Genomic DNA, 57,671 nt, shown 5'->3' on the forward strand with positions numbered 1-57,671 from the left:
TGAAATATATAATCTCGACGCATCGCCGCTGTATTTTCGTCCGCACCAGATAAACCACAGCGCGCCCGATCCGTTAGACGCTGTAAGGATGGTACCGTCGATGGAGTAATAATTGGGGCCATTGCCGATCTGCGCAGGTGCCGTCCAGGAGCCGGTTGTAGGATCATTGTCGGTATCCGTATTCTTCATATAGTACATCCGGTGGCCAAAATCCGTTCCATCCGGTGTGGCCGTAAAGTACACATACCAGGCGCCATTGAGATAATGGAGTTCGGGTGCCCAAACCTGGGACAAACCGGAGCCCGCTGTGGTCCAGATATTCGGCTCTGCAGCAATACCGAACAGCGATGCATGCTTTGCCTTGCGGATACCGATCCTTGAATCCTGTGAATAGGTAAAGTAATAAAAATCGTCCTTTTGGGTTACAAACGGATCCGGGTTATCCCACGGAGTGGATACCATCGGATTCTTAAAATATTGTCGCAGCAAAGTGCCTCTCCTCCGTATGATCGATTTTTCCATTACGATCTCATGCCCCAGGCTCATTCCAAAACGGCTGGAATAAAACGTACCGAAATTAACCACCCCGCTTGCAAACTGGCCATTGCTCTGCCCCGGGTATACATATACATTATCATTTGTATGCGCCGTTACCAGATCGGCATAACCGTCGCCGGTTACATCCATCACACAGGCTACCTCATGCCCCACGCCTTTGTATATCGATGAGGCCATTCCGCCGCCAAAGCTGGCGATACCCGCTGAAAAAGTTCCATCGGCCTTCCCGGGATATACATATACGGTACCGCCGGAATGATGCGTTACCAGGTCTGCACGGCCATCACCGTTCACATCTGCCAGTGCCACCGGCTCATGACCGCCGCCATCCATCAATCCCAGCTCCATGGTACCACTAAAACTGGCAATCGGATTTCCAAATGTGTAATTGCCTTGGCCCGGGTAGGTGTAAGCGTTGCCGTCGGTATTGATCGTAACCAGGTCCGCCAGGCCATCGCCGTTCACATCTCCAACATCCACCGTATAATGACCGGTGGCATCCCGCATGGCGGAGTTAAATGATCCGTTAAATGAAAATACAGCCAATCCAAAACTGGCGTCTGCATTCCCCGGATGCACAATAATGGAGCCGTCCCGCTCACTTACGAGATCTCCGCGGCCATCGCCGTTGACATCTCCTACCGCAATGGGCCAGTAACCGGTAGTGCCATTAAATCCCGGGTCATAGGTGCCGTTAAAAGATCCGATTGCATTGTTGAAGGTTCCATCCGTTTTTCCGGTATACACATAAATGGTTCCGTTTGTATTGGCCGTTACCACATCCGAGCGGCCATCGCCGTTTACATCCGTAACATCGATGGCCAGGTGACCTGTATTGTCGTAGATAGCGCTGTTCATAGTACCATTAAAACAGGGAATGCCCGAATCAAATAGGCCGGCACTATCAGACCGATACGTATATACGTTACCATTGGTATGAAACGTGACCAGGTCCGCCTTTCCGTCTCCATCTACATCGCCCTTTACAGGCGTTGTTGTAAGGGTTAAGGCCCTGGCCCCCGAAGAGCGCCCGGGAGACAGTGACGGGCGTACTTCTTTTCTACAGCCAACAGCGGCCCAAAGCAGTGTGCCCATAAGCATACAGGGCAGAAAATTCTTTTTCATAATATGAGGGGTTTGGTAAAAAATACATTTTCATATAACAGCATACGTCATCCGGCACTCACTGATCAGTCCGGCTCTTTAAAGATAATATAAATATGTATTACTTATTAAAATTATTTTTTACCCGGCAGCAACCTGGCCCGGGCTCCCCACCCGGATGCCGGTTCATACATCCCGTAGCAACTGCCCTGCGGCAAAAAACAGCAGCGTGGGTAGCGATCCGCGGGGCGGATCGTTGTTGGATCGTTGTTGCTACTGCCGGATCTGCTGCAGTAAGATGCCCCGGCTAAAAGTTACATAACGGGTTTAGCCCACCGGCGTAAAAAAACAACTACGGGAATAACATGTGTTCAAGATTAGCGGATGTTACTGCTGCAACTTTTCATAGAAGCGTACATTGGCTATGCAGGGCCGGCAAAAACCGGGATTCATAGCCGGACCTATTGTGTATCGGGCAATCAGCAGACGGGGCATCGCCGTACAGCGTGCACAACGTGTTTGCTCATCGCTGTACCCGGATCAGTTTTCCTCCGGTTCGTTAGAGCTTCCTTTTTTATCGGCCTCCCATTTTATATCGATGTAATCGTATCCTACTTGATCTCCGTCGATATTCACTTTGATAAAGCCCTCCTCCACATCGTGTTGTTTGCCCCGCCACCATTTTCCGGAAACGGAAGGAGCTGTAATCACCATCACCTTACCCAGGATATTGAGTGCCTCAAAATAATGCAGGTGGCCCTGAAGGATCAGCCGGAGATTCTTCCCTTTAAACAGCTGCAGTATCTTATGACTGTCTACGGCGGCGATCTTATCATCATTGGCATTCACGCCCCCGCCATACCACTGGGAGAGTGTGGTAACAAGGGGCACATGGGCGGTAATAGCAATGGGTGTTCGCGGATCTACGGCCTGAAGATCCGATTTTAACCAGCTGAGTTGTACGCTGTCCAGTTTGCCGATATACTTCCGGTCCGGTGTGATATAAATATTATCCAGCACAATAAAATGCCAGCCCTTATGATTAAAGGAGTAATACCGTTTACCAAAATACTTTTCATAAAAAGCCTTCCCGAATACGGGTCCGGTAGTATCTGCCGCACGCTGATATAGTTGAAACACTTCATGATTCCCGATGGCATAGTGCACCGGAGCCTTTATGCGGGCCGCCGCTTTTAAAAAGGCTTCCGTATTTCCTACAGCCTCTTTTTCCGATACCCGGAGTGCATCATAAATATTATCGCCCCCCGAAAGGACAAAATCCGGGTTCAGCCTGTTCAGCGTATCCACCGCCAGCTGAAAGCCCCTGGGGGCGTTGAACTTCTGTGTATAATGCACATCCGACATAAACACAAAGCTGAATTTACCCTGGGCCCGGCCCATGAGTGCAATCGTAAAAATCAATAAAAATAAAAAAACGCACTGTTTAAAAATGAATCCCTTTTGCATTACTATGGTGTGGCCGTAAATTTATAAATAAAAATCCTGAAATCTTTGAGGTAACTGATATACCCATCCCCATTGGGCGCAAAGCTCATATTCAACTCATCACCAACGGCTGTTTCAACAATATGAGGCAGCGACCAGTCCTTGGTATCCTTATCCAGCATCGTAACCGTGGGATAGTTGCTGCTGTTCTTGTAAAACAAAAAGAGTTCATCGGAGGGTGATACCGCCAGATCAAAACCAAATAAATTCCCCGAAGCGCCCGCAATATAACCGCCTACGGGCGTCACGGCCTTTGTAACAACATCATATTTTATTACCCGGTATTTGTAAAGAGCCGTACTGCTGTTATCGGCAAATGCGATATATACGTTACCCTTTTGATCAACTTCCATGTCAAAATCTCTTACGTTGATTGCGGTCGCATTCGGATCCCGCCATTGTTCAACCAGCGTGGTCCAGGTATTATTCTCGTATTTATAAACAGAAACGGAATTAGGCGAACTGGCATTGAGCACACCTACATATACCGCATTATTTACGCGCTTTGCCACGGGTAAGTATCCATACAACGCAGATGACCGCCCCGTAATACTTCCATTCGTTGTCCAGGCATTGTTGTCAAAAACAGATACGCCCAGCGCCCTTCTTGGCAACACATCTGCCGCATCCAGATAACTAAATAAAAACAGTTTAGCATCAGCGTCAAACGTCAATGCGTTAAAAGTAACTTTTGCGGTAGTAACGCCTTTGCGTCCAACCAGCTCCCAGGATGTTCCGTTAGTGTATTTTTTCACCGTATTTGCCTGCGCCACGGTAGCCGTATAATCTACATAAGATGCATAGGGCACGCCGGCATTATCAAATGTAAAATCGATATTCGAAGCGGTCCGTCCATCGGAAATCCTTCCCTGATAAGCCCATGCACCATCCCTAAACGCTACCATTGCTGCGCCCTGTTCTGAAGAGGATGAGCGTTTTTCATAGTACATAATATAGGGTTCTCCCGAAACGGGATTTACTTTCAGATTCATTCCGGAAGCGGAGTCATTATACGTAAAGGGGAATGTTTCCCAGGAAAAATCCTTCGCAATTGCAAATGAATACTTCGCGTTGTTATTACCTGCAGATAAAAAATAATCCACAGGAATCGAAAAATCGTTTTGCGTTTCCCCACTTTTCTGAAGCGCATTATTAACCTTAACAACATTGCCATTGCTTGCAGTAAACCTTGCGATCAGATGGGATTTATCTACAGCTTCAGGCATTCTTATTGTGTTAACGCCTTCCTTAGGATTCGAAAGAATATAATCCTTTAAAATCATTCCCGGATTATCCGCTTCATAAAAGCCAAAGGAAAGCAATTTTACTTCATCCTGTTTTACCCGCTCAAATACGGTAGCCTCCCTGGCACAGGATACCAGTGCTGCAAGAAAACATAAGACGGTTAATTGTTTAAACAGCTTCATCATCATTTCTGTTATTTTGTTTTGCCCTCAGGGAGCAAAACGCCTTTTATAATATTGTTTATATTGAAGTTCTGTGCTACCAATGCGGCCACCTCCGGCATCGTAACCGCAGCAACGGTCTGCTCATAGTGATTGACATGATCAAAATTACCGATCCCGTTAAAAACCGTATTGCGGATTACGGTGCTCCAGAACAGATCCCGCTGCCGGTTCAGCTCCATTTCCTTTAAAAGATTTTGCTTTACATTCTGTAATTCGGTTTCATAATTACCGGGATGCGTCTGTATATCTTTAAGGATCTCCTTTATCCTGCCGGTAATCTGGTCTACATTTTCCGGTAAACAGGCAAAGGCAATGCTGCTGCGGGACAAAGGCGCGGGCACCAGTACCGAAGACGTGTTTACTGAAATGCTGTACACCAATCCCAACTCTTCCCGGATCACCTGTGTAAGCCGCATCTTCAGCACATTGGCCAGGATACCGCTGTATAAATCATAGCGCTCCGGGTCCGGCATCTTTTGAGTATGCTGAAACACCAGCGATACCGTAGCCCGGGCACCACTCCCCCCCCTGCCAACAATTGTTGCGCTGTCCGTGCGCGGATTTCCTCCGGTATACCGGTACGCCAGCCCCGGTGCATTCCTGTTGCCCGGAATCGACGCTATGTATTTTTCAATGTAAGGCTTCAGAAAGTCCAGCGTGGTGTCGCTCATGATCACATAGGTATAACCCGCCGCATTGCCAAAGAACTGGTTGTATACCGGCAGGATACGGCTAAGCTGTACTTCCTTATTAATGGCATCTGCAGTATACTCAGCCGTTACATAATCTTTTCCGTTTACGAGGTATTTTAAACTGTCGGAAAAGATGCGCTCTTTTGTCTTATACTGGTTTTGCGCGGTGCGGGCGGTAATGGCCCGGGTTTGCTGAAACACGGTGCTGTCTACCCGTGCGGCAGTGGAGCGCAGGTAAATGAGCTGGAACAGCGTCTCCACGTCTTCCTGTGCAGCACTACCCACAATGCCCGAGCGGGTCTTTTCAATCAAAAACCGCGCAGAAGCCGTATTGCCCGCAAGGTAATTCGACAATTCATCCCGGTTATAACGGCCTAATCCGCTTAATGCTACCACGCCGGGAGCAAACATCCCGTTCAGGTAATCCTTCTCCGGAAGTGCATAAAGTCCGCCTTTTTTAAAGCCTGTAATATTAACCCGGTTCTTCGCCGCGATCAATGGTTTGAAGATCACCTTTGCGCCATTCGATAGTTCCAGCTCCGTGGCGGCGATGTCCGGCAGGGCCCTTTTACTGACGATGGTTCCCGGCCGCGGCTCCTCGTCCATCAATACATCAATAGAGGAAACGTTCTTGTAATAACGCTCCCGGGGTTCGCTGGTCGCTTCGCTTATGGTTTGTAACAACTCTTTTTGCGAGCCGAATTCCTTTTTTTCATTTGTAGTAAGCAGATAATACCAATTGTATTTTTTTAAAGACGACAATTGTTTTTCCAGCACAATGGAATCGATTTGCGGGGCATATTTTACATACAGACGGTATTCGGTAGCCGGCGTCACAAATGTATTACCTCCGTAAAAATCTGAGTAGAGCTCATTCATGATCGTTTCTGAGCTCTGCGGCGTAGTAGAAACGGCAGCGCGCTGCAATTGTGCGCTATAAATTTTTTTTGCCTTATCAATCTCTGCTTTGGTAAACCCGTACCGCAGGATCTGGTCCAGGTCTGCTGTAAACTTTTGTACGCCCTCCTTCATTTTATCTTTAACAAGGTCTGCACTGCCCAAAAACATACCCGTTGTATTAATAAACCCGGTGACAGATGCACTGCCGTTTTCATAATGCTGTTCGGCAAAAGAGAGTGCGCCAAAACGGGCTTTGATCAACCGGTTGATCAATATGCGCTGCAGATAAACCTCGTAATCCCGTTCTTCTTTTATAGGAGCGGTCCTGGGAAATAGCTGTACCACGCTCAACGTACTTTTTCTCAATGAAGCATCATATACCATCGCGGCTTCTGTGCGGGCATAACTATCGATGGCGTAAGCGGGCAGCGGTAACTTTTTCCGTTTAGGGATGCTTGCGAATTTTTCTTTTATCAACCGCTCTATTGTTGCAGGATCCACATCTCCCGCAACGGCAACAGCCATCAGGTCTGGCCGGTACCACTCCTTATAAAATGCGTCCAGCGCAGCGCGTTTGAAATGCCGGATAACAGCAGTATCACCGATCGTTTTCCGTGCTGCATAACGCGATTTGTTTAACAGTCCCATCAACAATCCGTTGTTGGCCTCCTGTGAGGGCCCTGATCTTGACAGCCATTCCGACAGTACCACTCCGCGCTCCTTTTCGATCTGGACGCTGTCCAGCAACATGCCACCGGCCCAATCCGCCAGGATGGTAATGGTAGAGTCGATCATGCCCGAACCGGTGGTAGGCAGCGTTAATTTGTAAACGGTTTCGTTATAACTGGTATGCGCGTTGAGATCTTTGCCAAATTTTGCGCCCTTCGATTCCAGGAACGCCACCATACTGTTACCGGGAAAATGCCGGGTACCATTAAATGCCATATGTTCCAGGAAATGCGCCAGCCCCAGTTGATCCGTGTTTTCATACACCGAACCCGTTTTTACAAACAACCGGTATACCGCCTCTCCCTTGGGATATGCATTCGGGTAGATATAATAGGTAAGCCCATTGGCCAGCACTCCCTTTTTTAACACCGGGGTTGGTGCTAACGGCTGCGCGCCTATAGTGCCGGCGATGATCACTAAAAAACCGGCCAGTGCAATTTTCAGGTGCTTCAGGATCATGGAATCTTTGTTATCGTAACTATTTTTTGTTTGGCATCCGGCCCGGGAAGTCCCAAATGAATGCCTTTATTGTTGCTCACCAATTCAATCGCCAGCGTATTTTTACGCAAGGTATCCACGGGATTGGGCATCCATTTTATGCGGACCGGCATATCGTAAATGCCGGGTAAAAAGCGTAGTTCATTGCCGGTGTTCAGCAAGGTATAATCCACGCCTTCCACCAGTCCGTTGCCGGCGGTTACCTTGTAGGTAACCACAACCGTATCAAAAAACTGGCGCGAACTCAGGTACACATTATAAGTACCTACGGCATTGGCCTTGTCGCTAACCGTAACCTCCGATGCATCGTTTTCCATAATATGAATAAAGCGGGTATCAAAGGGATGGGTGGCGTCCTTTGAACAGGCTGCAATACCCAATACCATTATACTGATCAAAAACAGCAGCTTTCTTTGTTTCATTGTTTACCTGTTTACTGTTGGGTTTCCGGCCATTCCGGGGTTGGCATCCATTTCCGATTGCGGAATGGGCAACACAAAATAATTACTGGGATAATTGATACTTTTTACAATGGACGCTGTTGTAGCACCCCGTACCAGGTTTTGTTTTCTGCGGGTGATATCAAAGAAATTATGCCCTTCAAAACAAAACTCCTTTGCACGCTCTACGGTTATTGTCCGGTCTAAAACCGTTTTATCCGTTTCAGTAAGGAGGATGCTTTGCGGATCTTTATCCAGCGCCCTGCCGATGATGATCTTCAGATCAGCGGAACAGGCTGCAAGGTTGTTCTTATTCAGATTGGCCTCCGCCCGTACCAGGTACATTTCCGAGGTTCTTAGTACCAGGGGATCATACCGCTCGGTATTCGCATTGTAGTCTACTGCAATAGACCATTTGCGGGTAAACCATTTCCCGGTATTCTGCGGATCTTTTTGAAAAAGATTCAGCCGGATATCAGCGGGATCAAATAATTTCATCAACGTATCGGCCGGAACGTATACCGGGCTTTTCAGGGAATATACCTGGCTGAGATTACCCGACTTGGGCTGCAGATAACCATTCAGCCGGAAGATCGCTTCTTTACCCGGGATCAGGTTGGTAAACATCGCAGCATAATCGGTACCGGTGGCAAGCGCACTATTGTTAATGACCAAGGTAGCATAGTTAATGGCTTCATCCCAGTTACCGGCATAGAGGTATACCCGGGCCAGCAGTGCCTGTACCGCCTTTTTAGATGCAAAATAGGCATCGCCCGATCCGTTGGACCCAAACAGCCGTTCCGCTTCTTTCAGATCTGCGATCACCTGGTCATATACCTGTTTTACCGTAGCTCTTTCCACAGCATCTTCCGGAGCCGGGTTTTTCAGCACCACCGGTACGCCAAGGTGCCCCGCATCACTAGTATAATTATACGGCTGCGCATACGTACGGCAGAGATCAAAATGGGCCAGCGCACGGATAAACAGGGCCTGCGCCTTTACGGTGTCCAGGCTGCTTGTTGCGCCCGGGTTCTTTGCAATGAAGGTGCTGTAATGGTTAATAATATTATTGGCATTGGTGATGCTAATGAAGATATACCGCCAGATATAACCCACCGCACCGATCTCCTGCTCCGGATCCGATATAAAATCATACTGCTCCCCTAACGAACCGGTACCCCGGCTTCTCAGGTCCGTCATATTTCCGGCTACTTCGGGATAGCGATAAAACTGAGACGCATAATAGCTGTATACCGTGGTATAGGTGCCGGCCAGTGCCTTCTTAAAACCCTCCACCGATGAAAACGTTTTTTCTTCGGTTTGCCGGTCTGAGGTATCTACATCAAAATAGTTTTTACAGGAAAAAAGCACCATTATGGCAAACACCAGGAAAAGGCCGTTTTTATATTGCTTTATATTCATTGCTGGTACATTTAAAATGTAAGGTTAACCGATATGAAGAAACTGATCTGCTGCGGATAACCGCTCATCGCCTGCTTAAAAGAATTCCGGTTGGTTTTATCGTAAGGTGTTACCGTAAACAGGTTATTCCCTGCTAGTGTAACCGAAGATTGCTTTATTCCAACAGAACGGAAAAGGCGGTCCGGCAAATTATACGCAAACGCCAGATTCGCCAGACTGAAAAAAGTAGTGTTATACAGATAACGCGTAGAGTTCATAATAGACCTTGTAGAAACACCCCATATGGGCCTGGGGTTTAATGCCAGGTCGCCGGGCTGCCGCCACCGGTCTACCTGGTTTAAGGATTGGTTATCGGTTTCGATATTTAACCCATCCGAGTTGATGTCCCGGCCAAAAGAGCTGAACTGGTAGCCCCCGATGCTATATGTAACCAGGGTATTTAATGACATCCGCTTATACTTAACGCCCATGGACGCCCCACCGAACACTACCGGACTGGCGCTTTTCCCCGGAACCCGGTTATTGATATCATATACGCGGGTAATATTGCCGGCTGCATCATACCAGAGCGGTGCTCCATCCCGGGGGTCCACTCCGGCCCAGCGGATCAGGTAATAGGTATTCAGATCAAAATCTTCACGCCATATAAAATTGCCATTTGTACGATCATTTCCGGAGTACAAACGTAACACCTTGTTTTCGTTATGCGCAGCCCTGAGCTCCAGCCACCATTGTATATCCTTGCTTTTATAAATACTCCAGTTGATGGTGGCTTCAATACCTTTATTCTCCAATTCACCAGTGTTGCTTTGCGCGGATGTGGCCCCTGTAGCCCTTGATACCGGAACATCAATGATCGCCTGGACCGTTTTTTTATTATAGGCCTCTATTAAAAAGTTCAGCCGGTCCCATAACCCCAGCTCTAATTTCAAATTGGTTTGCCTTGCCGTTTCCCAGCGCAACAATGGATTAGGGAGATTGGAAATAATCCCTCCGGGCAGTCCGCCATAGTTATTGTCTGAATTAAAAGAATAAATACCGTAGGCTTCCTGGTTGCTCAACCGTGAATTCCCGGTATTTCCGTAACTGGCTGCCAGGCGCAGGGCGCTGATGAAATTGCTGTTGTTCAGGAAGGCCTCATTCTTTAGATCCCAGGCTACGCCCGCAGATGCGAAATCGCCCCATCTTGCTTGGGATCCAAATGCGGAGCTGCCATCTCTCCGGCCGGTAAGTTGCAAATAATATTTGCGGTCATATCCATATTCCAGCTGACCGATAAACGATGCATCTTTCCTTTCGCGCAGGCTGCTGTCCCGGTAAGTGATCTCCGCAGCGTACTGCACATCCCGCTTGGTATCATCTTGAAAGCCGCCGCCACTGAGCGTGCGCGTATTATAGCGTTGCGATTTCAATTCCACACCAATGATTCCACCAAAGGAGTGCCGGCCGATGACCTTGTTGAAATTTACCCGTTCTATAAAGGTTTTCACCACTGTTTTATTATAATAGGAGCTTGCATAACCTACCGGTGTACCGTTGGTTTCCATTCCGGACCAGTTCGTTCTGGCCTCATAGATCCGTTGTTTTACTTCGGAGAAATCGACGCCGTATTGGGTTGTAGAACTCAACCCCTTTAAGATTCGATAACTCAGCATAAAATTATTGTTGAACACTTTCGCCTTCTGAACATCATCATTTTCCTCACGCTCCGCTAGTGAGTTAAAAAATTTCACCAGCGTATACTGGGGATTACCATCGGCATCCATACCGCTGATTTTCTTGTTGTACAGGCGATAAGACCCATCGTTATTATAGGGAGTAAAAACAGGCAGATTCTTCAGGTAATCAGTGCTGGGGTTGAAGGTATTATTACCATTGAAAGAAGCATTGGTAATCCATTTTATCTCCAATCCCTTCGCTATGGTGTACCCCAGTTTACCAAAAATGGTTTTCCGGTCCTGGGTATTTCCGATGATTGTAGACTTCCCATTATAATATCCTCCAGATGCAAAATAACTCAATCGATTCTTTCCACCCTTTATATTCAGTGCTGCATTATTCACCAGACCGGTTCCGTAAAACACATCCGTCCAATCGGTATTCGTTGTACTGTAACTATTCAGGTCATTGTCGTTATACGGGAAGCTGGCCAGGTCCTTTCCTGCATTCACATAAGATTCCTTAGCTAATTCCATATACTGGGCAGCATTTACGGTTTTGTACAGCGTGCTTTTATTGATCTTTGAAAAGCCGCTTTGGATATTAAAACTCACCTCCGTTTTTCCAACCTTTCCGGATTTAGTGGTAATCAGGATAACGCCGTTGGAAGCATTCGCTCCGTAAATAGCAGCAGCAGATGCATCTTTCAAAACGGTGATGGATTCAATATCTGCGGGGTTCAGGTAAGATAGTGGGGTAACCGATGTCTGAATGCCCGGGATCATATTGGTACGGTCGCCGGTATAGATCGGTACTCCGTCCACGATCCACAGCGGCTCGCGGGAGGCCGTAAAAGATCCGTCGCCGCGGATCCGGATATTCAGCCGCTGTTTGGTACTGGTGGCATCATCCGTATTGGGTGTAACCCGTAAACCCGGTATCTGCCCGTCCAGCAAGGCATCCACCCGGGACATCGGCAGGTCTTTAAGGCGTTCGGCATTGACCTGGTACGCAGACCCGACGATTTCTGATTTTTTCTTTTGTTGCCCGTAGGCCATGATCACCACTTCTTCACCCATCTCATCCCTGGCGGTAAGCATCACCGTTAAAAAGCCGGTAGTATCATACACGAACAATTGCCGGCTGTGATAACCCACGCTGGAAATCACGAGTGCAGCCTCTTTTGTTGTGGAGACATCGATCCGGAAACGCCCGTCCATTCCACTCAAAGCAGTCGATTTACTATTGTTTGCTGTAATTGTAGCGCTTACCAAAGGATCTCCGCTGCCATCGGTCACCACACCTTCAATGATCTTCCTCTGTCCCGATTGGGCCAGCGATACATTGAGTGAGGTCAGGTTCAGGATAAGCAGGAAGGTTAGGAAAACGCGAAAACTCAATTTTACCATTCTGTAAAGCAGTTAATATGCCTGAAATATTATACGTCAATTTCCGCGATAAAGATAGCAAATTTCCGAAATAATCCGCAAAATCACGCAAAATAGCCGGGTGCGTTACCGTCTTGTGACCTAAAGTCCGAAAGGCTCGCATCCTTCAAAACAAGCGGGTACGCCCCCGGCATTTCTTTTTTAAATGTCCTTATGCCACTACTACCAGTTCAAATCTGTATTTTGCACGATATCCAATGCTTCCGGAATATCAGAGCGATTGCACCGGGTCACCCAAAAAACGACTTATCAAGCCATCAAATAATAACCATGCGTATTTTACTCGTCAGCTTTCTTACACTCCTGGTTTCCGCGGTGACCGCGCGGAACACAACCATCCCAAAACATGTAAATATTTGTGTATACGGCGGCACTTCGGCCGGTGTCATTGCCGCTTACAGCGCTGCCAGGCTGGGCAAAACGGTGATCCTGGTTGAGCCGGGTAACCGGCTTGGCGGATTAACCTCCGGCGGACTGGGGTTTACAGATATTGGTAATAAATATGCTATCAGCGGACTGGCACTGGATTTTTACCGGAAAACCGGCGCGCACTATGGCCGGTTTGAACAGTGGATCTTTGAACCTTCGGTTGCAGAGCAATTGTTTAAAAACTATATCAAAGCCGCAGCGGTGCCGGTTGTTTACAATTTCCAGCTGAAAGACGTGAAAAAGAAAAACAATAAGATCACAGGCATCGTTATTGAACCTTCAAACGGAACAAATGGTAAACCGGTATACCTGGAAGCAGATGTATTTATCGACTGCTCTTATGAGGGCGACCTGATGGCAAAGGCAGGCGTATCTTACCGCATCGGGCGGGAAGCCAATTCCGAATACAACGAAACCTACAACGGGGTTCAGCTTATGAACAAGCACCAGTTCCCGGACGGGATTGATCCTTATAAGATACCCGGCAATGCCGCCAGCGGCTTACTTTGGGGCATCAGCGATGCAGCCCTCGCGGCTACGGGTTCGCCAGACCGGAAGGTGCAGGCGTACAACTACAGGATTTGTTTGACAAGTGATCCCGCCAACCGCATTCCCATTACACGTCCAACCGGGTATGATTCCACAAAATTTGAGTTATTGCTCCGTTATATCCAGCAGGGTGCGGTCAACAATATCAGATCCGTTCTGAAGCTGGATCTGATGCCAAACCATAAAACCGATATCAATAATAACGGACCTTTTTCTACCGACATGATCGGCTGGAGCGACGATTTTCCCGAAGCCGGTTACAGCAAACGGAAACAACTGCTGATGGAACTGGAACTGTATAATAAATCCCTGCTGTATTTCCTGGGGCACGACAACCGGGTACCGGCAACCATCCGTGCGCAGATGCTGGAGTGGGGCTACCCCAAAGATGAGTACATAGAGAATCATCACTGGACGCCGCAGGCTTATATCAGGGAATCGCGCCGGATGACCGGCGCCTATGTTATGACCCAACACAACTGCCAGGGCGGGGAAACCGTATCCGATGGAGTGGGTATTGCAGCCTATACCATGGATTCGCATAATTGCCAGCGGATCGTTATTGAAAAAAACGGGATAAAAATGGTTAAAAATGAAGGCGACGTAGAGATCGGCGGGTTTCCGCCCTACCCGATCTCCTACCGATCCATTACACCCCGGGAAAAAGAATGCAGTAACCTGCTGGTACCCGTATGCCTGTCCGCCAGTCATATTGCGTATGGCTCCATCCGGATGGAGCCGGTTTTTATGGTGCTGGCGCAATCGGCAGCAGTTGCCGCCGCCCAGGCCATCCATGAAAACAAACCGGTACAACAGGTTGATGTAACCGCATTACAGGAGCAGCTAAAGAAAGATCCCCTGCTGGACGGGACACCTCCGGATATTATCGTGGATGATGCAGATACCCGGCAGGTGCAGTTCTCGGGAGACTGGAAACGGCAAACGCAACGGAGTTACGGACCTTCCATGATGCTGACAACATCGCCGGCGGCAACCGCAACCTTCAAGCTTCCAATTACTGCTGCGGGCAGTTATGACATTTATATGTACCTGCCCCGGGTTGACAATGCTGCAAAGGAAATCAAGATCACCGTTTTTGATGGCACCCAAACAAGCGATCGCCTGGTACATACAGAAGCAGTAAAAGTGTTGGGACAAACATCCGGAGAATGGCATTTCATTGGAAACTATCAGCTGAAAAACGGTCAACAGCCCTTTTTACAACTCGCTGCCGGTGGTAGCAACGGTGCCGTTGCCGCAGATGCCCTGCTCCTACAGCAAAAACGGGCACGGTAGAAACGGACACGGCGAAGCGTACAAAGAATACCGCGTGTTCAAGCTGTTTTATCCAGTCCAAATCACTCGGATAAATCATGCACGGGTACCTGCGAAAAGTGCTGCACGGATCGGCAGGAAAATATAGCCGCAGATACGCAGATTATAAAGCGTCAGTCCAAATACTTCGGATAAATCATGCACCGGTATCAGCGAAAGGCTCTGCACGGATCAGCAGAGAAATATAGCCACAGATGCGCAGATTATAAAGCGCCCGCCAAACGCCTTAGGATAAATCATGCACGGGTACCTGCGAAAAGTGCTGCACGGATCGGCAGGAAAATATAGCCGCAGATGCACAGATTATAAGGCGCCGGCTCAAACTATTCAGATAAATCGTTCACGGGAATCAAAAAAAAATCCGCGCAATCAGCGGGAAAAACAGCCGCAGACAACGCAGATCTCATACCGGTTTGCCTATTTCAATCCGAACCGTTAGGCATCCGGAATTTCTGGTTCAACCAGCTTTGCCAGTTTTTCCAGGGATTCCTGCCAGCCCAGGTAACACATTTCAACAGGGATTACGTCTGGTATACCCTCCTGCTCTACCTTCAACTCGGTTCCCGCAACTGTTTTTTTAAGCCAAACCGTGGTGGTCATGGTACCCGGCAGGTTTGGATCGTCGAACCGGTCTGTATACTTCAGGAATGTATTGGGCTCCAGTGCCACATACTCACCCCCAAATGAATGACTGTTGCCCGTTGAGAAATTCTGGAACGACATTTTATAGGTCCCGCCTACTTTGGCATCCAGTTCGTGTACCGTACAAAGAAAACCATACGGAGGCAGCCAGGAGGCAATTGCCAGCGCATCGGTAAAAGCGCGGTATACTTTTTCGGGAGATGTCTTAAGCATCCGGTGTAATGAAACTTTGTTGTTTGACATAAAAATTATTTTATTAACTCCTACTCTTCTGGCTTTTCGGTTCCGCCCGTTTTTATGTGGGTGCTGCTCCACCGGTCCGGCTGATCCTGTACATCAACCATTCCACAACAAAGTTGGCTGTAAAATCTGGTTTTTAAAGAGGCCGTATGCGACAAACTACCGGGCTTTTTACGAAGTCTGCACCGATAACAGTCCCTGCGAGGCCTTCTACTTAAAATGCAGAAAGGCCAGGGCTTCTTCCCCGGAAAGTTCCTGTGCCGTATAACACAGGCTCAGCTCCTGCCGCAGGTGTGTGCGCTCCAACTGCTGCAGTTCTTTTACCGGAATCGTCATACCCTGGTCGGAACCGGTGGCATTCGGGAAATTCCATTTCTTTAACAGGCGCCCTTTTTCATCTTTCACCGCAATACTCCGCCCCGTACCGGTATTGGGCGTATGGCAGTGCCGGTAATAAATACGCAGCGCGTCATTTTCACCGGTCTTGTTTAACTGCAGCTTTCGCAAGCTCAACGGCTGATTCACCGACTGCTTCAAAAGCAGCTTGTTGTTCAGATAAATTTCATAACTGTCGAGCCCCAGCTTCGTGGTAAAACTCGATACGATAAAACAGCATACGACCAGCGTAAATAATTTAAGCAACGGCCGGTTAAATGTAGTAGATTGCATTGTAGAATGTTTTAATTAAAAAATAGGATTTGAATATGCTGAATACAATATTAGCCGGAAGATGAACGGATCAAAAAAATAATAGAGCAGCGTTCAAATTAATCGATCAAAAGAAGATGCAACATCCCATTCTTTTTATGTGCTGATTTCCTCTACGATTGATGCCGTTGGTCGATATAATTTTGCAGGTACGGCTGCTTTGATTTTTTTTACACAACAACTGATCCATGCGCCTGCGGAACAAAAGCATATCACTGCCGTTTTCAAAGCGGCCTGTACCAGTCAGCCACTTACTGGCGCAGGGCGCCTATTGGCTGTTGGTAACGGGGTTTTTCCTTTATGAAAAAAGGTATCTTATTTACAAGGCCAGTCTGCCCTATTTCTTTGCCTGTGTTTCTGTGCGCATTCTCTTACTGATCGGAATCGCCTATCTCAACCTGCACTACTTTTTACCGCGATACCTCCTAACGAAACGTTACGGCATGTATAGCTTTGTGCTGCTGGTGTCTGTAGCCGGCTATCTTATCGTGCAAAGCCTGTTTGATTATGTGCTGTACGGGTACGTGATCGGGCCGATGCGTAACAGCAACCTAATGGAAGCCCTATCATACAATTTCTTCAGTACCCTTTGGTACCTGGCGTTGATGCTGGCACTGAAACTCAGCATCGACTGGTATGGCCAGCAGCTGCTTATTCAACGGATCACGGTAGAAAAACTGAATGCAGAAGTGGAATTCCTGCGGGCGCAGGTAAACCCGCATTTTCTTTTCAATGCACTCAATAACCTGTATGCACTTACGTTAAAAAAATCAGACGAAGCCCCCGGGATCGTACTCAAGCTTTCGGAACTGATGGAATACATGCTCTATGAAAGCAATGAAGCATACATCCCTTTGGAAAAAGAGCTGGAGTATCTGCAAAACTATATGGCGCTGGAACGGTTGCGTATCAATCATCAGGCAGATATCCGCATTACTGTTGATGGCGTTACGGATTCCTGTATGATTCCTCCGTTCCTGATCCTGCCCCTCCTGGAAAACGCCATCAAACACGGGCTGGGCACTATTAACAGTCATGCCTTTCTGCACCTGCATATCCGGGCCGGCACCACATTGGAAGTGCAGCTGGCCAATAGCAGGTCTTATACTGCTCCTGCAGAACAGAAAGGAGGCATCGGCCTGCAGAACCTGAGAAAAAGACTGGAATTGTTATACCCGGAACGTTATGTGCTGCAAACAGAAGAACAACCGGGTACGTATATGGTTTCCTTAAAGATCCTGTTATGAACCTGAGTTGCGTTATTGTAGACGATGAGCCCCTGGCCCGGGAAATATTAGCGGGTTTTATAACCCCCTTGCCCTGGGTAACGCTTGCCGGTACCTTTGGTAATGCATTTGAGGCCCTGAGCTTTTTAAACACGCATCCGGTTGATGCGCTGTTCCTGGATATCGAAATGCCGGAGATCAGCGGACTCGCTTTGTTACGCAGTTTGCCACAGCCACCGATAACGGTGTTTACCACCGCTTTTCGTGATTATGCTTTTGAAGGCTTTGAACTGGGTGTGATCGATTTTCTGTTAAAGCCAATTGCACAGCAGCGATTCAATCACGCGCTGGAAAAAATTGCCGACTTTCTTTCTTTACAAAAAAAAGAAGCTGGCGTTGAACGGAGCCAGGAACACGGGGAATCGATCTTTGTAAAAAGCGGGGTTGAAAAAATAAAATTACAGTTGACCGATATTCTGTTTATCCAGGGGTTAAAAGACTATGCGATTATTCATTCAACCGCAGGCAAAACCGTTGTAAAAGGATCGGTAAAGTCTATGCAGGAATTGTTTCCCGGGCCTGCTTTTATACGGGTGCATAAATCCTTTATTGTGGCCAAAAGCCGGATACAACGCATTGCCAGGAACCGCATCCTGATGGGCGAACACGCGATTCCGATCGGGAGGGTATACCGGGACGAACTGGCCAAACAGATACCTGGTTTTTCATAAGAGCAACACTTTACACATTGCACGGTTCGGCTGCAGCTGATGCATGAAAAAGAAGGGATCCAGGGCTGGCGAACAACCTTTTCTTTCCGGGAATGGTTTATTTTTTATTAATGGCAGCGCAGACCCGCACCGTTTGATCCCGTTCCCATTTTCCATTGGGTCCTTTTATAACGGGCACAAACGCGAAGTTCCAGTTCTGCTCACTATAAGCCCGTGGAATCCGTACTACGATCTTGTTCCAGCCTTTTTGTAATCGGATGGGAGCAGGTGGCCGGCTCCAGTAAAACTCCTCATCCGTAAACGGAATTTCGTTGGCCGGCGTTTCCCAGGTTGCCTTCAGATAGCGGTTGCCGCCGGGATTGTTCCATACAGGACCGGCGAGTTCGGTGTCATTTATATAAATCGCTCCTCCGTTGGCATCCCATTTTCCATTTTGCGGAATGCCTCCGCTCCGCCGGTTGCTACGCGCTGCCGTTTCAAAACCGGTAACTGCATATACCGTTCTATTTGTTTGGGCGTACATATACCCGGTGAGGTACAGGGTCTCATTCGCCAGGGAACTTAACGCCTTTTCACCTAACATATCTGCAAACCGGAAGATTCCCCCCGCCACGATACGGGTACGGGCCGTATCGTTGACGTGAGTGTTTAATTCCGGTGCAAAAGCCCTGTAAACAACATCTTCCCTGCTCCTGTAAAAAGGCCCCGTCATCTTCCATTCCATATCGCCCAATGCATGATACGGGAACGGTTCCTGTTCAAAAAACAATGACCGGTGCCGGGCCATCCGGTGCTCAAATTCCTGGAAATACCGGCCGGCAGGTGTACCGGGTAGCGGCAGCCAGGCCATATAACTACGGTTGTAAGCCGGCCGGCCGCACCAGACGGCTTCGGCATACGTAATGATACCCGGCCACACCGGGTTGTGCAGGAAGATCCGGCTTTTATCATCTACCCGTACATCCGGCCAGCAACAGGCAATACCGCCCAGGGCCTTAGCATCTCCGGCCGGCCGGTTACAGATCTGCTGAAAAAAATATTGCTGTATTGTGCTGTAGGCATCATAATAATTGAGGTACCCGCCATAGGAATCCACGACCGGGTTACCGTTGTTCTTTATGCCGGCACTGCCATCATCGCGCCAGTGTTGCTCAATCGTACCCGGCTCAGGAGGCAGTCCCGGATTCCATACCATCACCTGCCTCCCGTGCCGCTTTACCCGATCCGTGATCCGCCTGATAAACGCCTGGGGGGCCGGAATCCTTACTTCATCGGAACCGATATGGATCACCGGACAGTCTGCCGCCGGTATCTGCTCGCAAAATTCATCAATGAGTTTCTCCAGCACAGCGATCCCCTGTTCCTGTTCCATCTTAAATCCAAAGGTTGGCTCAAAATACCTGCTGTGCCCCGGCATATCCAATTCGGGAATCACCCGGATGGACCGTTCACGGGCAAATGCGATCAGATCCCTGATGGCATCGAATGAATAGGTACTATCCGGATCCCGGCCGGCTTTCCGGTTGGCCGGGTCGTTTAACTGCGGGTACACCTTGCTTTGAGGGCGCCATGCAGGATTATCCGTTAAATGCCAGTGAAAGGTGTTGAATTTATACCAGGACATTTTTTCCAGCTGCGCTTTTAACAGATCGATCGACTGAAAGTTACGGCCATTATCATGCATAAAGCCCCTCCATTCAAAGGCCGGGCCATCAGCAATGATACAACCATACAAGGCGTTCTTTTCCGTTTTTTGGGCCAGCAATTGCCGCAACGTTTGCACGCCGTAATAAAACCCCGATGCATCATTGGCGTAAATAAGGATCTCCGAAGCCGTTACCTGCAACTGATATCCTTCCTTTACAGGCTGCGCTTTTTTTAAAAACCGGATATGGGCAGCCGTTTCTTTTTTGGGCGCTCCCGCAATATACGTTCCCGTTTGTACCTGGTAGGTTTGCAGCAGCGCCTTTAGCGACCGGACGGCATTATCAGCCAATCCGCCCACCGCGTCCTGCACTTCGATGATCATCGTTTTTTGTACGCTTAACAACTGCCCTGTCCAGGTCACTTCTCTTGGAAAAGGGATCAGCGCTACAGGTGCAGCCTTTAATACCGTTATTGAATGCGGCGACTGCCATTGCCCCGTTATATCCTGCTGACCGGCAACCGGCCGCACGGCCAGTATTAACAGGAACAGCAATCCGGTTCTGAATTTCATTGTTTTAAATGCGCTGTTTTACAGCTTCGTTTATATGATTACTTCCAAGCTTTACCCGAAACACCCGGATCCTTTTTACTATTGTTCCTTATTTTTTCCAATACCGCTCCGATCTTTTCTCCCGTCTTCACCAGGTTGGGCCTTGTTTGGCGGATCGCTTCTTCCAATGTTGCCGGTTGTTCATTAATTGAAATTAGCTGCGAAAAATAGGCCTCCAATTCCGCATCTGGCCCCTCCGGCACTTTGCCGGCGATACCGATCACGGGGATGTCTTTTCGCCTTGCCAACACAGCTACGCCGAAAGGCGCCTTGCCTTCCAGTGTTTGATGATCGATGGCACCTTCACCGGTAATCACCCAGCCAGCGCCTTCCAGCTCCTGCTCAAAGCCGGTCTTTTTTAAAAAGTAATCGATGCCATCCACTATGTGCACCTTGCAAAAAGCCGCCAGTCCGGCCGCAACGCCACCGGCCGCACCACTCGATTCCAATACATCCATATCCGTTCCCGTCGTTTGCAGCACTACCTTCCGCCATTGCTGCAGCGCCGCCTCCAACTGTAAAACTTCACCGGCTCCGGCACCTTTTTGCGGACCAAAAACTGCAGCGGCGCCCTTCGCGCCCAGCAAATGATTCTTTACATCACAAAGTATGGTGATCGTTACATCGTGCAGCCGCGGATCCAGCCCCGAACTGTCGATGCTATGCAACGTAACCAGATCCGCCGGAAGCGATGATAAGGGGCTGCCCTCCACATCATAAAGCTGAAGTCCCAGGGCTTTTAATAATCCCGTTCCTCCATCCACCGTGGCGCTGCCCCCGATACATAGCAACAGTTCCCGGGCGCCCTGGTTCAACGCCGCTGTTATCAATTGTCCGCAGCCCCGTGTTGAAGCATGCAGGGGATCGTATTCCTCCGGTTGCAGCAGGCGCAAACCGGAAGCATCCGCCATTTCAATAATCGCTGTTCCGGTTGCTTCGATCCATCCAAAGGCTGCCCGTATCGTTCGGCCCAGCGGATCCGCCACTTCGGCAACTACCTGCTCCGCTCCCAGGTACTGTGCCAGCAAACTACCGGTACCGTCACCCCCATCTCCAACCGGACGGCAAACCAATGCACCGGTATAGCCGCCCCGGCGGATACCCTCCTCTAAAGCAGCAGCAACCGCAGCCGCCGGAAGGCTGTTCTTGAATGCATTGGGTGCAATAACAATTTTCATCTACAGCATAATTAACGATAATATATAAACGGCCAGCATGCCCGTAAGCGCCATCCAGATGGTAGCCATACTGTATACCTTCAGCACCTGTTTCAGCTCCTGCCCGGAAAAGTTTGTGATCACCCAAAAGTAGGCATCATTCACATGTGATACGGCCATGGAACCTGCGCCCATTGCCAGCACGGCCAGCACCCGCCCGTTCTCGGTATCCAGGCCCAGTCCGGGCAAAAACGGAAGTACAATGGAAGCCGCCGTTAACACTGCAACAGTAGAAGAGCCCTGCGCTGTTTTAAGGATCAGGGCAACCAGGAAGGGGAAAAAGATACCGAGGGCTTTTACGCCCTGGATCGAGGCCAGGTGATCCTGAAGCTTCAGGGCATTGATGACCATTCCGAAAGCACCACCAGCTCCAATGATCACCAGGATGCCGCCGGCTTTTTCCAACCCATGATGCATCAGCCGGCCGAGGGCACCTTTATCCCATTTCCGGGGGAATACACAGCGCCAGTACCAGGCCCACCGCCAGCGCTATAGCGGGTTCACCGGTCATCAGCATTAAGCGGAGTAACGGATTACCCGGCACCGGTATCAACGCCTTGCAGGCAATAAGGATTACGGGTACGATTACCGGAATAAATGACAAGGCCACCGGAGGCAGGGACCGGTCCGTATCCGGCAATGGCTCCGCAGGATCATCATTCCCCGTTATCGCCGGAAATTTCCGGCCCTTCCACACGGCCCAGTAATAACCGGCCAGCATTGCCGGAACAGCCGCCAGTAACCCCAACAGGATCACCCGTCCCATCTCTGCGTGCACTGTGCCCACGGCAGCAGTAATGCCCGGGTGCGGCGGTATAAAACAATGCACGGCGTAAAGCCCTGTGGCCATCGTGGTACTCATAATTGCGGTAGCGATTCCGGTGCGGCGGATCATCGATTGGTTCAATCCGTTCAATACCACATAACCCGAATCACAAAAAATCGGAAGCCCTACAAAAAAACCGGTAAGGCTCATGGCAAAGGCCGACCGTTTTCCTCCAACCCACTTAATAATGGCATTGGCCATGGCGGTAGTGGCCCCATTGGCCTGCAATACCATACCCAGCGCAGTACCGATGGCAATAATAAACCCCAGGGAGCTCATGATCTTCCCGAAGCCTTCTTTCATTAACGAGAGTATGGAAACGGCATCCAGCCCACCCAGTCCGCCGGTTACAAAACAAGCCAGGCACAATGAAAAGAACGGGTGAACTTTATACCGCGTACTTAAAAGAATGATCAAAACGATACCGGTCAGCAGCGCCGACACTATAAAAAAAACGGGTGAAGCAAGCATCCGGCAATTTATTATTTAATTCTGAAATAGCGTTTGCCCGAGCACCCCTTATTTTTTGATACCCCCTACCCTGACAAACGGCAACCGGAAAAACCATAAACAAAGAACACCATATGTTTTTAATTAAGAGCCAGCTCATTGTGAATGTAAAAAAAAAGCACTATCAGCACTCGATAATACTACCCCATCCGGGGTAGCACTAAAAGTGGTTCTTTTTAAGCAAACCCTTTAGCTTAAAGGCTTCCGGCAGAATGCCCTTTAAACGGTCCGTTCATTTTTCAAGAAAATGGATTCCCCTGTTTTTATCGAAAAAAATGAGGCATTCATCGAATTTAATAGGAAAAAAAACTGCCGCCCTGATAGTTTTGTGTATCATTTCATCTGAAAAATGATCCTATGCAGTCAATTTTCATTTCATAGGGTTTTTATCAGTTTTCTTTATTTAAAATTCCAAAACAAGTGTCGCTGTCCTGCTCAGCTTTTCAGCCTCTTCCGGGAGGTACTGGAAAAGAACAGCTCAGTGCTGCTGGTAACATATTGCGCGTGCGGCAATGGCCGCCGCTCTAAAGACAGGTTTATAATGCAAATTAAACCCCCGGGTAATTCTTTACATTGGGGGTTTTGCTATTGGATCATTTGTGTTGGTTCGTTCCTTTCTTTCGGCCCTCAGTGCCTTCGTAGCGAACACTCCTGCGTAGAATCAAGAGCCACAAAGACTGAAAGGCACTAAGAAACACGAAAAAGAACCTAACCTTCGTCATCTTCGGGCCTTTGTGCCTTCGTGGCGAACACTCCTGCGTAGCATCAAGAACCACAAAGACTGAAAGGCACTAAGAAACACAAAAGGCGCCCAACCTTCGCGCATCTTCGGGCCTTTGTGCCTTCGTGGCAAACGTTTCGCGTAAGATCAAGAACCACAAAAACTGAAGGGCACTAAGAAACACGAAAAAGCGCCTAACCTTCGCGCAGCTTCGGGCCTTTGTGCCTTCGTGGCAAACGTTCCGCGTAAGATCAAGAACCTCAAAAACTGAAGGGCACTAAGAAACACGAAAAAGCGCCTAACCTTCGCGCATCTTCGGGTCCTTGTGCCTTCGTCGCAAACGTCTCGCGTAAGATCAAGAACCACAAAAACTGAAGGGCACTAAGAAACACGAAAAGCACCTAACCTTCGTCATCTTCGGGTCTTTGTGCCTTCGTGGCAAACGTCTCGCGTAAGATCAAGAACCACAAAGACTGAAAGGCACTAAGAAACACAAAAGGCGCCCAACCTTCGCGCATCTTCGGGTCCTTGTGCCTTCGTGGCAAACGTCTCGCGTAAGATCAAGAACCACAAAAACTGAAGGGCACTAAGAAACACGAAAAAGCGCCTAACCTTCGCGCAGCTTCGGGCCTTTGTGCCTTCGTGGCAAACGTCCGGAACGCTTTTTACTTTTTTTGATAGACCCGCACATAATCTACCAGGTACCGGCTGGGGAAGCGGGTTGCTGCAGGATCCCCGCCGTTGTCTCCGCCAATAGCCAGGTTAAGAAGAATATAATGTGGTTGCCGGAAAGGGTTAAAACCATCCGGGTTCGCAAGCTGATCAAGCGGAACCTCGTTCAGCAAACGATCGTCCACATATAATTTAATCGCCTGCTCATCCCAGTCCATCCGCCAGATATGAAAAGCCGCCTCCCAATTTTTTCCAAATTCGGAAACCGGCTTTTTTACGGTAAACCATTTAGCCTTGTACCGCTCCGTGGTACCGCAGGCAATATTTGCCAGCAGGGTCCCCCGGTAATATTCCATAATATCAATTTCGCCATTTGAAGGCCACTCCCGCTTTGCACCCAGCGTCCAGAACGCCGGCCAGAGGCCGTTATCCGTTTTGATTTTTGCCCGCATCACAAAACGGCCATACTGCCAGGTTTTACGTCCGCGGGTATTGATACTGGCCGATGTATACCCGATGTATTGCCGCTGTTGCCGCCATTCAACCGCACGGTTGTTGTAACGGGGATTGGGTTTTGTTTCGCGCCGGGCTTCAATGACCAGGTGGCCGTTTGCACACCAGGCGTTTTCCGGCTGATACCACTGGAGTTCATGATTGCGTTCGAACCCGTTTTCAAAATTCCAAACGGAAGTATCTACTTTTCCGGGTCGGTTAAACTCCTCCGCCCAAACCAGCCGGTAGCCTTCGTCTTTCAGCTGCCGCTGTGTGCCACAGGCAGTACAGAGTACCAGGCATCCTATCAGCAAACCATACCAATTACTGCCAGCTTTTATCATGGATGTATTTTTTACAAATGTATGCACGAATCGTACAGGCCCGCGCTCCGGTTGCGGCAACACCCAAATATGTCCATACGGCCAGGGTTCAGATTTTGGTAAGTGCCGCCCCTTTGTGAGCTGCAATATGATCCGTCTTGCTGCTTTTGATCTCGTACTGGGGATCTGCCGCCGTAGCATGGTGTGTATATCCTTTGTATTGAAAATCCTTTGTATGCACTTTAATAATCGTACCGGAAACCATTCCGGCTTCGGAATTCCAACGCACGTTGTCCCCTACTTTGAATCCAGCTTTCATATCCAGCGTTTTAATTGTTTATCCATCATACCATCTCATGCAGTGCTGCAAAAACAGTACCGCAACAACCGCGGCACTCTTAGGTTGATTCCCATTTCATAAAGTACAGGGGATAACCCAAATCGATCTCATTATAAATCTCAAGCCCGTTCTTTTGATACCAGGGAACATTTTTTAAAGCAGATGTTTCCAGGCACAAGATCCGCCCGGTGTTGCTGGCCTGCTGCTTTAAGCCGGACAACAGCCGGCTTCCGTTGCCCCGCCCCTGCGCATCCCGGCGCATACCGATAAACCACAGGTAATATAAACGCCCGTCCGGCTGCAGTTTCCGGAGTGCAGCCTCCCGCTTCATGGCTTTCAGGGCATTCCGGATCCCGGTTGCCTTAACAGCCAGTTTCAGATCCAGCCCCATTGTCTGCAGACTAGCCTTTTTTTGATCCGGAAACAATACCAGCGCGCAGCCGTTACCCTCTTCGGTAAGGAACACTTCACCGGATAACATGCAAACATCAAAGGCATACTCCATCAGAAGCCGTATCCGTTTTTGACGTTTGGCATCCTGTGGAATAATGTAGTTAACGCTCTTATTATCGTTGAAGGCTTCTGTAAGAATCTGAACAACAACAGGCCGGTCTTGTTCCCGAGCTTTTATCATCGCACAAAGATACCGGCATTTTATCCCACCGTAACAGGGACATTCCGGGCAGCTCAAAAAATCAGCGCAGGCGGATGAAAGGACGTGTACGCATCTGTTTGTACTTCATACAACACCGAAACAAGCGGATACCGTCAATTACCGATTCCTGCCACCGGGTAGCTTTTTTGATCTTTATACCGGATGCGGGAAATGGTGGCAGCACAAAGCAGGCAGATGATGATGACTGCGCCAAATACACTGGAGGTTTTGCCGGTTTTGTCGATCAGGTATCCCCAGAGCGGGTCACCGACCGCCGCAAATACATAGGCAGACATGTTCATGATCCCGACTCCTGTTCCAATGTATTTTTCCGTAAGCAGGTCGGGGCTCATCAGCCAAAAAGCGGATTGGGGACCGTATACAAAAAAACCGGCAGCAAACATCAGCACGCCTCCGGCAAAAAGATTGATGGCAGGGCTGAGACAAATTACCAGCGTTACCGCTGCACTCGCCAGCATCCCTATCCGGATGGCGGCCGGCCGGTTGTAATTCAGCAACCGGTCCGAGATCGTTCCAAAAAAAACAGCACCGATGGCCATTCCTACCGGCAACAGGAGGATCGCCCAAAGGTTCCGGGGATGTTGCTGCCAGTTGCTGCCCAGGTAATGCACCGGCACCCAGGTGATGAGTCCGTAGCGCGCCATATTTTCAAACCCCATCGCTAAAGAAGCCATCATAAATTCCCGGTTGCGGAATACATGCCGATAGGTTTCTTTCCAGCTTGTTTTTTCGGCTTTTTCCGATTCTTCAATCAAATTGGGCAATCCCATATCAGCCGGCTGATCCCGCACCATCAGGTAAAACACAATAACAGCCACCAGCAAAAACAAAACAGGCAGGCGAAACAGCAACTGCCAGGAAGCATGCTGATGCACGATCATGATGGAGAACAAAAACGTAAGCACCGTTGAAAAACCAGCCGCCATGGTATACAATCCAAAGGCACGTCCCCTTTCGGGTTCGGGCCACCAGTTGGAAATGATACGGCTTCCGGGTGCCCAGGCCAGCGATTGAAAATAGCCGTTGAGGGTCCACAGCACCATGATCATACTATAGGAATGCGAAAAGCTGATGGCAAAATTAACGGCTACTGAGCCCAGTCCGCCCCAAAGCACCATCTTCCGCGGGCTGTAATGATCTGCCATGTTGCCATTGATCAATTGGCCCAGCGCATACCCCATCAGCATTGAAAAATTGATCCATCCCACCTGCGAATAAGATATATGCAGGTCTTCCGTAATTTCTTTTGCAGCCCATCCAAAGTTATGCCGCCCCATATAAAAGAACAGGTAGCAGCACATGGTTCCCAACAGCATGCGCCATTGCAACCTCCGGTATGTTTTTGCTCCTTTCATACAATTTGCCGCTTTGTTCGATAGCGCCCCTTCACAATCTGTTCATTCCTTATTTACACTGCCGGCACGGTTCCTGTTATTTTTTGGGCGTTGTCAGGTATCCGGTATCCTGTTATGGCAGCCGGATCCCCACACGAAGCGGTTTTTCCCGGAGGGCATACGCAAAGGCCTCATTGGCCTCCGATAAACAGAACTCCTGCTCCACCACACGGGCAAAGGGGTAATGGCTCCAGTTACCGGCAATAAAATCCAGAGCTGCTACCAGGTCGCCGGTATTGTAGTTATGCAATCCTTTGATCGTGATGAGCCGCCGTACCAGCTGTTCAGCGTTTACCTGCACCGGCCTGTTTTTAAAAACAGCACCGGTCCATATGGCCGTACCACCAACAGCGAGGAGCTGCAAGCCCTGTTCCATAGCTTCCGGAGCGCCGCTCATATCAAAAACCACATCCACCCCCTTGCGCTCAAATTGTTCCCGGATACCCTCCCATACGACCGACGCGGGAGCCGTCACAAAAGCCACATCCGCACCAAAATCAACCGCCTGTTTTATACGCCGGGGTCTGGCACCCGCTACGCCTACCCAGGCAGCACCAGCCGTTCTACACATAGCCGCGCAACTCAGTCCCAATAACCCATCTCCAAATATCATTACCTGCTTACCGGCAACAGCACCCGCAAGCCGCAATGCTCCGGCAACAGTGGCCAATGCACAATTAATCGTAGCTGCAACAGGCAATGGAACTGCCGGCGGTATTTTTAATATGGCCGTACCCGGTTTCAAGATACAATATTCAGCTAGTCCGCCGTGAAAAACGTCTGTTGCGGTAACCGGTGCATGGCCGTATTTAAAAAGCCCCGTGCCTTTCTGTGGCATTCCGATACGGGCATAATAAGACTCCGGGTCGCTTGCAAAAACCGACCAGGTTACAAGATCGCCCCTGTTAAGTATATCACCCTGCAGATCCGTTCCGGAATGACCCGGGCCGATCTGTTCCACCACACCCACTACTTCATGGCCCAATACGGTAGGGCAGGCTTCTGTCCGTTTGCCGGTATAGGTATGCAGGTCACTGCCGCAAAGGGTCACAAACCGGTTCCGGATCAATACCTCTCCGGTCTTTAATTCCGGGATCAACGCCCTATGCCGTTGCAGCGGGCTACCCGGTCCGGAAAATAACATTACTTCACCTGCAGTCATCATTCCAACAAAAAAACGTTCTTTTTTGCATATTGCATGAGACCAATTATCTATCGTCCCGTTACAGCGGGTATTGACAGGCCAACCGGATGTGCTGCTTTAAAATCGAGTCCCAGCAGGTTTGCCATTGTTTGGGCAAACTGATCATGGTAGAGCTGCATTTTTGTTTTAACGGCTCCCGTTGCCGGCGTATCGGGCCCTATCACTGCCAGCCAGGTATTATTCGATCCTGCAGCAGACGTGCCGTGACTCACCCAATCTTTACCACTTCCTCGGCCATGATCCGGACAAATAACAAAAGTGGTTCTGTTCCGGTAAAAAGGATCCCGCTGCATCGCATTCCACAAACTGCCGATCATCTGGTCGATATAATGTGCTGCATCCAGGTAAAAATCGTAGCGGCCAGAATGCGCCAGTACATCCGGATCACCAAAGTCGATATACACGGCGCGCGGATGACGGGCCAGGATATAGCTTTTTGCGATGGCATAGGTATGCATGTCCCAGCGTTCCTCATCACCATAATATTTAGGCATATAATCCTGGAGTTCATTGGCCAGCTCCTGTGCTTCGGTAAGTCCGCCGTCCTGAACTTTTTCATAGGGATTGATCAGAGGCAGGTGATTCCGGTTGCGGTTCACAATCCGGTCTACCGCATCCCAGCTCGCAAACACGGCTACCTTCCCACCGAAGCCTTTTTGCTGTTCGATAAATTCAAATACGTTGGTGTTGGGATTATCCGGATACCCGTTTGAATTGATCTTCGGATCATAATACCCGGTGATCGTTTCGGCCCTCCCGGGATAGGAGAACCAGTAGGCATTGCGTACGTTTACGTTATTGCCCCAATCGCGGTTTCCATAAAGCTGCCCCTGGGCCGCGATGGTCTTCCAGAAAAAAGGCATCAGCTTTACCCGGCGTTCATCGGCCGTGCCCGCCCAGTATTTTGCCATGAGCGCAGCGCTGTCGGTTTTACGGTATTGCCGTTTGTTGGCAAGCGAACTGTCCATGCCGTTAAAGAGTTCTTCCCAGCGGTAGCCGTCTACGGAAATGAAAACGATGTTTTGAGTTTTATTTTTTTGTCCCGCTGCACTTAACGATGCAAGTAACAACAACCAGAAAGTGTATCGCATAATTATTAAAGACTTTTTCCTTTAAATCAATCCTATTCGATTGGGGTACCGGTTATATATACATCCATGTAGGTAAGTAAAGTACTATCTGAGCTATACGCTGAAACACGCCCATATCCAGATACATTATTCCACCTTACAAAAATCTTTCCCCCCGGGTAGGAACGTTCGATGGTTCCCCCAACAACCTTATAATAAGCAGGGACCACAAGATCCGGATCATACATCCAGGCTTCAAAAGGCCAATCTCCACCCCCCGTATCATAAGCGCTATCGGCACCATACCATTCCCAGGTACCCGTAGTTATTTTTTTAGCGTGCACATTATCAGCCTTCATTGACCGGGAAGGAGCAAACCTCCAACCAGCTCCCAAAACAGCAATAAATAACAAACAAATGAGACCAAAAGATTGCTTAGAACGCATTTTTAAATTCATAATTGTTTATTTATTAGGTTAAAAATCAGTTACCACTCCATACTTTTCCATCCAGTCCCCAGCCCTGGTAATCGACCCGCATGCCCATCCAGGTCATAATCCGGAAAGAATGGTCGATCAATCCAGGTGTTAACAGTCTGCTGTCGAGAGCTGATGGATTTAGTATATCAGCTATGGAAGGGCGGGTAGGGCTTCCAACGAACGTAAGGTCGGCCCCCGTATTACTATAATCTTTCAAAACAGTTCCTGAGGCCTCATTCATTTTCCACCAGCCGACAAGATTATTATACAGGGGATGGCTACGGTTAAGATCCAGGTATTGCCAGCTATTGATCAAATCCGCGGGCAGTACCGTATTCCAGATGCGTACATCGGAAATATAGGTATCCGCAGAATACCCCCATCCCGAGTAATACGCCTTTCTTCCATCCTCCCCTATTACGAGCGGAAGTCCCGCATCCACAGAACCCGTATTAGCCGCAATACTATTGGTTGTAAATAAAACACCATCCTGGTATACAGAAATTACACCTTTGCGATCGAAGCTCACCGAGAGCATATGCCATTTATTATCTGTAAAAACAGGGCCGTTAAAATCTTTTCTGCTCGTGGCGCTTGCCCTGAAATTGATCCGGGAGTGGGTATTTTGCTTGAAGATCAGCCAACCGGTATTTCCCCCCGAGTTCCAATCTTTATTGGTAATCAAAGGAGGATCGTCTGATGTAGCATTATTTGTTTTCAAACGCAGCTCCACTGTAAAGTTCTGGGAAGTTCCAAAATTGAAGGCAGGATGATTCGTATACGCATATTGCTGTGCTCCGTTCAGCACATTGAATCGTATAAAATTACCTTCATACGGAATATTAACCAGAGGCCTTGGGATAGCGGTCTTTTTCAGGCCAGGACTGTAATAGATGTTGAATACATTGCGGTCCTGGCTGGTACTACCGCCATAGCTTCCATCCGCTTTACCTCCATGCGTAGATGTAACCACCACCAGCCAGTCTTCCTTTTCATAGGTATCCCGGTGCTGCAGGGTATAAATCATTTCATCAATATAGCTATCCAGTGTTTGCAGCGCCGTACGGTATTGGGCTACACCGCTACCAAAGCCATAAGTTTTCCCCACACGTTCCGCCAGTGAAAAATCCACGAGCAGCAGATCGGCATCATCCGTTTTCAGCCGGTTTACCGCCGAATCTTTTGCAGCGGCATCATTATCGGCCAGGTGCTGATGTTTTTCCATTTCGGATCCAAACAAGCCCGTTGCCAGCAGGGGCAACGTAGTAAATGCCACCGCCCGGAATTGTTGGTTATTATCCTTCAGCCGTTTTAAAAAGTTAGGATACTGCGCAAAATTGGCCGATGCAAAATTCTCCGTTTTTACATTGTGCTTGTTCAGGCGCGTACCCGTTACCAGGTCGGCCCAGGTAGTGCCATCATTGCTGATGGTATCAATGAGTCCGTAAAAACTGTACACGCTGTTATCCAGCATTTTTTTGATGGCCGGAAGATTGGCTTCTTCAACGGCGGCACCTACGGCCCCGTCCAGCACAATCAACAGGGTCTTTTTCTTTTTCAAACTGATCAGCGGATCTTCTCCTCCTCCAGCCTGATCTGCCAGCACCGGTTTATTACAGGCTTGCAACAGCGCCGCTGCTACCATCAGCCCCAGGCCTGCTGCTTTGATACCGAACTTTAATTTGCTCATATTCCCAAGAATTTAGATGATCCGATCAATATTTCAATTTAACAATACCCGACAGTGACTTGAGATCAAAGGCGGTAAAGGCCCCTACCAGCACAATGGCATTACGTCCTGCAAGTACTGCTGATGCAGTTACGAAGCCATTTTTAAAGCCCCCGAAATTATTATACGTGGTGCTCAGTTTTCCATCGGGTTCCAGGATGGCCACCCCATCCCGCCGGTACCCCTGAAACACATCAAAGAAGCCGCTGATCAATATTTTACCATTGTCTAATACACGGGTATGCATCAATGAGCCTACCGTACTTTCGCCGGGATCGAAGCTATTGTCCAAAGCACCTGTGGCGGTAAACAGGGCCACCTTTTTAACGGGTTTGCCCGCCACATTTACAAAATAACCGGCGGCCACTACCCTTCCATCCGGCAACTGATCGATGGAAGATACCGTGTTGTCTGGCCCCGTACTTACATTAAAGGAGGGATCTAAAGCGCCTAAGGTATCCAGCCGCGCCAACCGCACCGCAGCCGCACCATTGAATGTAGTAAAGGAGCCTGCAATCATCAGCTGGTCGGCGCTGTTGAGATACGAGTCCATGATACCGCCGTTTACCGCGGGTTTTCCGGCCGGCAGCAGACGGTCATAATTATACGTGGTATCAATAGTAAGATCTGCATTCAAACGAGCCAGGTAATTAATGTGCAGGGTATCTATACGTAACGAATCCCGTTTACCATCGGCGGAGAGACCGCCATAATTTTTTCTGAATACCTGCCGGAAAGCGCCGGTAAGTACAATTTTACCGTCGGTTTGCCGGTGCAGGGCCGATACCGGTGCATCAAATCCCAGGGCAAGTGCCGGAACGGTGTCCACGCGCTCGAGCCCGGTATAACGTACCAGCATCGTATCCGGTGAACCGTCCTGGTTCAGGGTGATCATATTCTGTACCCGGCCCAGGAACCGATTACGGTAATGGCTGAAACTTCCGGCTACCAGATAGCGCCCGTCCGGGAGGGGTAAGGCATCCTGAACATTCCCCCCGAGAAAACCCCGGCGGGTTTTGAAACTGCGGTCTACGGAGCCATCTGCATTCAAACGGGCCATCCCGTTCAAACCGTCTGCTTCACCTGAATTATCATAGTCGTTAAAATTGCCCACAATCACATATTTACCGTCATCCAGGAAACGGATCCCCGAAACACTTCCCCCGGTGGCACCGGGAAAGGATTTAAAGGTAGCATCCATCGATACCGGCCCGCTGATCTGTTGCTGGGGCCCGGGCAATACCTGCTTGTTGATCGTAAGCGTGATCATTCCGCTGCTGGCTCTTACCGGCACTTTTACTTCCAGCCGGGTGTCGGATACCGTCAGCACTTCTGCGGGCTCCCCGTTAAACCGAACCAATAGTTCTTCTTTTTTATAACTGGCAAACCCTGTTCCGTAAAGCGTTACCGTGCTGCCCGGGGCGCTTACAGATGGCCGCAGTGCTTCTGTACTTAGCTTTACATTCAACGGTTCCTTGTCGGTACCGTAGGGATAAGGCCCCAGCGCTGTTTCCTTGCGACAGGCCCATAGCAAACAGCAACTCAAAACAAACAGGATAGAAATCGTTTTATACATAATCGTACTTTAAATCATTTTTAAACTTCATGGCATTTCAACCCCACCATTACGGTACATTATCATTGACCACCGATTCAAAATCGGAGCCATAGGCAAAAAAGGAGATGCCGGCCAATGCATGCATCACACCGTTTTTAGGCTGCAGGTTGGAGGTGGCCACCTGCTCGGTCAGTGCTTTTGCAAGATCTGTAAGATTATCTCCCACAGCAGAAAGCCAGATGGTACGCGGTCCTACATCCTGGGTACCGGAATAGGCACCGTATACCACCCCCATATTCATAATATACCCATCGTACGATTCGATGTTTTGTCCCGGGTACAAGGCGGCTCTTGCAAAATCGATCCGGCTGATATCGTTCATCATATACCGCCCTTTAAAAATATAGCGGGCTAAATACTTGCGCCAGATATCACCCGGTATGTCGGAGATGCGGAGACTGTCCTTTCCCTGGGCATAACGGTTACCGTTCACCGCGTTCATCAATAACATCAGGGAACGGTCGGGCGGCGCAAAAAATGTTACGGTTTCATGCTGCAGCACGTCCTTCATACCCGCCCGGTCAATCACCTGTACCAGCGAATCGAACAGGAAGGGGCGCCCCTGCAGGAACTCGTAAATATTTTCCTTGAACACACCCGACTGCAGGCCGGTATCCCTAAAATAATCCTGCTTGTTACAGGCTGCCAGGAACAATAAGGCAGATAGATAAACGATCAGTGGAAGTTTTTTCATCGAACTATTATTTTTACGCGATCACGATTTATAGTTTAAAACTGCTTACCGCACCCAATACAGGTTGAGCACAATTTCCGGGTTGTTTTGCCGGGCCTTCGCGTCAATGGGCCAGGTCCAGGCACCACGGTCAAACTGGTCCTGTGTCAGGTAAGTAATGATCTGATTGGGATCCATTACCCGTCCGGTTCGTACAAAATCGTACCAGCGGTGTCCCTCCCCTATGAGCTCTTTCTGCCGCTCCCAGAAGATGGCATCCTTCAGGTCTTCGGACCCGGCAGTAAAAAGCGGCGCTCCCGCCCTTGTGCGTACCGTATTCAACATACTGATGGCTTCCGTATTGTTGGAGCCCAGGTTTGCCAGGGCTTCAGCACCCAGCAGCAGTACATCCGCATAACGGAAGACCATCAGGTTGTCCTCAAAACTCCAGTAACCCGTAGGATCGGCCACATTGATCTGTTTTAAGAACATAAAGGTTTGGTTATTACTATAAGGAAGATAGAACCAGGTATCTTTTCTTTTATCGGGCAGCCCCGGCGGATAAATACGCTCCATCAAAGGCCGCACAAAATACAGATCACTGTTGGCGCCGTAATCCACTATGGGTGAATGGGTCATCCATTGGCCCAGGTTTACGTACAGGGATGTATTGCCATAATTTCGGTTAAGCTCAAACTCAAAAATGCTTTCCTTGGTTTTACCTTTAAAAATGCGCTTGGTTTCCTCTATGGGCAATAACTCAAAAGCACCACTGTTTTTTACCGCCACACATTTTTCAGCCGCGTCCTTCCAGTATTTTTCCTGGTTGGCTTTGTCAAAGCCTGCCAGCCACATATTCATATGTGCAACCAGGGTGTATACCGATGCTCTGCAGGCGCGCACCCCCAGATCGGAGGGATTGGCGGCCGTCCAGGGCAGATCATCTTTTACGGCATCCAGCTCAGCGATCAGGGTATTAAAAATGGTAATAAACGATGTACGGGGCCGGGGTGTTTTATCGTAAGGCTGCGTATAAAAAGGCACATCGCCATACAACCTGCAGATATAAAAATAGGTAAAGGCTCTTACAAATTTCACCTCGGCTATATATTGCTTCTTCTCCGCATCACTAAGCGTTTTCATTTTTTCGATCTCCGAAAGCGTGATATTACAATTGGCGATGGACTCAAAATAGGGCCCCCAATCGTCAATATCATTCAGGTGATAGCGCTCCGGTACACCCAGGTTGGTCGTATTGGACAGGTCGTTTTGTGATAAGGTATAAAAACCCTGCCCCAGCTGACCGGAAGCCACGCTGCCATTAATGCCCCCGCAACGCATATCGCCAACGGCCGGAATTACCGGCGAATTAAAATCGTTGAATTTCTGGAACAGGAACCCGTAACAATTGATCACTGCGGCTTCCACATCTTCCCGGGTTTTCCAGAAGGAGTTGGAGCCGGTACGGTCTGCCGGTTCCACGTTCAAGAATTTTTTGCAGGATGCAGCGGCTGATGCCAGTAACAGCAGGAATAATATTTGATGCAACCACTTCATGTATCTATCATTTATATGTTTAAATTCGGTTTTAGAACTCTACATTCATCCCAATGGTATAGGCTCTGGTATTGGGATAATTGCCTAAATAATCACGTCCCAGGCTATTTACCGTTTCGGGATTGGGCCCCGAGTAGCGGGATATAAGGAAGGGATTTTTTATGGTCACATACACTCTTGCATTCCGCAGTTTCAGCGTATTATTAAGCCAGGTCTTGTTAAAATTATACCCCAGGGTAGCACTGTTGAATTTGATGTAAGAGCCATCCTCCTCAAACAGGCTTTGCCCATCTCTTAATGATTCTGTACCGGTATTTACCAGGAAGGGATTGGGATACCGGGCATTGGTATGATCGGGGCGGTAATAATCCACATCACTGATGTCTACAAACGTAGCCGGAAGGTCTACCGAACCGTCCCCGTTTTCATCTTTCAATTCCAGCGGATCCTGGTAATTGCGCAGCCGCTGGGAAAGGGCATTATTGCGCAAGGTGCGATCCATCAGCAGGGAGCCGCTTACCGTAAGGTTAAAGTTCTTATACATCAGCATACCGCCAAAACCACCGGTAAACACCGGCTCAAAGCGGCCACCCACCTGCAGGTCGTTTCCATCAATTACATAGTTGCCATCCACATCCTTAAAGTAAATATCACCTGCCTGGAAATATGAAGTGGTATAGCCATTCCGGAAGCCCAGGCCGGTTACCGGATCTACGGGAACATCTTTATTGGCCGCAAATACGCCCTGCGATATCAGCAGGTAATTGTTCTGGCCCGCACCCACACGGGCAATCACGGAATTGTTATCACTGTACCAAACCAGGGCATTCCCGGGCAAACGGCGTACAATCTGCTTGATCGCAGATCCGTTTACATATATATTCCAGTTAAAATCCTTGCCGGGCCTTGCGGGACGGAAGGTAAGCGAAACCTCCAGGCCTCTGTTGGTTAGCGCCGCATCATTGGAAAATGTTTTTTGGAAACCGGTTGCATCTGCCAACGGGGTTTCATAAATAAGGTCGTCAATATTTTTTTCGTACAGGTTAAACGAAAGCCCTACCCTGTTGGAAAACAGATAAAAATCCCCCCCGAGGTTCTTGGTTTCTACCCGCTCCGGCCGCAGATCCGGGTTGGGCAGGTATCCTAATATGGGGCCAATACGCACTACGTTGTTATACGCACCTCTTACTCCAAACTGTCCCTGCGAAGCATAAATATTCGATGTGGGCCGCAGGTTGATCCCATAGGTAAAACGCAGGCTGGCAGCCGTTACCCATTTTACATTCTCCATAAATTTTTCCTTTTCTATATTCCAGCGCAATCCCAGGGAAGGGTTCCGAGCCCAGCGGTTATTGGCGCCTGCATAAGAACTTCCGTCCTGCCGGTAGCTGAAATCGATCACATACTTTTTACTGAAATTGTATTGCAGGTTCGCCGCAACGGCAATGGTATGTGTGGTTTTATATTCATTGGTGCCGCCGCTGTTGTATTGCACACCGGCATAGTCGGAGTACCAGGAGTTGTAGCCAAAGGGTCCCCAGTAGTAGTCATTGGGACCGTTGCGGTTTTCAATCACATAACCCGTGCTGTTGTCTACCGTTAACTCACTAAACACCGATGCATACACGGTATGTTTGTCATTATAGGTTTGGGTATAATTGACCTGGCTACGGTTATATAAGCTGGAACGCCGGGCCGAAAAACCATAGAGGCGGGTGCGATTGGCATCGGCCGCAGCGGGTTTAAAAAAGTCCTCACTGTCCATGGTATAGTCATAACTGGTATTGGAGCTCAGGCGTACATTTTTTATAATTTCATAAGAGGCGTCTACAAAAGACCGGAAATTATGTGTTTTGGCATCGTTGGTGCTATAGATGGCTCCGGAGAACTGGGATACATCCAGGAAAAACGAGGGTCCCGGCAGCAACGACGATGCTACATTGGATCCGGCACCTACTTCCGTAAGCCCGTTACCACTGCCTTTAAGCTTGTTACCGATAGCTGCAAACACCTGCGCATTGATCCTGAATTTTTCATTGGGATTAAATCCCAAACTCATCGTAGCCGCATAGCGGTCGAAACCCGTATTCCGGATCACCCCTCTTTCAGAATAATAATTGAGGTTGGCTTTGTAGTTCAATACCTGGTCGCCGCCGGAAACGGAAACGTTGTGCGAATGGTTATACGTAGGTGTGTAATAGATGCCCTGCCAATTAGTGGCATTATTATAAAAAGGGTTCAGACTGTCTGAAATAAAGGGTTGTTTATTGATCTGATAAATATACCCGTAGTCGCCGTTATTATATGCTGTATTTACCCGGAGCAGCCGCTCTTCCTGTCCGCCGATGGTATTGCGCAGGGGCGGTACGGTATTTACAAAATAATTACCTACATAGGTAATAATGGGTATCTGGGACTTTCCTTTTTTTGTGGTAATTACAATAACACCATTGGCGCCGCGGGATCCGTAGAGCGAGGCCGCCTGCGCATCCAGCATTACATCCACAGTTTCGATATCTTCCACCGGAATCAGGGATAACGGACTGGTGCCAGGGCCGATGGACTGGAAGCCGTATTCAAAGCCGGCATCCGCATCAATGGGTACACCGTCTACGATATATAAGGGAGAGTTGGCATTAACATACGCATTATCACCACTGCCGGTGGCGCCGATACTGGAAAGCCCCCGGATGGTAGCGGCTCCTCTGAATCCAGGAGCACCGGTATTCATCTGCACGTTCAAACCTGCCACACGGCCCTGCATCAACTCCTCCAGGTTGGCCGAAGGAATGTCTTTGATATCATCTGCCGTAATCCGCGTGATGGCGCCCGTAATCGTTTCCTTTTGTTTGCGCTGATACCCCACCACCACTACCTGGTTCATATCATTGGAAGAACGTTCCAGCTCAAACAGCAAGGTATCTGAAGGCGCCTTTCGGGCCGCAATAAAACCTGCATAGGTTACCTCGATCTCCTCTCCCGGTTTGAGCTGTACACTGAAATTGCCCAGCTGATCGGTAGTGATAAGCGCCTTCAGCGGCCGTCCTTTCCAGGCCGTAATGGTAGCACCACTCAAGGGTTCTTTGGTATCCGCAGCTATTACCCGGCCGGAAGCCTTTATCGTTTGGCCATTCAACCGGCTTAATCCCAAAACACCCAACAGGAATAAGCAGGCCATGATTCTTTGTATCGTTCCTTTCATATCTTTTGTTGTTCGCAGTTATTAATCGTTCTCAAACTTCAGGTTCTTTTTGAAATGAAAGACAACTTCCCAGTCGCCCGGTTCGTATATCGAAAAATTAAGACCGAATACTCCGTTACGCAGGGTGTTGCCAAAACCCCGGCGGGGGTATTCAAATAATACCTTTGCCTGTCCGCCCGAAGTATACTTGGTGGCGAGGGAAGTAAGTGGTATGGGATAGGCTGCATCGTACTTTACATAGCTGCTCGTCATTTGCATATTGAAGCCATGCACCAGCTCGTTCCATTTGGTATTACTGAATTTTGCCGGGTTAATGGGTAACGAGTCTTTATCCAGGAACCGGAAAGTAAGCGAATTGCCATTGCCTGTTTTCCGGAAATATACGGCCGCCATATAGGGTTGCAGGAGACTATCGGTGGTGTAGTACAGGTTGGTGGATGTGGTTAACCGCACCTGCTTGGGCACCGTGATGGAAGTGGTGTTCACCGGCGGATAGGTTTGAAAATTTTCAGTAAGGGGTTTCCGGGTTTCCTTATTGTACTCAAAAGGCTCATAAGGTATTTCCTTATAGGGAATGAGTTTTTGATTGGCAAACAGTTTGCTGGCCCCGGTATTGTTGGATACATTGATATCAAAAAGGTAAAGTGAATCCGTATCCGGTTTTCCATGGATAACGGCAGAGGACGCTGCCGCAAATACCAGGTCGCCGGAACCGGGGCGAATGGTGAAATAAGGCTTCTGCACTTCCTGCCGCTTGGCCTCAATCTCTGCCAGGGAGGTTTCCATGCCCGTATAGCGTCCTACCCATTCCTTTACCGTTACCAGCGCTGTTAACTCGGGCGCAGGTGTACCGTTGGCCCGGCGCAGATTCTGTAATTCGAAGTTGAGCGGATAGCTGGATTTATCGGCACTGAACTGTGTTAACACAAGAAGATTTCTACCCAATACAGGCATATATGTGTCTGTAGCAAAACTAACCCTGGGACTAAGGTATTCTGTTACAGGAGGTGTTTTTTTACACCCTGCAAACAATGCCAGTGCCAGCACAACGTTTAAAAGATAGTTATGGTTTCTGTTCATGCCCATTAGTTTTTATTGAGTTTTACTTCTTCTATAATGATGCGTGGCCCGGAGGCCCGCTCGTACTGGTAATCGAGGTAGAATGCAAACTTGGAACGGTCAAAATAACTGGGACCATGTTTCTTCAGTGTAGGGTCTGCCTGCGCTGTTGCCGGCCCTATCGCAATTACACTATCACGGTTATCCAGGGTGATCTTTATTTTGTACAGCGGGTCGCCGATAAAATCAACCCCATCCATAATCACTTCATTGGCCGAAACCGCTGATACTCTTTTACCACTCCTCAGCGCAGCGGTAGCCAGCGGCCCCCAGGAGCGGTTCGTGGCATCGGGAAAATACAAGGTGCCGGAGGAATAATAATAATAATCGCTCCAGTAATTCTGGCGCTCGGCTGCCCGGATATGAAACGTACCAAAGCCAAAAATATGACCGGGCTCCAGTACATGTACCACACCGTTGGAGAGCCGGATATCTGTAGTACTGGTGCGGCTGCTCGACCAATCTTCCTGCCATTTTGAGCTATAGGTAAAACTGTATTTCAGTACCTGGCTTCCTCCGTACTGCACGCCCTCCGCACTGGTTGTTTGCTGCGCTGCGTTAACCATCCGGTCGCCCACAGTGCGGAGGTATATACCATCCCTGTTCACAGCAACCGCATCCGCCGTCCAGCTTCCTCTTACGATATAATATTCCAGCAGCTGCCGCAATGAAGAGCTGTCTATATCTTTAAGCGCTGCCGGTGCCAGCCCCTGTCCGCTGCGGCGGTTATTATAATTTACGACCGCGCTAGTGATGCTGGCATCTGAAGGGATAAAGAAGGTTACATTCTGGGAAACCAGGGTATCCTTTAAGCCGGATCTGTTAATAATAAGCAACAGCGAATCGAAACCCCGGCCCTGCCGTTGCAGGTACTCATATACGTTGTATGGAAGCTTGTTCCCCTCCGGTTCATCGTTCCTGTAGGCATTGTCCTTTTGGCAGGAAACACCCATCACAACGGAAAGCAGGCAGAGGATGTAATAATATTTTGCCGTATTCATTATATTAAGATTGAATATTATTTCCAGTAACTATTTTGTTGCACCGCCGCGTTATTGGCCAGCGTGTTTTTAGATAACGGCCACAATGCAGCCCCCCGTGTTATCTGATCCGTTGTTAACCCGGAATACAGGTGTGCCTGCCGGTTGCGTACCAGGTCAAACCAACGCTGCCCTTCTCCCAGTAATTCCCGCTGCCGCTCTTTTAAAATAGCGTTGAGCAGGTTGCCGCCGGTTTGCAGGTTAAATTCGGTAAGGCCTCTCCGGGTGCGTACCGCATTCAGATACACCATGGCATTATTCAGATCGTTGAGGTAATACAAGGCTTCGGCTCTCAGCAGCACAATATCTTCATACCGGGTAACGACAATGGCCGACTGAAAATTATTAAACAATGGCTGCTGGGTAAATGTCCGCGCTTTTATTTTGCTGAACATCGGCACCGGGTTGGTAAAGTTTTGGAAATATCCTCCGCTTACTGCACCCGCCAGGCTGATGGCAAAACGCTGATCATTGGGTTCATTAAAGATCTTCAACACCGAATCCGCCGGCACATATACCTCCGGCACCGTTTTATCAACCAGGGGTGCGCTCAGCGTCCAGTCTTCGAGATGTCCTTTAGCCGCCGACTCCTGGTAACGGGAATCCGCCGTCAGCGAAAAAATAACACCGTTGCCCAAAGCGCTGAATACGCCGCCGGTTTCTGCGGTAAGTGTGGATGCCGTCGTAAATGTATACTTGCCCAAACTTGTGTTTTCGTATACCAGTCTTGCATTGGATTCACAGGCCGCATAGTCGCCCCTCCATGCATATACATGCGCCAGCAGGGCATAGCAGGCCGCCTTGGAGGCGATACAGGAGAGCCAGAAGCTGCCGGCCTGATCATAATAGATACCGATCTGCTCCGGCTGATTGCCATCGTAGTTCCAGGGAAGATTTGCCGATGCCGCAGTTAATTCCTGTTCTACAAAATCCAGTATTTTCGATTGCGGATCCCTGGAACGGCCGGAAAAATTGCCATCTACTGCATCGGCAATCAAAGGTGCATCTCCCCAGATACGTACGATATAGAAATAAGCCAGGGCCCGCAGAAAGCGCACCGAAGCCATATCTACCTTCATATTTTGCTCATTGTACCGAAAGTCTTTTTCAAGTACCTGTGGCAGTTTTTGCAAACAAAGATTGGCCTGGGCAATAACGGCATAAAACCGGCGCCAGTCCTTCCACTCTTCCAATGTGCTGAAATTAGCATTGAGCTGCTGGGTGGTTACGGCACCAATATCCGCACGGTTGCTGGCTTTAAAGTTGCCGGCTCTTAATTCCCCGTAAGCGAAAAATGCATTTTCATTGGCCAGGGCTGCACGCATTAATCCATAAGTAGCAAACACTCCTGATCGGGCATCATTGCGTTGCTGCCACATATTATTTTCAGGCACCTGGTGGCGCGAAGGCAAATCCAATTCTTTTCCGCAGCGCGTGAAAAGAACGATTAAAAAAAGAAACAGGATATTGTACGGTTTCATAAAAATCTTATTTTATTAAAGGTCTAACTGCAGGCCGATGGAAAAGCTCCGGGCAAAGGGAACGCCATACCCGTCATCATACCCCATATAGTTCGAAAGCTCGGGATCGCGGCCGGTATACGGCGTAACCGTAAGCAGGTTATTGGCGGTGATATAGGCTTTCATCGAGACGATCTTTGCTTTTTTCACCCAGCCGAGGTCTTTCATGTCGTAAGAAAGTAACACCGATTTAAGCTTCAGGAAATCGGCCTTTTCTAAAAACAGGGTTTGATCCCGCTGGTATGGCTGTACCAAACTCCAGGGGTTGTACTGCGGATACTTTTCCCGGTCAGGTATTTGCGTCCAGAAGGTGATTTCTTTTACGCCACTCATACTGCCCGACACTTCACGATTTGCAAAATCAAACCGGTTGGCCACGGCTTCGTTGATCAGGTATTTGCCCCACGCAAAAGCGGTAAGCAAATTCAACGACCAATTCTTATAATAAAACGACTGGTTGAAAGCACCGCTGATCTTAGGGTACATATTACCCCGGAACACCCGGTCGTTGTCATCTACATTAAAGTCGCCGTTTGCATCCTGCCAGCGGGGATCGCCTTTTTTCACCGTAACACCATAGTAGGTTAAACGTTGTCCGTTAGCAGCATTTAGAGGAACCGCCGCATCGCTTTCATAAACACCATCGTTTTGAAGCAACCAGTAAGCATCTACCCGTTGTCCCTTTTGCAGGCGGCGGCCATCGGCAGTAATGCTGCTTAACCCGTCGGGCAAGGCGGTAATTTGGTTATTGTTCCAGTGTAACAAAAGATTGGGGCTCCATTTAAAACCGTTGCCAAAGCTCGTTCCGATATTTGCTTCCAAACCGGTATTCTTTACGGCCAGCCCGTTCTTATACGCCTTTGTAAAACCGTATTCGGTGGGTACGGGTACCGGAGCCACCATATTCTTATCATTACGCAAATAATAAGCAGCCGCAATATTCCATCTTTCACCAAGACCGAATTCCACCCCAACCGTTGCCTGATCGGCATACGCCCATCCGATGCCCCAACCGGTATAGCCCCGGTTAAAGGGAAGCGTGAGCGTTGGCATCGACCCATAAGACGGAATGAATGGGGCACCATTGTACCCGTTATCTACCGTATACACCGGGCCGTATCCATAGCTGTCGTTATCAAATACCCGACCGGTGCGGCCGATCCCCGCCCTGATTTTGAATGAAGAAAATGCGGAGCCCAGATCCAGTTCGTTTTTAAGATCCCAGGCAGTGGCCAGCGAAGGCGACGTAAACCACCAGTACCCGTTTTGAAAATATGAAGACCCCTCTCTGCTTACAGCTGCGGTAAATTCATAGCGGTTCTTCAGCATAAAGTTGGCACGGCCCGAAAAAGAAACCAGGTTATGGTTCAGATAATCTTTAAAGCCAAACACCGTTCCCTCCTGAAAGGAGGGGGTGGATCCGCCGGCAATGATCTTTACAAAATCAGACCCGCCGCGATATCCCTTGATATAATCATACTTGCGGCGATCCCACTGCGCACCGGCAGCACCGGTGAGCTGCAGTACCATATCCGCGCCCAGTTCCGGTTTATAGCTGATTTCATTTTTCCAGGCCGACCGTTTGTCCAGACCAATAAAATAGGAAGCGAAATTATTACCATCATTGATCGTCGTAGGAAAATACAGGTCCCGGTTGTTATCATGATAGTTCATCAGGAATGAGCTGCTGAGGTTCCAGTGCTTTAGCTGGTAAGCGGCCTTGATCATACCTGCCAGGAAATGATCCTGGTTTTTATCGAAGGACCAGCGGTCCAGCAAGGAATAGTAATTGGACAAATAATCTTTATTCGGCGACAGCGGGGCCGTAAGGGTGGGAATATATTCCTGCTCTGCAAAGCGCTCCCGCAGCAATGTATTTCGGGTCCGGTCTGTAAGCCCCAATTGTATTTGTGTAGTAATGGTAAGATGATCAAAAGGCACCATCCCAATGTTGGCCGAAACGTTATACCGGTCTACCCCTGTGTTGCGCATGATGCCGTTTTCGCGCACATTACCCAGGCCCAGTCTGAAATAAGCCCGCTCCGAGCCTCCGGAGATAGCAGCATTCACCGAGTGCTGCCAGGCATTCTGATAGTACAGCTCGTCCCAGTTGGCCGGGCCATAATACACCGCATTGGATGAATCCGCTAAATAGGCCGGAAACATTGATAACTGTTGCTGTGTAGCGTACGCATCATAAAAAGGCTTTCTGAAATCACGCTCATACCGTCCGTTTGCAGTTTTAATATCATGTGGCCGCACTAAAACACCTCCATACAGATTTACATGAATGCGATATTTTCCCGGGCTCGGTTTCCGGCTGCGGATCAGCACTACCCCATCAACACCCTGTACTCCGTAAGCAGCAATATCTGCCGGATCTTTTAATACTTCTATAGATTCAATATCATTAATGTTCAGCATGGTGGTGATATCCGTTTCAGAACCGATCCGTTCGTAATCATATTGCTTGATCCCAAACGGAAATGCGTGGTTTTGTATCAGCGGAATGCCATCCACCACGTACAGTGGAGTCAACGAATAAATATCACTTTGTTTGGATACCGGCCCGTGCAACCCTCTTACCAGTAGCCAGGCGGGGATTCCGGGCTCGGAAGACTTCCGCAGTGTGGTAACGCCGGGTACTTTCGCATCCAGCAATGCCGGCAATGTACTCGCAGGCAGGTAATGCAGCAGGTCAACAGGCGGACTGTTCAGTCGGCGAAATGCGGTGTCCTTTATGACCGCCTGCGGTTTCACCGTGCTGCTATCCTGTGCTGCAAGGCGGCCGGTTACGGCTATAAAGAGCACAATAAAAAATACGCTGATGATTTTTTTTTCACACATATCAGTTCGGTTAAAGTCTGGTTCTCGTCCTGGCTTTTGGCAAATCGTTATTTAACCATCGGGTTAAATCCGGAGCTAATTTAATAATATTTTCCAAATACGACATTTTTTTTTCTTAATAGGAAATTTTTATTTTCTTTTACATGGTTATTGAGACCGACCCTCCTTAAAATTTAAACACGGTATATCAAAATGAAACTGCCCGGAGATTTCAGGCTTTTTTCCATTAACTTGCCGCCCGCCGGCCGGGGTCATCCGGAAGCCAACTCCGACCGGGCCACTATTACCTACTTCCAATCATCAACGAAAATGGGAACAGCTGAAAACAAATCCAACCGGCCCAGGAATACATTGAATTACCATCGGATCGGACAGATCATCCGTAAACACCGCAACCAGCAACGGCTGAAGCTGATTGATCTTGCAGCGCGTACGGGGATGGGGTCGGCGTTGTTGTCAAAAATTGAAAACGGACGGATGATCCCCACGATTCCCACGCTGTTCTCTATTATTCAGCAACTCAATATTCCGCTGGACTCTTTTTTTTCCGAGCTCGTAAAAGAAGATGAATTTCCCGGTTACGTGCACATTCCGCGCGAAAGCTATCATCCCTATGTAAAGGAAGAAAAGGCCGTTGGCTTTAATTATTTTTCTGTACTGGAAGAAACGGTAGCGGCCGGGTCCTTCCAGATATCATTACTGGAGCTGCAACCCGGCGCCCGGCGCAAACCGGTAAGTACCGATGCCTACGAGTACCTTTATATTCTTAATGGACCGGTCAGGTTTCAGCTGGGCACGGCAAAATTGCAACTCAATACGGGCGATTCATTGTACTTTGACGGAAGGCTGCCGCATGTACCCGTGAATGAAACCAGGGACCGGTTATGGATCCTGGTGATTTACTTTTTTCAGTCACCCACCGGGTCCTGATTTACAGGCGTACTCCGCGGGTTTTTGCTACCCCAGGGCACAGTGGCCTGCAGGTGATGCAACGATGCCGCAGCATGGGGCAATGAATCCTGAAGAATTCAAAACAGCGCACCACACGTATATGCCGTGTACGGCTTTCACCACAGCGTTTCTTTAGGCTGGTATGGTGCGGGAGACATGGCGGCTGCACCATTTTCAGACCGCAGCGGGAACAGCGTTCACCGCAACCGGAAAACCATGATCTTTACAAAAATCCTGCGGTATGAGTAAAAAGAAAGCGATTGTTATCGGAGCCGGCATTGTAGGGCTGGCCACTGCCCGCGCGTTAGCCGTGCGCAACTATGCGGTAACGGTAATCGAACGTTCCGGCTCTTCTGTTGGTGCCTCCGTGCGCAATTTCGGTATGATCTGGCCCATCGGGCAACCGGATGGAGTGCTCTATGAACGCGCCCTGCACTCAAAAGCCATCTGGAAAGAACTTTGCAACGAAGCCGGTATCTGGTATGAAGAAGCCGGGTCGCTGCATGTAGCCCATCATGCAGATGAATGGAAGGTGCTGCAGGAGCTGGCCGGTATCTACCAGCCCCGGGGATATCAGTTACTTTCGCCGGATCAAACACTCAACCGGTCGCCGGCAGTTGTACCAGCCAACCTAAAAGGCAGCCTCTACAGCCCGGAGGAAATGATCGTGGAAGCAAGAGATGCTATTGCGGCTATTGCCAACTGGCTGAACCGGAAATGGAATGTACGCTTTATGTGGGGGAACGCTGTAACCGCCATTACGCACCCGGCGGTATATATGGGTACAAAAACCTGTGAAGCGGATGAGATCTATATCTGCAGCGGGGCTGATTTTGAAACCCTCTACCCGCAATGGTTTGCCGGAGCGCCGCTTACCAAATGCAAATTACAGATGCTGCGGATGCAGGAACAACCACAGCAATGGCGCATTGGCCCATCGCTTTGCGGAGGCCTATCGCTGATGCATTATGCCTCCTTCAAAGCCGCAACAGCCCTGCCTGCCCTGAGTGCACGTTATATGCATGAATATGCAGAACACCTGAAATGGGGAATTCATGTAATGGTGGCACAAAATGCCGCCGGCGCGCTTACCATCGGTGACTCGCATGAATACGGCCATACCCATGATCCGTTCAACCGTCATTTTATCAACCAGCTCATTCTGGATTACCTGAGCACCTTTGCCCGTTTTAAGGATGAAACGATTGTACAAACCTGGAACGGCACCTATCCTAAATTAACAAACGGCGAAACGGAACTGGTACTGGAGCCGGAACCGGGGGTATGGATCATTAATGGATTGGGAGGCGCGGGTATGACCCTGAGCTTCGGACTTTGCGAGGAACTGTTCCGCCTTAGAGGAATGTAAAAGAAGAAGGTCCGCAGGGGTCCGGTAATTTTCGTTACATGCAATTCCATTGGAATTTTGAAAATGAGAAGGGATCCCGTATTGAGCATGAAACGGATCTAACCTGGAACCTTGGCCGTTAAACCTGAAAACTACCCTCCCGCAATGAGCTGTTCCAGTACATAATAGGTAATAGGACAAAACTCACTGTTCTTCAGGGTCAGCCCCGGGCGCTTGATCAATACATCTTCATCAGTGTAAGGGAAGCGGGCACAATCAGAGGGACGTACCTCATAAATAGAGCAGGTATTGTCGGGATTCAGAAAAGGGCAGGGCGATTGTTTTACCACAAAGTCGCCCTCCTCATCTACCTTCAGGTACGTATCAATAAAAACACTTTCCTTTAATCCCAGGCTGCGGGCGATGCGCTTCACATCAGGCGTTTTAAACCGGGGAGAATATCCCTTACAGCAATTGGCACAGGTAAGACAGTCCACTGCTTTAAAAGCCGCTTCGTTTAAAGCCGGCAGCTGTTTCAGTACCTGGTTCTTATTCGCCCGTTTTAAAAATTGCTGGTAATTTTTCCGGTGCTCCTTTGCTTTTTTTCCCCAATTCTGTAATGCATCTGCTGCCATTGCTGGATCTGCTGAATTTAATTGTTGCAAAATTAGTTATTTGCCGGCGAAAACCTGCTTATGGCCTGTGTGCTGTTATCACTACAAGTGTCTTATTTTTGATTATGAAAAACACACAAAAGGCCTGACACCGCCTATTGAGCGGTATCTTGACCAGCTTACCAACCCCGGCTCTAAAAAGTTTTTGGTATGGGGGCCGGATAAAGACGTCCTGTTACTGATGCCAGGGAACTGCTGTCCATTATCCACCTGCCGATTGGCACATGCCGGATGTGCAATCGGTTGAATCGTTTTCATCTGCAACATTTCGTTTTTGAAAATTTGCAAAAAAAAGTAGCGTTTGCTAAAAAGATAAATACAAACGGATTGAATAATTAAATAGCCTGTAAAAAAAGGGCCGCCACAGGACTATAGTCGTTATTTACCAGCCCGTGCCGCCGATGCTGCGCAACAATTGCAAACGGAATTTTCTCGTAAAATGCGTGTACCTTTGCACACCTCAATGATACTTAATACCGCAGAAGTTATATGAATATTTTAGACGTTCAATCGACAGAGTTTTTAAGACGCCATATCGGCCCGGATGAAAAAGAAACTGCAAAAATGCTGGCCCAAACCGGTCTTGGCAGCCTGGAGGCACTGATGGAACAAACGGTTCCTTCGGGGATCCGGATGCAGGAAGCCCTGGACACGCCCAAACCCATGAGCGAAAATGAGTACCTGCGCCATATAAAGAACGTATCACTGAAAAATAAAATTTTTCATAACTACATCGGGCAGGGCTATTACGGCACCATTACGCCTTCGGTAATCCTGCGCAATGTTTTTGAAAACCCGGGGTGGTATACCCAGTATACGCCTTACCAGGCAGAGATCTCACAGGGAAGGCTGGAAAGCCTGCTGAACTACCAAACCGTGGTCAGCGATCTTACAGCACTTCCGCTGGCCAACGCCTCCCTCCTGGACGAAGCAACGGCAGCAGCCGAAGCGATGGGCATGTTCTTTCACCTGAAGAACCGTTCGGAGCATATCCAGAAACCGAAATTCTTTATCGACACAGAGATCTTTCCGCAAACAAAAGATGTGTTGTATACCCGTGCGGAGCCATTTGGGATCGAAATTGTGGAAGGAGATTATAAAACCGCAACGATAACCGATGCGTTTTTTGGTGCCCTGGTGCAATACCCCAATAACAAAGGCAGCATTGAAGACTACCGCTCATTTATTGAAACGGTACACGCTGCCGATGGTTATGTGGCCATGGCTACAGACCTGCTGGCATTAACATTATTAACGCCTCCCGGAGAACTGGGGGCCGATGTAGCGGTGGGCTCGGCACAACGCTTTGGAGTTCCGCTGGGCTATGGAGGTCCGCACGCGGCCTTTATGACCGCAACCGACGAATTTAAACGCAATATTCCCGGCCGCATCATCGGTATCAGTGAAGACGCCCAGGGTAACCGTGCACTGCGTATGGCTTTACAAACCCGGGAGCAACATATTAAACGGGAAAAGGCAACTTCCAATATCTGTACCGCCCAGGCCCTGCTTGCCAATATGGCGGCTATGTATGCCGTATATCATGGTCCCGAAGGCTTGAAACGCATTGCTGAGCGGGTGGCCATTTATACCCAGATCGTCGGAGAGGCTATTGAAGCACGCGGCTTTAAACTGGTAAGCAACCAGTACTTTGATACACTTGTGGTTGAGGTAAACAATACCAATGCCATCATTGAAAAAGCGGCGCAGCAAAAAATAAACCTGCGGCAGATCGATCATCAGCACATTGGTATATCGCTGGATGAAACCGTTATCATCGAAGATCTTTACGATCTGATCAATTGTTTTGAAAATGACTCCGATCCTGTTTCATTTTCATTAAGCACCGAGGAAGAATTGCGGCATATCCCCGAATCACTTTCCCGGACCTCTTCGTACCTCACTCACCCCGTATTTAATACCTATCACAGCGAAAGCAAAATGATGCGGTATATTAAGTACCTGGAGAATAAAGATCTTTCGCTGAATACCTCCATGATCTCACTGGGCAGCTGTACCATGAAGCTGAATGCCGCCACAGAAATGATTCCGCTTAGCTGGGCGCATTGGGCCAATATCCACCCCTTTGCACCGGCCAGTCAAACCGGAGGGTACAAACAGATCGTTGAGGAACTGAGCCAATACCTGTGCCAGATCACCGCTTTTGATGCCTGCAGCCTGCAGCCCAACAGCGGTGCCCAGGGCGAATACGCCGGCTTACTTACTATTAAAGCGTATCACGAAGCGCAAGGTAACCCGCAACGGAATGTGATGCTGATCCCTATTTCCGCGCATGGTACCAACCCTGCTTCCGCGGTGATGGCCGGCATGAAAGTGGTGGTGGTAAAAGCCCTGGAAAACGGCTATATTGATGTGGAAGACCTGAAGGCAAAAGCGGCACAATACCGCGACACCCTGTCCGGTATCATGATCACCTACCCCAGCACCTATGGTGTATACGAAGAAACCGTAAAAGAGATCACCCGGATCATCCACGAAAACGGCGGCCAGGTTTATATGGACGGCGCCAATATGAACGCCCAGGTAGGACTTACAGCGCCCGGACTGATCGGTGCGGATGTGTGTCACCTGAACCTTCATAAAACCTTTGCCATCCCGCATGGCGGCGGTGGCCCCGGCATGGGTCCCATTTGTGTAAAGGCGCACCTGGCGCAACATTTGCCAGGTCATGTTTCCATACACAAAGCAAAAACCATTGCATTAAACGGCAACGGGCAAACCCCTCCTGCAGCACCCGGCAGTGCACATGCAGGTGCCGTATCAGCCGCACCCTATGGCTCGGCGTCCATCCTGCTGATCTCTTATGCATATATCCGGATGCTGGGCTCCGGCGGACTAAAAGCCGCAACCGAGTATGCCATTTTAAATGCCAATTATATGCGCTCCCGGCTGGCAGAAGACTTTGATATTTTATATACCAATGCCAACAACCTTTGCGCACATGAATTTATTGTAGACCTGCGTCCGTTTAAAAAGACCGCGCAGATAGAGGCGGAAGATGTAGCCAAAAGACTGATGGATTACGGGTTTCATGCGCCAACCATGAGTTTCCCTGTGCCGGGCACCATTATGATTGAGCCAACCGAAAGTGAAGATAAAGCCGAGCTGGACCGCTTTTGTGATGCGCTGCAACAAATCCGGAAAGAGATCCAGAAAATCGAAACCGGAGAATGGGATGTAAAGGATAACCCGTTAAAAAATGCGCCACATACCCAGCAAACCGTTGTCAGCAGCAACTGGCAGCACAGCTATTCCAGGGAAGAAGCCGCATTTCCGCTGCCGTACGTGGCGCAGAATAAGTTCTGGCCTTCAGTAGCCCGCGTAAACAATACACTGGGCGACCGGAATCTTATCTGTACCTGCGAGCCGGTAGAAGCGTACATGGAAGCTTAAAGCGATCAATATCCGATATACAAGGGCTGTTTCAAAATTTTATTTGGACAGCCTTTTTTTATGAATGTGAAGGGATCAGATCCATTTCACGCAACGAGGCAGCGGGTCAGTTGTTCGCCATAAAGGCGCCGGGCACGAAACTACGCAATACGCCAAATACCACTTCAGTGTTTCAGCGCATCTGTGGCTTTTATTTCACGCAACGACGCAATGGAGCAACGATGCAGGCGGGCCGATGTTCGCCACAAAGGCGCCGGGCACCAAACTACGCAATACGCCAAACACCACTTCAGTGTTTCAGCGCATCTGTGGCTTTTATTTCACGCAACGACGCAATGGAGCAAGGACACAGCGGATCAGTTATTCGCCATAAAGCCGCCGGGCACCAACTATGCAATACGCCAAACAACACTTCAGTGTTTCAGCGCATCTGTGGCTTTTATTTCACGCATCGACGCAATGAAGCACCGAGGCAGCGGGGCAGTTGTTCGCCATAAAGGTTAAATGCTTCTTTGTGGTTCTTTGTGTCTTTCGGTCTTAGTGGTTCTTTTTTCACAAATCTGCAGGAAACAACTCCTACAGGGCAAAAAGAAATCGCAAAAGCCCCATTTCAGGAACGGGGCTTCTACGATAAAAACAATTAAAAAATTCCTATTTCTTTTTTGCCGGCTTGGGGGCAATCATCGCCAGCATACGGCGCCCTTCCAGCTTCGGCAGGTTTTCCAGTGTTCCGAAATCGGCCAACCGCTCGGCAAATTTCAGCAGCAGCAGCTGCCCGCGGTCCTGGAACTGGATGGCTCTTCCTTTAAACTGCACATATGCTTTTACTTTATTGCCATCCTTCAAAAAGCCCTCGGCATGCTTTGCTTTAAAATCAAAATCATGTTCGTCCGTATTCGGTGTAAAACGGATTTCTTTGATTTCTGTAGCCTTGCTTTTGGCCTTTAATTCTTTATCCTTCTTCTTTTTATCGTATAAAAACTTATTGTAATCAATGATGCGGCAAACAGGGGGATCTACTTTGGGTGAGATCTCCACCAGGTCCAGTTCCATATCCTGAGCCATTTTCAGAGCTTCCTGGGTGGTGTAAATGCCCTGCTCAACATTGTCGCCAACGAGTCTTACCTGTGGAACGCGGATGAATTGATTGATGCGGTGTTCTGCCTCCTTCTGCGGTTGAAACCGTCCTTTAAAGAAGCCCTTAGGCCTGTTACTGTTGTTGCCCCCCGGCCGGAATCCCGTGCCAGGCGGTCTGTAGGCTGGTTTTTGTGGTACTGCCATTTAACTTTTTAAATTCTCACCGTTACTCCGCCCGCGAAGCAACGCAAATTTTGTTTTTCGAATGAGCCTTTCGGGCAAGGCGAAAAAATATTTAATAACAAATATGATGAAATATTGTCAGTCCTGCAATTTTATTTTTTGGGGATTTTTTAACCTTTGGCCTGATCAGGAGCCATACCCGTATTCTTTCAGGTACAGTTCATTGTCGCGCCATTTGGGTTTTACCTTAATAAATAACTCCAGAAATACCTTTTGGTTCAAAAAAGCTTCAATATCCTTTCGGGCAGCCGTTCCGATTTTTTTTACCATACTCCCCTTTTCACCAATCAGGATCGCCTTTTGGGTTTCCCGGTGTACGATAATATCGGCAACGATCTTTACCAGGGTCTGTTTTTCCTTAAATTCCCTTATCAAAACAGCGGTGTGATAAGGAATCTCATCCTGCGCAACCTCATAGATCTTTTCGCGGATCAGTTCGCTGACAAAAAACTTTGTTGGCAGGTCGCTGATATCGTCCGAATCATAAAACGGCTCACCTTCCGGTAATAATTCCACCACCGGCTGTATAAACTGATCGATGCCCGCACCCTTCAGTGCAGAAATGGCTACCACCTTTTTACAATACGGTTTTGAACTGAAATACTCCATGCAGGCGGCTATTTTCTCCGCCGGAGCTTTATCTATTTTATTGATTACCAAAACACAAGGCACCCTCAGCCGCAACCCGGAAAAGATCTGATCACTTTCCTCCCAGTTATCATTTACATCCACGATCAGCAGCGCCACATCGGCATCTTCCAGCGCACTTTTAACCGATTGCATCATTTTTTCATGCAATTTGTACCTCGGCTCTATAATACCGGGGGTGTCTGAAAAAATGATCTGGTAATCCGGTTCCGTCAGGATCGCTTTAATGCGATGCCGGGTGGTTTGTACTTTGGACGAAACGATGGCCAGCTTTTCTCCCATCAATGCATTCAGCAAGGTACTTTTTCCCGCATTGGGCTTTCCAAATATATTTACAAAACCAGACTTCATGACTACAAAAATAACTCAAAGAAGCGACGGATGCACGGAAGCGCAGAATTAAAGTTTACCGGGCTATGCGCAGCACCGGAAAGGGCGCCAATGAACTGTTAATTATCATTTTGATAGCAATATTAAGGCCCGGCAATTCTAACTTTAACCCACCACCTTCACCTGCTGTATTTTATGAAAAGGCGATTGTTATTTTTGTTTTTTGTCACCGGCTGTGCGGCCCCTGCAACCGCCCAGACTTCCATTTCGAATGGAGACGGCACCTATTCCCTGTTCTACTATAGCCCCTATGGTTCCACGATCATTTATCCCGACGGTACGCATGCCCTCCTTGTGGATTATGACAGCACCCATTCGATGCTTGTTTACTCCGATTTTTCGTTCAGTCGGTTTTTTTACAACGGTTCCACAACCACGATCGTGCATTCAGACTATTCTTACGCCATTTTTCATAATGCAGGCCCGGCTCCGGCAGCCGATCCGATCCCACCTGATGATACCTTGTTTTCAGCCGGCATATCCGATACAATAAAAAACAAAGCCAACAACGGGTATTTCCTGCTCAGCGATGATACGACCATAAAGCCCGATCCCGGAGAAGCCCGGTATATCCTTTTAAATAATCTTGTAGATACCATCACGATGCGGAGCCGATCGGCACCTCCGCAACAACCGCCGTCAGACCCGGCAGCACATCCGGACGACGGTACCCACCCAATTCCCCGGTTAAAGGATAAACAAACGGCGCTGAGGGCCAGGGCAAGCGCTTAACAGCCCGTTGTTTTTAACACTTTTTACCCGTTTTACAGCATGGGAAATCCTCCCCAGGGTGCTACCCTACACAATGCCGGCACAGAAAACCCACAACGAAAAAAGCTGCAAATCCCCAACAGGCTATACCGGCTACTGATATAGAAAGGATATACGAACGCAGTAGCCAGGATATAGCCAGGATACAGAAACGATATACAAAGGATATACAAACGATACAGAAAGGATACAGAAAACATGCGTTTTGCGGTCAGAAGGGATCATAAGGGTTCAGAAGAGATCACAAGAGATCAAAAAAACAAAACGGCACTGCCATCAACATCCAGATCCTCAATACGTGACAGCTGGCTGATGCCCGCATTGTTAATCATCGCGTCGAGCCGCCCGTATTGTTCTACACTGTGGTTAACCAGGGCGTTCAGATCTTCGCGCCTGCTTACATCCGTTGCCCGGTAAGAAGCACTGCCTCCCGGGCAATGATTTCCGAAGCCAGTTGTTGCAGGTATCCTGCCTCCTGGCTCCCATTACTACTTTGTACCCCTGCGCCCCAAGCAGCAAAGCGATCGCCCTTCCAATGCCGCTGCTGGCTCCCGTAATGGCCACTACTTTTCCTTTAACAGCTGTGTTCATATTCATAATTTTTATGTACACAAAGCTCATAAGCCGTCCGCGTATTTTTGTAGCCATTTCCGCGAATACTGAAGCCAAAAAATCCTGGACGATTTATGAGGGAGGTTTCTGCAGTTCCATCCTTTATCTCATTGCTGTAAAACGTTCCTGCCGGTGCATCTGCGCCCCAGGGCCAGATGCACACAAAAGGACAGCCCCGCCCATCTCCTGTTAAAATACCTTAGAAATAAGCCAAAACATTGGCCTGTTCCCGTGATGGCCTGCAGTATATTTACGGGAATGTCCGGCGTCCAAAAGTCATTTTATGAAAGCGCTTCTCCGGAATAGCCCAAAGGTTGATGAGGAGGCCCGTTGATCCTCTGTAATAACGCAATTCATTTTAGTAAATAAACGTATTCAGAATACTATGTTATCAAGACGAAACTGGCTCACAAAGACTGCGGCTTTAGCTACCGGTGTCGGGTTGCTTAAGCCGGCTTCCGCCGGGAGTGTAAATAACGCCTCCATGGAGGAAAACAACAGCGGTATTTATAATGTGAAAGCATCGGGCGCAAAGGGCGATGGAAAAACGCTGGATACAAAGGCAATCCAGTCTGCAATCGACACCTGTTATAAAAACAACGGCGGAACGGTCTTCTTCCCACCGGGAATCTATATCGCCGGTACGTTGGAATTGAAAAGCAACGTAACCCTTTATTTAAGCGCTCAAGCAACGTTGATGGGAACAACGGATGGAACGAAATATGTTGCTGCTGCTGAAATACCGTTAACCGGGGATTCGACCCTTATTGATGGTAATGTTGGATTCATTTATGCAGTGAACGCAGAAAACATCGGAATAGAAGGCATGGGTACCATCGATGGCAAGGGTGCCAGTTTTCGCAGCCCGTCAAAAGGTGAGCCATCCCCGGCAGGCATATCCGGAGCACAGCGTCCTTACCATATATTGCTTTACAAATGCACCAATGTTCATATAAAAGATATCTTTTTAAAAGACAGTGCCTATCATTCAGTACGGGTAATCCAAAGCGATTACCTGAAGTTTTCCGGGTTGCGGATAAATGGACGGGTTATTCATAATAACGACGGGTTTCATTTCATTAGCTGTAAATATGTACATGTGCACGCGTGCGATGTACGTACCCAGGACGATGCCTGTGCGCTGTTTGGCAGCTGCCAGTATGTAACCGTTAGCGACAGCACTTTTAGCACCAGGTGGTCCGTGTTCCGCTTTGGAGGGGGCTTTGTACAGCATATCACCATAACTAATTGCACGATTTATGAAACCTATGGCTGCCCTATAAAAATTTATTGCAGCCGTGGCTCCCGTTTTGAGGACATCACGTTTTCCAATCTTATCATGAAGGATGTTACCGGGCCCATACATATCGGGATCAGTGAGAAAAAATCGTCAAGTGTCACTGGCGATCATCTTCCTCCCGGACGGCTGCAAAGGATCACATTTAGCAATATCCAGGCCTCAATAGTTGCGCCCCGCCCCCTGCCCGACGCGGCGTTTCAAAGTGCCTATCGCCCCGGGGAAATGCGCTCCTGTATTGTTTTAAACGCCTTCGACGACAACTTTATGGAGGATATTTCGTTCCAGGATATCCAGCTAAGCTTCCCTGGCGGGGGCACAGAAGCAGAGGCATCCGCAGAAGTCCCCAAAATCGCAGGTGAATATTTTGAAATCGGAACACCACCCGCTTATGCCCTTTTTGCCCGGAATGTAAAAGGGCTTTCAATCAGTAACCTGCGGCTAAAAGTAGCAACACCCGACGCACGACCGGCAA

The 57,671-nt window shown here is 48.8% G+C and carries 42 protein-coding genes (2 of these 42 cut by a window edge); 8 read left to right on the forward strand and 34 right to left on the reverse strand.

The window, feature by feature from the left end; genetic code table 11:
* From LQ567_RS07230 to LQ567_RS07260, 7 genes are all read right to left on the reverse strand, one after another.
* Positions 1-1,683: the 5' portion of a family 43 glycosylhydrolase gene (locus LQ567_RS07230; RefSeq protein WP_231003647.1), read on the reverse strand. Its footprint begins 516 nt before the window's first position; only the first 1,683 of its 2,199 coding nucleotides appear in the window; the start codon lies at positions 1,681-1,683; the stop codon falls past the left edge of the window.
* Positions 1,684-2,202: 519 nt separating this feature from the next.
* Positions 2,203-3,027 carry a metallophosphoesterase family protein gene (locus tag LQ567_RS07235; protein ID WP_231003649.1) on the reverse strand — a complete coding sequence of 275 codons (825 nt, stop codon included), beginning with the start codon at positions 3,025-3,027 and terminating at the stop codon, positions 2,203-2,205.
* Between the two features lie 104 nt (positions 3,028-3,131).
* Positions 3,132-4,601, reverse strand: a complete 1,470-nt coding sequence (locus LQ567_RS07240; protein WP_231003650.1) for a hypothetical protein — start codon at positions 4,599-4,601, stop codon at positions 3,132-3,134.
* A 5-nt stretch (positions 4,602-4,606) separates the two neighbouring features.
* Positions 4,607-7,417 carry a M16 family metallopeptidase gene (locus LQ567_RS07245; RefSeq protein WP_231003652.1) on the reverse strand — a complete coding sequence of 937 codons (2,811 nt, stop codon included), beginning with the start codon at positions 7,415-7,417 and terminating at the stop codon, positions 4,607-4,609.
* Complete coding sequence (locus LQ567_RS07250; RefSeq protein WP_231003654.1) at positions 7,414-7,878, reverse strand: hypothetical protein; 465 nt, start codon at positions 7,876-7,878, stop codon at positions 7,414-7,416. Before LQ567_RS07250 ends, LQ567_RS07245 begins: the two co-directional genes overlap by 4 nt.
* A 3-nt stretch (positions 7,879-7,881) precedes the next feature.
* Positions 7,882-9,318, reverse strand: a complete 1,437-nt coding sequence (locus tag LQ567_RS07255; protein ID WP_231003656.1) for a RagB/SusD family nutrient uptake outer membrane protein — start codon at positions 9,316-9,318, stop codon at positions 7,882-7,884.
* An 11-nt stretch (positions 9,319-9,329) separates the two neighbouring features.
* Positions 9,330-12,386 (reverse strand): SusC/RagA family TonB-linked outer membrane protein, encoded by a 3,057-nt coding sequence (locus LQ567_RS07260; protein ID WP_231003657.1) that lies wholly within the window; start codon positions 12,384-12,386, stop codon positions 9,330-9,332.
* Positions 12,387-12,695: 309 nt separating this feature from the next.
* Between LQ567_RS07260 and LQ567_RS07265 the strand changes: the two genes are divergently transcribed.
* The gene (locus LQ567_RS07265) at positions 12,696-14,699 is read left to right on the forward strand and encodes an FAD-dependent oxidoreductase (protein WP_231003659.1); all 2,004 of its coding nucleotides are present in this window, start codon (positions 12,696-12,698) and stop codon (positions 14,697-14,699) included.
* A gap of 474 nt (positions 14,700-15,173) precedes the next feature.
* Here the strand turns inward: LQ567_RS07265 and LQ567_RS07270 are convergent, their stop codons facing one another.
* Together LQ567_RS07270 and LQ567_RS07275 are read right to left on the reverse strand one after the other, a co-directional pair.
* Positions 15,174-15,623: an SRPBCC family protein gene (locus LQ567_RS07270; RefSeq protein WP_231003661.1), complete on the reverse strand. Its 450-nt coding sequence runs from the start codon at positions 15,621-15,623 to the stop codon at positions 15,174-15,176.
* 207 nt (positions 15,624-15,830) lie between these two features.
* Entirely contained in the window at positions 15,831-16,289 is a 459-nt protein-coding gene (locus LQ567_RS07275; RefSeq protein WP_231003663.1) for a hypothetical protein, read from the reverse strand.
* A 227-nt stretch (positions 16,290-16,516) separates the two neighbouring features.
* Between LQ567_RS07275 and LQ567_RS07280 the strand changes: the two genes are divergently transcribed.
* Both LQ567_RS07280 and LQ567_RS07285 read left to right on the forward strand, forming a co-directional pair.
* Entirely contained in the window at positions 16,517-17,575 is a 1,059-nt protein-coding gene (locus tag LQ567_RS07280; protein WP_231003665.1) for a sensor histidine kinase, read from the forward strand.
* A complete protein-coding gene (locus LQ567_RS07285) occupies positions 17,572-18,285 on the forward strand; it encodes a LytR/AlgR family response regulator transcription factor (protein ID WP_231003667.1) in 714 nt (237 codons plus the stop codon). Before LQ567_RS07280 ends, LQ567_RS07285 begins: the two co-directional genes overlap by 4 nt.
* 97 nt (positions 18,286-18,382) lie before the next feature.
* Here the strand turns inward: LQ567_RS07285 and LQ567_RS07290 are convergent, their stop codons facing one another.
* The 20 genes from LQ567_RS07290 to LQ567_RS07380 form a co-directional block, all read right to left on the reverse strand.
* Positions 18,383-20,503 carry a family 20 glycosylhydrolase gene (locus tag LQ567_RS07290; protein ID WP_231003669.1) on the reverse strand — a complete coding sequence of 707 codons (2,121 nt, stop codon included), beginning with the start codon at positions 20,501-20,503 and terminating at the stop codon, positions 18,383-18,385.
* A gap of 38 nt (positions 20,504-20,541) precedes the next feature.
* Positions 20,542-21,720 carry a glycerate kinase family protein gene (locus LQ567_RS07295; protein WP_231003671.1) on the reverse strand — a complete coding sequence of 393 codons (1,179 nt, stop codon included), beginning with the start codon at positions 21,718-21,720 and terminating at the stop codon, positions 20,542-20,544.
* Positions 21,721-22,164, reverse strand: a complete 444-nt coding sequence (locus tag LQ567_RS26020) for a GntT/GntP/DsdX family permease (RefSeq protein ID WP_262909564.1) — start codon at positions 22,162-22,164, stop codon at positions 21,721-21,723.
* Positions 22,165-22,195: 31 nt separating this feature from the next.
* Entirely contained in the window at positions 22,196-23,056 is an 861-nt protein-coding gene (locus LQ567_RS26025; RefSeq protein ID WP_262909565.1) for a GntP family permease, read from the reverse strand.
* Between the two features lie 1,425 nt (positions 23,057-24,481).
* Positions 24,482-25,324 carry a glycoside hydrolase family 16 protein gene (locus LQ567_RS07305; RefSeq protein ID WP_231003672.1) on the reverse strand — a complete coding sequence of 281 codons (843 nt, stop codon included), beginning with the start codon at positions 25,322-25,324 and terminating at the stop codon, positions 24,482-24,484.
* An 88-nt stretch (positions 25,325-25,412) separates the two neighbouring features.
* A complete protein-coding gene (locus LQ567_RS07310) occupies positions 25,413-25,622 on the reverse strand; it encodes a hypervirulence associated TUDOR domain-containing protein (protein ID WP_231003674.1) in 210 nt (69 codons plus the stop codon).
* A gap of 79 nt (positions 25,623-25,701) precedes the next feature.
* Entirely contained in the window at positions 25,702-26,277 is a 576-nt protein-coding gene (locus LQ567_RS07315) for an N-acetyltransferase (protein WP_231003676.1), read from the reverse strand.
* Between the two features lie 134 nt (positions 26,278-26,411).
* Positions 26,412-27,674, reverse strand: a complete 1,263-nt coding sequence (locus LQ567_RS07320) for an MFS transporter (RefSeq protein ID WP_231003678.1) — start codon at positions 27,672-27,674, stop codon at positions 26,412-26,414.
* 112 nt (positions 27,675-27,786) lie between these two features.
* On the reverse strand, positions 27,787-28,878 hold the full coding sequence (locus tag LQ567_RS07325) for a zinc-binding dehydrogenase (RefSeq protein WP_231003680.1): 1,092 nt from the start codon (positions 28,876-28,878) through the stop codon (positions 27,787-27,789).
* Between the two features lie 47 nt (positions 28,879-28,925).
* On the reverse strand, positions 28,926-30,008 hold the full coding sequence (locus LQ567_RS07330; RefSeq protein WP_231003682.1) for an alkaline phosphatase family protein: 1,083 nt from the start codon (positions 30,006-30,008) through the stop codon (positions 28,926-28,928).
* 32 nt (positions 30,009-30,040) lie between these two features.
* Entirely contained in the window at positions 30,041-30,433 is a 393-nt protein-coding gene (locus LQ567_RS07335; RefSeq protein ID WP_231003684.1) for a hypothetical protein, read from the reverse strand.
* A 37-nt stretch (positions 30,434-30,470) separates the two neighbouring features.
* Positions 30,471-32,156 carry a LamG-like jellyroll fold domain-containing protein gene (locus tag LQ567_RS07340; protein WP_231003686.1) on the reverse strand — a complete coding sequence of 562 codons (1,686 nt, stop codon included), beginning with the start codon at positions 32,154-32,156 and terminating at the stop codon, positions 30,471-30,473.
* A gap of 25 nt (positions 32,157-32,181) precedes the next feature.
* On the reverse strand, positions 32,182-33,771 hold the full coding sequence (locus LQ567_RS07345; protein WP_231003688.1) for a DUF5008 domain-containing protein: 1,590 nt from the start codon (positions 33,769-33,771) through the stop codon (positions 32,182-32,184).
* Between the two features lie 49 nt (positions 33,772-33,820).
* Positions 33,821-34,507 carry a hypothetical protein gene (locus tag LQ567_RS07350; protein ID WP_231003690.1) on the reverse strand — a complete coding sequence of 229 codons (687 nt, stop codon included), beginning with the start codon at positions 34,505-34,507 and terminating at the stop codon, positions 33,821-33,823.
* A gap of 45 nt (positions 34,508-34,552) precedes the next feature.
* Positions 34,553-36,043: a RagB/SusD family nutrient uptake outer membrane protein gene (locus tag LQ567_RS07355; protein ID WP_231003692.1), complete on the reverse strand. Its 1,491-nt coding sequence runs from the start codon at positions 36,041-36,043 to the stop codon at positions 34,553-34,555.
* Positions 36,044-36,074: 31 nt separating this feature from the next.
* Positions 36,075-39,245, reverse strand: coding sequence for a SusC/RagA family TonB-linked outer membrane protein (locus LQ567_RS07360; RefSeq protein ID WP_231003694.1), 3,171 nt, complete (start codon positions 39,243-39,245; stop codon positions 36,075-36,077).
* A gap of 21 nt (positions 39,246-39,266) precedes the next feature.
* Positions 39,267-40,325 (reverse strand): DUF5007 domain-containing protein, encoded by a 1,059-nt coding sequence (locus LQ567_RS07365; protein WP_231003696.1) that lies wholly within the window; start codon positions 40,323-40,325, stop codon positions 39,267-39,269.
* Positions 40,326-40,330: 5 nt separating this feature from the next.
* Complete coding sequence (locus LQ567_RS07370; protein WP_231003697.1) at positions 40,331-41,365, reverse strand: fasciclin domain-containing protein; 1,035 nt, start codon at positions 41,363-41,365, stop codon at positions 40,331-40,333.
* Positions 41,366-41,382: 17 nt separating this feature from the next.
* Positions 41,383-42,885 carry a RagB/SusD family nutrient uptake outer membrane protein gene (locus LQ567_RS07375; protein ID WP_231003699.1) on the reverse strand — a complete coding sequence of 501 codons (1,503 nt, stop codon included), beginning with the start codon at positions 42,883-42,885 and terminating at the stop codon, positions 41,383-41,385.
* A 15-nt stretch (positions 42,886-42,900) separates the two neighbouring features.
* Positions 42,901-45,771 carry a SusC/RagA family TonB-linked outer membrane protein gene (locus LQ567_RS07380; protein WP_231003701.1) on the reverse strand — a complete coding sequence of 957 codons (2,871 nt, stop codon included), beginning with the start codon at positions 45,769-45,771 and terminating at the stop codon, positions 42,901-42,903.
* Positions 45,772-45,963: 192 nt separating this feature from the next.
* Here LQ567_RS07380 and LQ567_RS07385 point away from each other — a divergent pair, with 192 nt between their 5' ends.
* Positions 45,964-46,701 carry an XRE family transcriptional regulator gene (locus LQ567_RS07385; RefSeq protein ID WP_231003703.1) on the forward strand — a complete coding sequence of 246 codons (738 nt, stop codon included), beginning with the start codon at positions 45,964-45,966 and terminating at the stop codon, positions 46,699-46,701.
* Positions 46,702-46,963: 262 nt separating this feature from the next.
* Positions 46,964-48,091 carry a TIGR03364 family FAD-dependent oxidoreductase gene (locus LQ567_RS07390; RefSeq protein ID WP_231003705.1) on the forward strand — a complete coding sequence of 376 codons (1,128 nt, stop codon included), beginning with the start codon at positions 46,964-46,966 and terminating at the stop codon, positions 48,089-48,091.
* Positions 48,092-48,222: 131 nt separating this feature from the next.
* Here the strand turns inward: LQ567_RS07390 and LQ567_RS07395 are convergent, their stop codons facing one another.
* Positions 48,223-48,705 carry a YkgJ family cysteine cluster protein gene (locus LQ567_RS07395; protein ID WP_231003707.1) on the reverse strand — a complete coding sequence of 161 codons (483 nt, stop codon included), beginning with the start codon at positions 48,703-48,705 and terminating at the stop codon, positions 48,223-48,225.
* A gap of 528 nt (positions 48,706-49,233) precedes the next feature.
* Between LQ567_RS07395 and gcvP the strand changes: the two genes are divergently transcribed.
* Positions 49,234-52,158 carry an aminomethyl-transferring glycine dehydrogenase gene (gene gcvP / locus LQ567_RS07400; RefSeq protein WP_231003709.1) on the forward strand — a complete coding sequence of 975 codons (2,925 nt, stop codon included), beginning with the start codon at positions 49,234-49,236 and terminating at the stop codon, positions 52,156-52,158.
* Positions 52,159-52,809: 651 nt separating this feature from the next.
* Here the strand turns inward: gcvP and infC are convergent.
* On the reverse strand, positions 52,810-53,439 hold the full coding sequence (gene infC, locus LQ567_RS07405; RefSeq protein ID WP_231003711.1) for a translation initiation factor IF-3: 630 nt from the start codon (positions 53,437-53,439) through the stop codon (positions 52,810-52,812).
* Positions 53,440-53,604: 165 nt separating this feature from the next.
* Positions 53,605-54,477 carry a GTPase Era gene (gene era / locus LQ567_RS07410; protein ID WP_231003712.1) on the reverse strand — a complete coding sequence of 291 codons (873 nt, stop codon included), beginning with the start codon at positions 54,475-54,477 and terminating at the stop codon, positions 53,605-53,607.
* Positions 54,478-54,651: 174 nt separating this feature from the next.
* Between era and LQ567_RS07415 the strand changes: the two genes are divergently transcribed.
* Complete coding sequence (locus LQ567_RS07415) at positions 54,652-55,248, forward strand: hypothetical protein (protein ID WP_231003714.1); 597 nt, start codon at positions 54,652-54,654, stop codon at positions 55,246-55,248.
* Between the two features lie 290 nt (positions 55,249-55,538).
* On the opposite strand, the gene LQ567_RS26260 is transcribed toward LQ567_RS07415, so the two are convergent.
* The gene (locus LQ567_RS26260) at positions 55,539-55,754 is read right to left on the reverse strand and encodes an SDR family NAD(P)-dependent oxidoreductase (protein WP_394800350.1); all 216 of its coding nucleotides are present in this window, start codon (positions 55,752-55,754) and stop codon (positions 55,539-55,541) included.
* Positions 55,654-55,878 carry an SDR family NAD(P)-dependent oxidoreductase gene (locus LQ567_RS07420; protein ID WP_262909566.1) on the reverse strand — a complete coding sequence of 75 codons (225 nt, stop codon included), beginning with the start codon at positions 55,876-55,878 and terminating at the stop codon, positions 55,654-55,656. Before LQ567_RS07420 ends, LQ567_RS26260 begins: the two co-directional genes overlap by 101 nt.
* Before the next feature lie 406 nt (positions 55,879-56,284).
* Here LQ567_RS07420 and LQ567_RS07425 point away from each other — a divergent pair, with 406 nt between their 5' ends.
* A protein-coding gene (locus tag LQ567_RS07425; protein WP_231003716.1) for a glycoside hydrolase family 28 protein crosses the window boundary here: on the forward strand, positions 56,285-57,671 show its 5' portion. 260 nt of this gene lie beyond the right edge of the window; only the first 1,387 of its 1,647 coding nucleotides appear in the window; it begins with the start codon at positions 56,285-56,287; the stop codon falls past the right edge of the window.

The organism is Niabella pedocola (assembly GCF_021044425.1).
GTDB classification, from domain to species: Bacteria; Bacteroidota; Bacteroidia; order Chitinophagales; family Chitinophagaceae; genus Niabella; species Niabella pedocola.

Bases quoted from the DNA above. Each gene is read 5' to 3' on its own strand.
- LQ567_RS07325 (WP_231003680.1), bottom strand. From the start codon at position 28,878: ATGATGACTGCAGGTGAAGTAATGTTATTTTCCGGACCGGGTAGCCCG.
- LQ567_RS07295 (WP_231003671.1), bottom strand. From the start codon at position 21,720: ATGAAAATTGTTATTGCACCCAATGCATTCAAGAACAGCCTTCCGGCG.
- era (WP_231003712.1), bottom strand. From the start codon at position 54,477: ATGAAGTCTGGTTTTGTAAATATATTTGGAAAGCCCAATGCGGGAAAA.
- LQ567_RS07310 (WP_231003674.1), bottom strand. From the start codon at position 25,622: ATGAAAGCTGGATTCAAAGTAGGGGACAACGTGCGTTGGAATTCCGAA.
- LQ567_RS07365 (WP_231003696.1), bottom strand. From the start codon at position 40,325: ATGAACAGAAACCATAACTATCTTTTAAACGTTGTGCTGGCACTGGCA.
- LQ567_RS07330 (WP_231003682.1), bottom strand. From the start codon at position 30,008: ATGCGATACACTTTCTGGTTGTTGTTACTTGCATCGTTAAGTGCAGCG.
- LQ567_RS07370 (WP_231003697.1), bottom strand. From the start codon at position 41,365: ATGAATACGGCAAAATATTATTACATCCTCTGCCTGCTTTCCGTTGTG.
- LQ567_RS07385 (WP_231003703.1), top strand. From the start codon at position 45,964: ATGAAACTGCCCGGAGATTTCAGGCTTTTTTCCATTAACTTGCCGCCC.
- LQ567_RS26025 (WP_262909565.1), bottom strand. From the start codon at position 23,056: ATGCTTGCTTCACCCGTTTTTTTTATAGTGTCGGCGCTGCTGACCGGT.
- LQ567_RS07390 (WP_231003705.1), top strand. From the start codon at position 46,964: ATGAGTAAAAAGAAAGCGATTGTTATCGGAGCCGGCATTGTAGGGCTG.
- LQ567_RS07360 (WP_231003694.1), bottom strand. From the start codon at position 39,245: ATGAAAGGAACGATACAAAGAATCATGGCCTGCTTATTCCTGTTGGGT.
- LQ567_RS07355 (WP_231003692.1), bottom strand. From the start codon at position 36,043: ATGAAGTGGTTGCATCAAATATTATTCCTGCTGTTACTGGCATCAGCC.
- gcvP (WP_231003709.1), top strand. From the start codon at position 49,234: ATGAATATTTTAGACGTTCAATCGACAGAGTTTTTAAGACGCCATATC.
- LQ567_RS07380 (WP_231003701.1), bottom strand. From the start codon at position 45,771: ATGTGTGAAAAAAAAATCATCAGCGTATTTTTTATTGTGCTCTTTATA.
- LQ567_RS07315 (WP_231003676.1), bottom strand. From the start codon at position 26,277: ATGATAAAAGCTCGGGAACAAGACCGGCCTGTTGTTGTTCAGATTCTT.
- LQ567_RS07420 (WP_262909566.1), bottom strand. From the start codon at position 55,878: ATGAACACAGCTGTTAAAGGAAAAGTAGTGGCCATTACGGGAGCCAGC.
- LQ567_RS07245 (WP_231003652.1), bottom strand. From the start codon at position 7,417: ATGATCCTGAAGCACCTGAAAATTGCACTGGCCGGTTTTTTAGTGATC.
- LQ567_RS07275 (WP_231003663.1), bottom strand. From the start codon at position 16,289: ATGCAATCTACTACATTTAACCGGCCGTTGCTTAAATTATTTACGCTG.
- LQ567_RS07335 (WP_231003684.1), bottom strand. From the start codon at position 30,433: ATGCGTTCTAAGCAATCTTTTGGTCTCATTTGTTTGTTATTTATTGCT.
- LQ567_RS07235 (WP_231003649.1), bottom strand. From the start codon at position 3,027: ATGTCGGATGTGCATTATACACAGAAGTTCAACGCCCCCAGGGGCTTT.
- LQ567_RS07260 (WP_231003657.1), bottom strand. From the start codon at position 12,386: ATGGTAAAATTGAGTTTTCGCGTTTTCCTAACCTTCCTGCTTATCCTG.
- LQ567_RS07350 (WP_231003690.1), bottom strand. From the start codon at position 34,507: ATGAAAAAACTTCCACTGATCGTTTATCTATCTGCCTTATTGTTCCTG.
- LQ567_RS07285 (WP_231003667.1), top strand. From the start codon at position 17,572: ATGAACCTGAGTTGCGTTATTGTAGACGATGAGCCCCTGGCCCGGGAA.
- LQ567_RS07375 (WP_231003699.1), bottom strand. From the start codon at position 42,885: ATGAAACCGTACAATATCCTGTTTCTTTTTTTAATCGTTCTTTTCACG.
- LQ567_RS07415 (WP_231003714.1), top strand. From the start codon at position 54,652: ATGAAAAGGCGATTGTTATTTTTGTTTTTTGTCACCGGCTGTGCGGCC.
- infC (WP_231003711.1), bottom strand. From the start codon at position 53,439: ATGGCAGTACCACAAAAACCAGCCTACAGACCGCCTGGCACGGGATTC.
- LQ567_RS07270 (WP_231003661.1), bottom strand. From the start codon at position 15,623: ATGTCAAACAACAAAGTTTCATTACACCGGATGCTTAAGACATCTCCC.
- LQ567_RS07240 (WP_231003650.1), bottom strand. From the start codon at position 4,601: ATGATGATGAAGCTGTTTAAACAATTAACCGTCTTATGTTTTCTTGCA.
- LQ567_RS07305 (WP_231003672.1), bottom strand. From the start codon at position 25,324: ATGATAAAAGCTGGCAGTAATTGGTATGGTTTGCTGATAGGATGCCTG.
- LQ567_RS07280 (WP_231003665.1), top strand. From the start codon at position 16,517: ATGCGCCTGCGGAACAAAAGCATATCACTGCCGTTTTCAAAGCGGCCT.
- LQ567_RS07265 (WP_231003659.1), top strand. From the start codon at position 12,696: ATGCGTATTTTACTCGTCAGCTTTCTTACACTCCTGGTTTCCGCGGTG.
- LQ567_RS07290 (WP_231003669.1), bottom strand. From the start codon at position 20,503: ATGAAATTCAGAACCGGATTGCTGTTCCTGTTAATACTGGCCGTGCGG.
- LQ567_RS07255 (WP_231003656.1), bottom strand. From the start codon at position 9,318: ATGAATATAAAGCAATATAAAAACGGCCTTTTCCTGGTGTTTGCCATA.
- LQ567_RS07250 (WP_231003654.1), bottom strand. From the start codon at position 7,878: ATGAAACAAAGAAAGCTGCTGTTTTTGATCAGTATAATGGTATTGGGT.
- LQ567_RS07345 (WP_231003688.1), bottom strand. From the start codon at position 33,771: ATGTATAAAACGATTTCTATCCTGTTTGTTTTGAGTTGCTGTTTGCTA.
- LQ567_RS07320 (WP_231003678.1), bottom strand. From the start codon at position 27,674: ATGAAAGGAGCAAAAACATACCGGAGGTTGCAATGGCGCATGCTGTTG.
- LQ567_RS07395 (WP_231003707.1), bottom strand. From the start codon at position 48,705: ATGGCAGCAGATGCATTACAGAATTGGGGAAAAAAAGCAAAGGAGCAC.
- LQ567_RS07340 (WP_231003686.1), bottom strand. From the start codon at position 32,156: ATGAGCAAATTAAAGTTCGGTATCAAAGCAGCAGGCCTGGGGCTGATG.